Annotated in this window: 52 protein-coding genes (1 of these 52 running past the window's edge); 19 read left to right on the top strand and 33 right to left on the bottom strand. The window is 60.5% G+C overall.

Features of this window, described 5'->3' with window-relative positions; all coding sequences use genetic code 11:
• The 7 genes from pheT to IG629_RS14665 form a co-directional block, all read right to left on the bottom strand.
• Positions 1-559: the 5' end (the start) of a phenylalanine--tRNA ligase subunit beta gene (gene pheT, locus IG629_RS14695; RefSeq protein ID WP_193172696.1), read on the bottom strand. Its footprint begins 1,838 nt before the window's first position; only the first 559 of its 2,397 coding nucleotides appear in the window; its start codon is at positions 557-559; its stop codon lies beyond the left edge, outside the window.
• Positions 556-1,632 carry a phenylalanine--tRNA ligase subunit alpha gene (gene pheS / locus IG629_RS14690; protein WP_193172695.1) on the bottom strand — a complete coding sequence of 359 codons (1,077 nt, stop codon included), beginning with the start codon at positions 1,630-1,632 and terminating at the stop codon, positions 556-558. Before pheS ends, pheT begins: the two co-directional genes overlap by 4 nt.
• Before the next feature lie 134 nt (positions 1,633-1,766).
• A complete protein-coding gene (gene rplT / locus IG629_RS14685) occupies positions 1,767-2,132 on the bottom strand; it encodes a 50S ribosomal protein L20 (protein WP_193172694.1) in 366 nt (121 codons plus the stop codon).
• Between the two features lie 15 nt (positions 2,133-2,147).
• Positions 2,148-2,345 (bottom strand): 50S ribosomal protein L35, encoded by a 198-nt coding sequence (gene rpmI, locus IG629_RS14680; RefSeq protein ID WP_028467118.1) that lies wholly within the window; start codon positions 2,343-2,345, stop codon positions 2,148-2,150.
• 264 nt (positions 2,346-2,609) lie between these two features.
• A complete protein-coding gene (locus IG629_RS14675) occupies positions 2,610-3,770 on the bottom strand; it encodes a M20 aminoacylase family protein (protein ID WP_193172693.1) in 1,161 nt (386 codons plus the stop codon).
• A 157-nt stretch (positions 3,771-3,927) separates the two neighbouring features.
• Positions 3,928-5,106, bottom strand: coding sequence for a multidrug effflux MFS transporter (locus IG629_RS14670; protein ID WP_193172692.1), 1,179 nt, complete (start codon positions 5,104-5,106; stop codon positions 3,928-3,930).
• A gap of 115 nt (positions 5,107-5,221) precedes the next feature.
• Positions 5,222-5,743: a PAS domain-containing protein gene (locus IG629_RS14665; RefSeq protein WP_193172691.1), complete on the bottom strand. Its 522-nt coding sequence runs from the start codon at positions 5,741-5,743 to the stop codon at positions 5,222-5,224.
• 192 nt (positions 5,744-5,935) lie between these two features.
• On the opposite strand from IG629_RS14665, the gene IG629_RS14660 reads away from it, so the two are divergent.
• The 3 genes from IG629_RS14660 to IG629_RS14650 all read left to right on the top strand — a co-directional run bounded on the left by IG629_RS14660 (position 5,936) and on the right by IG629_RS14650 (position 8,836).
• Positions 5,936-7,540 (top strand): lysine--tRNA ligase, encoded by a 1,605-nt coding sequence (locus tag IG629_RS14660; RefSeq protein WP_193172690.1) that lies wholly within the window; start codon positions 5,936-5,938, stop codon positions 7,538-7,540.
• A gap of 265 nt (positions 7,541-7,805) precedes the next feature.
• Complete coding sequence (locus IG629_RS14655) at positions 7,806-8,261, top strand: excisionase family DNA-binding protein (protein WP_193172689.1); 456 nt, start codon at positions 7,806-7,808, stop codon at positions 8,259-8,261.
• A complete protein-coding gene (locus IG629_RS14650) occupies positions 8,258-8,836 on the top strand; it encodes a PIN domain-containing protein (protein WP_193172688.1) in 579 nt (192 codons plus the stop codon). Before IG629_RS14655 ends, IG629_RS14650 begins: the two co-directional genes overlap by 4 nt.
• A 193-nt stretch (positions 8,837-9,029) precedes the next feature.
• Here IG629_RS14650 and IG629_RS14645 read toward each other — a convergent pair whose 3' ends face one another.
• From IG629_RS14645 to IG629_RS14620, 6 genes are all read right to left on the bottom strand, one after another.
• Positions 9,030-9,173, bottom strand: coding sequence for a hypothetical protein (locus IG629_RS14645; RefSeq protein WP_193172687.1), 144 nt, complete (start codon positions 9,171-9,173; stop codon positions 9,030-9,032).
• Between the two features lie 168 nt (positions 9,174-9,341).
• A complete protein-coding gene (locus tag IG629_RS14640; RefSeq protein ID WP_193172686.1) occupies positions 9,342-10,004 on the bottom strand; it encodes an OmpW/AlkL family protein in 663 nt (220 codons plus the stop codon).
• Positions 10,005-10,181: 177 nt separating this feature from the next.
• Complete coding sequence (locus IG629_RS14635; RefSeq protein ID WP_193172685.1) at positions 10,182-11,933, bottom strand: flavin-containing monooxygenase; 1,752 nt, start codon at positions 11,931-11,933, stop codon at positions 10,182-10,184.
• A gap of 117 nt (positions 11,934-12,050) precedes the next feature.
• Entirely contained in the window at positions 12,051-12,986 is a 936-nt protein-coding gene (locus IG629_RS14630; protein ID WP_193172684.1) for a DMT family transporter, read from the bottom strand.
• Between the two features lie 120 nt (positions 12,987-13,106).
• Positions 13,107-14,216, bottom strand: coding sequence for an NAD(P)/FAD-dependent oxidoreductase (locus IG629_RS14625; RefSeq protein ID WP_193172683.1), 1,110 nt, complete (start codon positions 14,214-14,216; stop codon positions 13,107-13,109).
• A gap of 157 nt (positions 14,217-14,373) precedes the next feature.
• Positions 14,374-17,154: an ATP-dependent DNA helicase gene (locus IG629_RS14620; protein WP_193172682.1), complete on the bottom strand. Its 2,781-nt coding sequence runs from the start codon at positions 17,152-17,154 to the stop codon at positions 14,374-14,376.
• Between the two features lie 87 nt (positions 17,155-17,241).
• Here IG629_RS14620 and IG629_RS14615 point away from each other — a divergent pair, with 87 nt between their 5' ends.
• The gene (locus IG629_RS14615; RefSeq protein ID WP_193172681.1) at positions 17,242-18,495 is read left to right on the top strand and encodes an adenylate/guanylate cyclase domain-containing protein; all 1,254 of its coding nucleotides are present in this window, start codon (positions 17,242-17,244) and stop codon (positions 18,493-18,495) included.
• On the top strand, positions 18,492-18,953 hold the full coding sequence (locus IG629_RS14610) for an Lrp/AsnC family transcriptional regulator (protein WP_193172680.1): 462 nt from the start codon (positions 18,492-18,494) through the stop codon (positions 18,951-18,953). Before IG629_RS14615 ends, IG629_RS14610 begins: the two co-directional genes overlap by 4 nt.
• Positions 18,954-18,991: 38 nt before the next feature.
• On the opposite strand, the gene IG629_RS14605 is transcribed toward IG629_RS14610, so the two are convergent.
• Positions 18,992-19,606, bottom strand: coding sequence for a PAS domain-containing protein (locus IG629_RS14605; RefSeq protein WP_193172679.1), 615 nt, complete (start codon positions 19,604-19,606; stop codon positions 18,992-18,994).
• A 328-nt stretch (positions 19,607-19,934) separates the two neighbouring features.
• On the opposite strand from IG629_RS14605, the gene IG629_RS14600 reads away from it, so the two are divergent.
• Positions 19,935-20,543, top strand: coding sequence for a LysE family translocator (locus tag IG629_RS14600; protein ID WP_193172678.1), 609 nt, complete (start codon positions 19,935-19,937; stop codon positions 20,541-20,543).
• Between the two features lie 50 nt (positions 20,544-20,593).
• Positions 20,594-21,457, top strand: a complete 864-nt coding sequence (locus IG629_RS14595) for a DMT family transporter (RefSeq protein WP_193172677.1) — start codon at positions 20,594-20,596, stop codon at positions 21,455-21,457.
• A gap of 14 nt (positions 21,458-21,471) precedes the next feature.
• Here the strand turns inward: IG629_RS14595 and IG629_RS14590 are convergent, their stop codons facing one another.
• On the bottom strand, positions 21,472-22,317 hold the full coding sequence (locus IG629_RS14590; protein ID WP_193172676.1) for a metallophosphoesterase: 846 nt from the start codon (positions 22,315-22,317) through the stop codon (positions 21,472-21,474).
• A 94-nt stretch (positions 22,318-22,411) separates the two neighbouring features.
• Here IG629_RS14590 and IG629_RS14585 point away from each other — a divergent pair, with 94 nt between their 5' ends.
• The gene (locus tag IG629_RS14585) at positions 22,412-23,848 is read left to right on the top strand and encodes an SLC13 family permease (protein WP_193172675.1); all 1,437 of its coding nucleotides are present in this window, start codon (positions 22,412-22,414) and stop codon (positions 23,846-23,848) included.
• On the opposite strand, the gene leuA is transcribed toward IG629_RS14585, so the two are convergent.
• Positions 23,845-25,524 (bottom strand): 2-isopropylmalate synthase, encoded by a 1,680-nt coding sequence (leuA, locus tag IG629_RS14580; RefSeq protein ID WP_226886737.1) that lies wholly within the window; start codon positions 25,522-25,524, stop codon positions 23,845-23,847. The two genes, IG629_RS14585 and leuA, sit on opposite strands and share 4 nt — an antisense overlap.
• Positions 25,525-25,919: 395 nt before the next feature.
• Between leuA and hemA the strand changes: the two genes are divergently transcribed.
• A complete protein-coding gene (gene hemA / locus IG629_RS14575) occupies positions 25,920-27,131 on the top strand; it encodes a 5-aminolevulinate synthase (RefSeq protein ID WP_319025096.1) in 1,212 nt (403 codons plus the stop codon).
• A gap of 134 nt (positions 27,132-27,265) precedes the next feature.
• Here hemA and IG629_RS14570 read toward each other — a convergent pair whose 3' ends face one another.
• The 8 genes from IG629_RS14570 to IG629_RS22960 all read right to left on the bottom strand — a co-directional run bounded on the left by IG629_RS14570 (position 27,266) and on the right by IG629_RS22960 (position 39,425).
• Positions 27,266-27,967 carry an ABC transporter ATP-binding protein gene (locus IG629_RS14570; protein WP_193172673.1) on the bottom strand — a complete coding sequence of 234 codons (702 nt, stop codon included), beginning with the start codon at positions 27,965-27,967 and terminating at the stop codon, positions 27,266-27,268.
• Positions 27,967-28,719 carry an ABC transporter ATP-binding protein gene (locus IG629_RS14565; protein ID WP_193172672.1) on the bottom strand — a complete coding sequence of 251 codons (753 nt, stop codon included), beginning with the start codon at positions 28,717-28,719 and terminating at the stop codon, positions 27,967-27,969. The genes IG629_RS14570 and IG629_RS14565 overlap by 1 nt, the downstream gene beginning before the upstream one ends.
• The gene (locus IG629_RS14560) at positions 28,716-29,690 is read right to left on the bottom strand and encodes a branched-chain amino acid ABC transporter permease (protein ID WP_193172671.1); all 975 of its coding nucleotides are present in this window, start codon (positions 29,688-29,690) and stop codon (positions 28,716-28,718) included. Before IG629_RS14560 ends, IG629_RS14565 begins: the two co-directional genes overlap by 4 nt.
• A 3-nt stretch (positions 29,691-29,693) precedes the next feature.
• On the bottom strand, positions 29,694-30,617 hold the full coding sequence (locus tag IG629_RS14555; RefSeq protein WP_319025095.1) for a branched-chain amino acid ABC transporter permease: 924 nt from the start codon (positions 30,615-30,617) through the stop codon (positions 29,694-29,696).
• Between the two features lie 97 nt (positions 30,618-30,714).
• Positions 30,715-31,899, bottom strand: coding sequence for an ABC transporter substrate-binding protein (locus IG629_RS14550; RefSeq protein ID WP_193172670.1), 1,185 nt, complete (start codon positions 31,897-31,899; stop codon positions 30,715-30,717).
• 198 nt (positions 31,900-32,097) lie between these two features.
• Positions 32,098-35,238, bottom strand: a complete 3,141-nt coding sequence (locus IG629_RS14545) for a PAS domain-containing sensor histidine kinase (RefSeq protein ID WP_193172669.1) — start codon at positions 35,236-35,238, stop codon at positions 32,098-32,100.
• A gap of 52 nt (positions 35,239-35,290) precedes the next feature.
• On the bottom strand, positions 35,291-36,859 hold the full coding sequence (locus IG629_RS14540) for an HD domain-containing phosphohydrolase (protein WP_193172668.1): 1,569 nt from the start codon (positions 36,857-36,859) through the stop codon (positions 35,291-35,293).
• A 199-nt stretch (positions 36,860-37,058) separates the two neighbouring features.
• Positions 37,059-39,425 (bottom strand): tetratricopeptide repeat protein, encoded by a 2,367-nt coding sequence (locus tag IG629_RS22960; RefSeq protein WP_193172667.1) that lies wholly within the window; start codon positions 39,423-39,425, stop codon positions 37,059-37,061.
• Positions 39,426-39,607: 182 nt separating this feature from the next.
• Here IG629_RS22960 and IG629_RS14530 point away from each other — a divergent pair, with 182 nt between their 5' ends.
• Complete coding sequence (locus tag IG629_RS14530; protein WP_193172666.1) at positions 39,608-41,707, top strand: acetate--CoA ligase family protein; 2,100 nt, start codon at positions 39,608-39,610, stop codon at positions 41,705-41,707.
• Between the two features lie 90 nt (positions 41,708-41,797).
• Here the strand turns inward: IG629_RS14530 and IG629_RS14525 are convergent, their stop codons facing one another.
• Entirely contained in the window at positions 41,798-41,977 is a 180-nt protein-coding gene (locus IG629_RS14525) for a hypothetical protein (RefSeq protein WP_193172665.1), read from the bottom strand.
• 164 nt (positions 41,978-42,141) lie between these two features.
• Here IG629_RS14525 and IG629_RS14520 point away from each other — a divergent pair, with 164 nt between their 5' ends.
• The 5 genes from IG629_RS14520 (at position 42,142) to IG629_RS14500 (ending at position 47,566) form a co-directional block, all read left to right on the top strand.
• Positions 42,142-43,710 (top strand): ABC transporter substrate-binding protein, encoded by a 1,569-nt coding sequence (locus IG629_RS14520; RefSeq protein WP_193172664.1) that lies wholly within the window; start codon positions 42,142-42,144, stop codon positions 43,708-43,710.
• A 64-nt stretch (positions 43,711-43,774) separates the two neighbouring features.
• The gene (locus IG629_RS14515) at positions 43,775-44,749 is read left to right on the top strand and encodes an ABC transporter ATP-binding protein (RefSeq protein WP_193172663.1); all 975 of its coding nucleotides are present in this window, start codon (positions 43,775-43,777) and stop codon (positions 44,747-44,749) included.
• Positions 44,746-45,747: an ABC transporter ATP-binding protein gene (locus IG629_RS14510; protein ID WP_193172662.1), complete on the top strand. Its 1,002-nt coding sequence runs from the start codon at positions 44,746-44,748 to the stop codon at positions 45,745-45,747. The genes IG629_RS14515 and IG629_RS14510 overlap by 4 nt, the downstream gene beginning before the upstream one ends.
• Entirely contained in the window at positions 45,744-46,682 is a 939-nt protein-coding gene (locus tag IG629_RS14505; RefSeq protein ID WP_319025094.1) for an ABC transporter permease, read from the top strand. Before IG629_RS14510 ends, IG629_RS14505 begins: the two co-directional genes overlap by 4 nt.
• Positions 46,679-47,566, top strand: coding sequence for an ABC transporter permease (locus IG629_RS14500; protein ID WP_193172660.1), 888 nt, complete (start codon positions 46,679-46,681; stop codon positions 47,564-47,566). Before IG629_RS14505 ends, IG629_RS14500 begins: the two co-directional genes overlap by 4 nt.
• Before the next feature lie 26 nt (positions 47,567-47,592).
• Here the strand turns inward: IG629_RS14500 and IG629_RS14495 are convergent, their stop codons facing one another.
• The 6 genes from IG629_RS14495 to IG629_RS14470 all read right to left on the bottom strand — a co-directional run bounded on the left by IG629_RS14495 (position 47,593) and on the right by IG629_RS14470 (position 53,672).
• Positions 47,593-48,327: a glycerophosphodiester phosphodiesterase gene (locus IG629_RS14495; protein WP_193172659.1), complete on the bottom strand. Its 735-nt coding sequence runs from the start codon at positions 48,325-48,327 to the stop codon at positions 47,593-47,595.
• A complete protein-coding gene (locus IG629_RS14490) occupies positions 48,324-49,259 on the bottom strand; it encodes a sugar phosphate isomerase/epimerase family protein (protein ID WP_193172658.1) in 936 nt (311 codons plus the stop codon). Before IG629_RS14490 ends, IG629_RS14495 begins: the two co-directional genes overlap by 4 nt.
• Before the next feature lie 123 nt (positions 49,260-49,382).
• The gene (locus IG629_RS14485; RefSeq protein ID WP_193172657.1) at positions 49,383-51,074 is read right to left on the bottom strand and encodes a CHASE domain-containing protein; all 1,692 of its coding nucleotides are present in this window, start codon (positions 51,072-51,074) and stop codon (positions 49,383-49,385) included.
• Between the two features lie 456 nt (positions 51,075-51,530).
• Entirely contained in the window at positions 51,531-52,541 is a 1,011-nt protein-coding gene (locus IG629_RS14480) for a sensor histidine kinase (RefSeq protein WP_319025093.1), read from the bottom strand.
• A gap of 90 nt (positions 52,542-52,631) precedes the next feature.
• On the bottom strand, positions 52,632-52,796 hold the full coding sequence (locus IG629_RS14475) for a DUF1328 domain-containing protein (RefSeq protein ID WP_193172656.1): 165 nt from the start codon (positions 52,794-52,796) through the stop codon (positions 52,632-52,634).
• Between the two features lie 78 nt (positions 52,797-52,874).
• Positions 52,875-53,672, bottom strand: coding sequence for a response regulator (locus IG629_RS14470; RefSeq protein ID WP_193172655.1), 798 nt, complete (start codon positions 53,670-53,672; stop codon positions 52,875-52,877).
• A 139-nt stretch (positions 53,673-53,811) separates the two neighbouring features.
• Between IG629_RS14470 and IG629_RS14465 the strand changes: the two genes are divergently transcribed.
• Genes IG629_RS14465 through IG629_RS14455 form a run of 3 tightly spaced genes read left to right on the top strand, consistent with a single transcriptional unit; the run spans position 53,812 to position 55,523 of the window.
• The gene (locus IG629_RS14465) at positions 53,812-54,015 is read left to right on the top strand and encodes a NepR family anti-sigma factor (RefSeq protein ID WP_193172654.1); all 204 of its coding nucleotides are present in this window, start codon (positions 53,812-53,814) and stop codon (positions 54,013-54,015) included.
• Positions 54,012-54,590, top strand: a complete 579-nt coding sequence (locus IG629_RS14460) for an RNA polymerase sigma factor (RefSeq protein ID WP_193172653.1) — start codon at positions 54,012-54,014, stop codon at positions 54,588-54,590. The genes IG629_RS14465 and IG629_RS14460 overlap by 4 nt, the downstream gene beginning before the upstream one ends.
• Before the next feature lie 39 nt (positions 54,591-54,629).
• A complete protein-coding gene (locus IG629_RS14455) occupies positions 54,630-55,523 on the top strand; it encodes a diacylglycerol/lipid kinase family protein (protein ID WP_193172652.1) in 894 nt (297 codons plus the stop codon).
• Between the two features lie 219 nt (positions 55,524-55,742).
• On the opposite strand, the gene IG629_RS14450 is transcribed toward IG629_RS14455, so the two are convergent.
• Complete coding sequence (locus IG629_RS14450) at positions 55,743-56,696, bottom strand: OmpA family protein (RefSeq protein ID WP_193172651.1); 954 nt, start codon at positions 56,694-56,696, stop codon at positions 55,743-55,745.
• Positions 56,697-56,846: 150 nt separating this feature from the next.
• Positions 56,847-57,041, bottom strand: coding sequence for a hypothetical protein (locus IG629_RS14445; protein WP_193172650.1), 195 nt, complete (start codon positions 57,039-57,041; stop codon positions 56,847-56,849).
• 257 nt (positions 57,042-57,298) lie between these two features.
• Here IG629_RS14445 and IG629_RS14440 point away from each other — a divergent pair.
• Positions 57,299-57,671: hypothetical protein (locus IG629_RS14440; protein ID WP_193172649.1), on the top strand; the 373-nt coding region annotated here is incomplete at its 3' end.

Genomic DNA, 57,671 nt, shown 5'->3' with positions numbered 1-57,671 from the left:
GGGTGCCGAGACCGGCAGCGGCAAGATCGCGGGCGACGCCACGCACACCAAGGCAGTCCGCCCGGTCAGGCGTGATGGCGATATCGATCACCGGATCGTCCAGCCCGGCATATTCGGCGTAGGACATGCCCAACGGCGCGTCTTCCGGCAGATCGATGATGCCGTCATGCTCGTCGGAGAGACCGAGCTCACGCTCGGAGCAGAGCATACCGTTGCTCTCTTCGCCGCGGATCACGCCCTTCTTCAGATCAACGCCGGTACCCGGAACATGGCTCCCGGACGGGGCGAAGACGCCTTTCATGCCGGTGCGTGCATTCGGTGCGCCGCAGACCACCTGGATGGTCTCGGAGCCGGTATCGACCTTGCAGACGCGCAAACGGTCCGCGTTCGGATGCTGCACTGCCTCGATGACATGGGCGATGGTAAAGGGCGACAGCTTTTCCGCCGGATTGATCAGCTCCTCGACCTCAAGCCCGAGCATCGGCAGAGCGTCGCAGATCTCTTCCAGCGTGGCCTCAGTCTCGAGGTGTTCTTTCAGCCAGGACATCGAGAACTTCATCGGTTGAGCCCTCCGGCCAGATTGGGAACATCGAAGGGCATGAAGCCGTAATGTTTGAGCCAGCGCAGATCGCTGTCATAGAACGGGCGCAGGTCGGGAATGCCGTATTTCAGCATGGCGATCCGCTCGATCCCCATGCCGAAGGCGAAGCCCTGATACTCGTTCGGGTCGATGCCGCAATATTCCAGCACCTTCGGATGCACCATGCCGCAGCCAAGAATTTCCAGCCAGTCGTCACCGGCGCCGATCTTGAACTCGCCGCCCTTGCGGGTGCAGCCGATATCGACCTCGGCCGACGGCTCCGTGAACGGGAAGTAGGACGGCCGGAAGCGCACCGGCAGATCGTCGACGCCGAAGAAAGCCCGGCAGAAATCGATCAGACAGCCCTTCAGGTGGCCCATATGGGTGGCCTTGTCGATCACCAGCCCTTCGACCTGATGGAACATCGGGGAGTGCGTGGCGTCGTGGTCCGAGCGGAAGGTACGGCCCGGGCAGATAATCCGGATCGGCGGTGTCTTCTTCTCCATGGTGCGGATCTGCACCGGAGAGGTATGGGTGCGCAGAACCCGCGGCGTGCCGCTCTCGTCCGGCGGCAGGTAGAAGGTATCGTGCTCCTGCCGGGCCGGATGCTCGGGCGGGATATTGAGCGCGGTGAAGTTGTAGTAGTCGCTCTCGATATGCGGACCCTCGGCGACCGAGAACCCCATCTCGGCGAAGATCGCGATCAGCTCCTCGGTGGTCTGGGTGAGCGGATGCACCCGGCCGGATGTCTCCGGACGGGCCGGCAGGGAGACGTCGATCCGTTCGGCCAGCAGCCGGGCATCGAGCGCCGCATCCTCGAACGCGGTCTTCCGCGCCTCGATGGCTGCCTGGATCTCGTCCTTCAGCCGGTTCAGGGACTGGCCCGCTTCCTTGCGCTGCTCCGGGTCGAGACCGCCAAGCTGCTTCATCAAACCGGTGATGCGGCCCTTCTTGCCAAGAGCGCCGACACGGAGCTCCTCGAGTGCAGTAAGGTCTCCCGCACCATCAACGGCAGCGGCGAGTTCCGCTCTCAGTGTTTCAACGTCCTGCATGATCTTTTTCACCCCAAATCGGTGCCGGTTCCGGTCCAGCGCGGGTTCCTTAAAGCAAAAGGGGCCCGGCTAAGGCCAGACCCCTTTTCAACTCTTTTACCGATAGGCTGCCGGATGATCCGGCATGCCTCGTATTAGTCGGCAGTTCCGAGCGCGGCCTGGGCTTGATCGACCAGGCTTTTAAACGCCGCCGGCTCGTGGATCGCGAGATCCGAGAGCACCTTGCGGTCGAGCTCGATGCCGGCCTTCTTCAGACCATTCATGAACTTCGAATAGGTCAGACCGTAGCTGCGCGCACCGGCATTGATGCGCTGAATCCAGAGCGCGCGGAAATCGCGCTTGCGGACCCGGCGATCGCGATAGGCGTACTGAGCCGCCTTCTCCATCGCCTGTACGGCAACGCGGAAGACGTTCTTCCGGCGGCCGTAATAGCCTTTGGTCTTGTCCGTAACTTTCTTATGACGGGCGTGAGCCGTGACGCCCCGTTTTACACGTGCCATCTCTGGTGCCCTTTCTTAAGCGTACGGAAGGAATTGTTTGACGATTTTCGCATCGGCATCGGACAGGATCATCGTCCCCCGAGCCTTGCGCTTCATCTTCTGGGATTTGTTCGACAACTGGTGGCGCTTGTAGGCGACGTTACCACGCACCTTGCCGCTGCCGGTGAGCCGGAACCGCTTCTTGGCGCCGCTCTTGGTCTTCATCTTGGGCATTTCGATCTCCGTTTTGGCGGTTACTACCTGCCGGCATGGCATGCCCTACAAGCCATGACGCGGCGCTGCCCCAGGATCGCTCATGGGGAGGCGGGTTTATACAGAGCGGGAACGGGAGAATCAAGCGGTCTGTGAGCCCCGCATACCAGCCTGCCCGTCAACGGACAGGCTTTGGCAATCTGGACGTCTCCACGTGCCGCCGCTCCGGATCGTTATAGAACGGATCGAGTGGAGGTCCTCACCTTGATATCTCTCAGTGAAGCTCTACCCGGCGGATAATCTTTCGCGCGCAAGGCTCAGGTAGTACTGGAGCCCGTAGGGTAACGCTTCGTCATTGAAGTCATAAGCAGAATTGTGCAACGAGGCCGTGTCACCATTACCGATATTCATGAAGTTTCCCGGCACGCGGGTCAGCAGCCTCGCGAAATCCTCCGACCCGCCGATCCGTGCCGCATCGCCATCGACACAGGACGGATCGCCGGTCATCATCGACGCCGCTTCCACGGCCGCGGCCGTCAGCTCGGCATCGTTGAGCAATGGCACAAACTCACGGCTGTAGTCGATCATGACATCACATCCGTGCGCCTCGGCGGTCCCTCGTGCAACGCGCCGCATCCCCTGTTCAATACGCTCACTGATCCGGGGATCGAAACTGCGGGCGTCTCCAAGGATTTCGGCCGCTCCTGCAATGGCATTGCGCGTGCCGTTCGTCGTGATTTCCGTGACCGACAAGACAGAAAGCTCCGACGGGTCGATCTGCCTGGAGACCACGGTCTGCAGCGCCAATACGGTCGCGCAGGCGGCAACCAGCGCATCCTGGCTTTCATGCGGCCGGGACGCATGACCGCCACTGCCGGTCAATATGATCCGGAAATTATCCTCGGCCGCCATGAAGGCGCCTGTCCGGGTAGCGAAATGCCCGACCGGCAATCCCGGCATATTGTGGACACCATAGGCCTCCTCGAACGGGAAGCGTTCCAGCAATCCGTCATCCAGCATCGCCTGCATGCCTTTGCCCCACTCTTCGGCAGGCTGGAAAATGAACCTGATGGTACCGCTGAAATCTTCACTCTCGCTTAGAGCCTTGGCCGCACCCAGAAGCATGGCAGTGTGACCGTCATGACCGCACGCATGCATCACCCCGGGGACGGTCGATTTATACGCTGGCGACCCGGTTTCATCGATACGCAGTGCGTCCATATCCGCGCGGAAGGCAATCGACCGGTTCCCATCACCACGCCGCAGTGTGGCAACGACCCCGGTCCCTCCGACGCCCTGTTCGACCTCCTTGAAGCCGAACTCTTCCAGTTTCCCCGCAACGAACGCGGCCGTCTCCGTCTCCTCGAAACCGAATTCTGGATGACGGTGCAAGTGGCGCCGCCATGCTGTCATCTCCGCATGCAAACAGGCGAAATTCTTATCCATGAAGTCTGTCCAGCCTATCCCCAAAGGTATCGCATACTGACCCTGGGACAGCGGCTGCGCAATGCAGGTCGAGGAGGCATTTTTTTCCGAGGCCGACAAGCAGACAAACGGGCATTTTCGACCTGACTTCCTGCAGGGAGTTTCCCCGCACGGAGTTTCAAAATCGTGCGCGCACCAGAAAGGTGAGCGCAAAGGACGTCACCGCACAGAACGCTATCACAGCGACCATCGGGATCGCTGTTCCGTCAAAGAACGGCCCCGTGACGACGATCATCAGGCCTCCTGTCAGCATTTGCAGGGTGCCACCAAATGAGGAGGCAAGCCCGGCAATCGCGCCATGCTCGTCCAGCGCCATGACCATCGTCGTTGGCAAGGCCAGGCCGAAACCCGCATTCGCGCAGAGCAGAAAGGCGATCAGCACGAACAGATGCGTCTCCGTCGTCAGCAGGAGGGCCAGCAGGACAGTTGCGGATCCGGCGAAGAAAGCGGTCCCGATCCGGATCACGAAGGTCAGGCCAAACCGCTCCGCCAAAGGCGCGGCAAGCTGGCACGCTCCGAAAAAGCCGACAGCATTCACGGCGAAGGCAATCGCAAACTCGGTCGGGCCGAGGCCGTACTGATCGCGGTAGACGAAAGCCGCCGAAGCGATGAAGACAAAGAAGCTCGCCATGCCGAAGGCGCCGACGAAGGTCAGTGACAAGAATTGCCGGTCGAGGATGAGTGTCCGCATGCCCCTGAAAAGCGCACGTAGATTAAATGGCACCCGATCGGATTTCGCCAAGGTCTCCGGCAGCATCGTCCCCGTCACCAGCAGACTGAGAAGCGCGCCACCGCAGAGAATGAAGAAGATCGCCCGCCAGCCGAAAACCGGTACGACGAAACTGCCCGCCAGCGGCGCCAGCATCGGCGAGATCGAGATCACCAGCATGATCAGGGCCATGAGCTTCGTCGCCGCAGCGCCCGTATGCAGGTCCCGGATGATCGCGCGCGGCAGCACCATCAGCGAGGCACCGCCCAGCCCCTGAAGAAAACGCCATGCGGTCAGCTCCACCGCCGTCCCAGCCATCGCGGCGCCGACGGAGCCGGCAAGGAATACCAGCAGCCCAACATAAATCGGCAGCTTCCGCCCAGCCTGATCCGCCCAGGGTCCGTAGACCATCTGCGCCAGGCCAAATCCGACGAAATAAGCCGTGATTGTCGCTTGGATCGCCGTCTCGTCAACGGCGAGGTCGGCCACGATCTCCGGCATCGCCGGCAGATACATATCGATCGCAAACGGGCCTACCAAAGACAGTAATCCAAGCACCAGGGCGGACCGCCAAAGGCTCAGCGTCATCTGAATTATCCTGATTCAAGAAAGTTCGGCCGCAGCAATGAGGCCTAGATCACAGGCTTATACATAATCGAATGAGGTGTATCGAACGGTTTGTCCGGAGATAAAAATTCCGGATCTAGCGGCGCTTTGTTCCATTGGCAGCCAGCCGCAACTCCCGCAACTGACCGGTCAACTCCACCATATGATTGGAAACGACAACCTGCCGCTTCTCTCCATCTGCAACCGGGCACACCACACGCTCCCAGTCGCACGGCGCCCGCGAATGGACATAGGGGTTGCGGCATAGGATCAAATGCTCCTCCCTCATGGCACGCAAATACTGCTCCCGAAGAATATCGCCGACGTCGGGACCCAGATCGGCGACCCATTTGCCCGTCAACTCGAACCCTGTGCGGCTCGCGATCTCGCTTCCGTAGAGCCGATAGCGGAAATCCTCACGGGCCCGGTCGAACTCCAGGATCATGATATTGCCAAGCCAGGGCTTCAGAGTCTCGAGAGAGAAGTCGCTCCGCGAGGCCATACCGTCCCGAGGCTTCACCTTCAGGCAATAATCGAGAAACGAAACCGAACGCTCGTGCACCGGCGTGTTTTCATCCGTTTCAGGATACCAAATCGAAAATTCGCTCGGATCGATCAAGCGTAACTCCAGTCTCGCCCCCACGCCGATTAAACCATAAAATTCCACTTAAATGCTAAAAACAGAAAGAATTGCTACTTTCAGGATTCCGCGAGCGTCTACAAGCCCCAACCCCTCTTCGCGCGAACCGTTGACCTCAGCCGCGCCGCGCCCTAGCTTCCGGCGCACTATCGCAAGCTAAGGATCAAGTTCATGACCGCCCATATCCCGACCGAGATCGCCGAGAACGCCCGCGCCTGGCCGTTCGAGGAAGCGCGAAAGATCGTTGCGCGGATCGGGGGATCGAAACCGGAGAAAGGTCATGTCGTGCTGGAGACGGGCTACGGCCCCTCCGGCCTGCCGCATATCGGCACCTTCGGCGAGGTGTTCCGCACCACCATGGTGCGCCGCGCCTTCGAGCAGCTCATGCCTGACGTGCCGACCAAGCTGATCGCCTTCTCGGACGACATGGACGGCTTCCGCAAGGTGCCGACCAACCTGCCGAACCAGGAAATGCTGGCGGAGTATCTGAACAAGCCGCTGACCCAGGTGCCCGACCCTTTCGGCACGCATGAGAGCTTTGGCGCACACAACAACAGCAGGCTGATGGAATTCCTCGACAGCTTCGGCTTCGAGTATGAATTCATGTCCTCGACCGAGTGCTACAAGAGCGGCATGTTCGACAAGGCGCTGCTGGAGACCCTGCAGCGCTATGACGAGATCATGGCGATCATGCTGCCGACCCTCGGCAAGGAGCGGCAGGCAACATACTCGCCTTTCCTGCCGGTCTGCCCGTCAACCGGCAACGTCCTGCAGGTCCCCATCATCGAGCGCAACACCGATGCCGGTACCGTGGTCTACGAGGACCCGAACGGCGGCGGCAAGGTCGAGGTGCCGGTTACGGGCGGGCATTGCAAGCTGCAATGGAAATGCGACTGGGCCATGCGCTGGCACGCGCTCGGCGTCGATTACGAGATGTCCGGCAAGGATCTGATCGACAGCGTCAAGCAGAGCTCGAAGATCTGCCGCACCCTCGGCTCCAGGCCGCCGGAGAGCCTGAGCTATGAGCTGTTTCTCGACGAAGAAGGCGGCAAAATCTCCAAGTCCAAGGGCAATGGCCTCTCGGTCGAGGACTGGCTGCGCTATGGCTCGCCCGAAAGCCTGTCGCTGTTCATGTACCAGCAGCCGAAGCGGGCCAAGCGGCTCTATTTCGATGTCATCCCGAAGAACACAGACGAGTATTTCCAGTTCCTCGACAAGCTGGAAGAAGAGAGTGACGAAGCCAAGAAGGTGGAGAACCCGGTCTGGCACATCACGCAAGGGCGCGGCCGCGGCAACGAAGAGAAAATGCCGCTCAGCTTCGGCCTGCTGCTGAACCTCGCCTCGGTCTGTCATGCCGAGGACAAGTCCGTGCTCTGGGGCTATATCGCCCGCTACGCGCCGGGCGCGACAGCGGAAACCCACCCGGTGCTGGACCAGATGGCCGGCTACGCCGTGAACTACTATCAGGACTTCGCCCGGCCGCAGAAGCAGTACCGCGCCCCGACGGAGCAGGAACGGGCCGCCTTCCAGGATCTGGTCGGCGAGCTGAAAGCCCTCGCCGCGGACGCCGATGCGGAAACCATCCAGACCCAGGTCTACGAAGTCGGCAAACGCCACGATTTCGAGAACCTGCGCGACTGGTTCAAGGCGCTCTACCAGGTCCTGCTCGGCCAGGACCAGGGCCCGCGCTTCGGCAGCTTCATCGCGCTCTACGGACGGGATGAAACGGTCGAGCTGATCGAGAAGGCACTGGCGGGCAAGGATCTGGCGGCATAATTCTTGATGTCGCCAGAGAACTCCAGCAACGACAATGCAAACTCAACGCTGGACTTGCTTTGCAATCTGATTAGCAAGTCCATGCTCCATCTGTTCCGTTGCTGAATTGACACATCGGCCATCATAAAGCGTAAAATATGCGTCTCTGCGGATATTTCGTTTATTTCGAATATTGCGTTTAATGAGTTTTACGCATACATTCATCAGACTAAAACGTGCACAGCAGATGCACGGAGCCCCCTATATAAAATCACGGAGATAAACAATGGCTGTCGAAGCGTTGTCAGAGCGACTGCCAACCGAAGCAGAAGCCGAAATAGCGTCTGAAGCCGTCCGGGCTATGGCTAAATCCATGACGGAAGCCGATGGCGCACTGAAAATTAAGATCAGCGAGAACAGCGAAGAAGTAAGGGTTACCCTACCGCAAGCTCTTGGTGAGCTTGTTATTGACCTATTAAGTCATGTTGCATCCGGCGAAATGGTAACGTTCGTCCCTTATGGAGCAGAGCTCACTACGCAACAAGCTGCCGATTTGCTGAATGTGTCCAGACCACACCTCATTAAGCTTTTGGATGCGGAGGAGATTGAGCACTATAAAGTCGGATCACATCGTCGAGTTCGAAGTCAGGGTATTATGGCATACAAGATCAAGAGAGATGCCACCCGGTCTTCAGCACTCAGTCGCCTGCAGAGATTGGGGCAGGAGTTCGACGCCGGGTGAGGTCAATAGCAGATAGATTTGTCGTCGTCCTCGACGCCAATGTTCTTTACCCTTTTCGTGTGCGAGACATCCTGCTTCGGTTTTCTGAGGCAGGATTGTTTCGTGCACGATGGTCTCCTGAAATCCTGAATGAATGGACGAGGAATCTCTTAGAACAAAAGCCACACCTTGAAAAAAGCATCCATTCTCAGCTAGAGGCCATGAAATCGGCATTCCCAGAAGCCCTAGTGGAAGGCCACATGGAATTGGTCAATTCTCTTAATCTACCTGATCCGGATGATCGCCACGTTCTGGCTGCAGCGATACAATGCGATGCTCAACATATAATCACAGAAAATTTGAAAGATTTTCCCGGAAAGATGCTCAATGGCTTTGGCATAGAAGCTGTCTCTGCCGACCAGTTTCTCCACTCCACAATGGAACTCTACCCAGAAGCAAGTATTTCCGCCCTTCGACAGATGAGAGCGGATTACAAACAGCCCGCAATGAATCCTGCTGAATTCCTAATGAGCCTTCGCACGGCCGGATTGGTCAAAACTTCAGAACTCACTAAACGCAGCATTGACGTAATCTAATAAAAGCAAACAAAAATTCAAAACCCTAAGCACATTAGGGAATGTCTAATCCGCTGCCTGCACTAAAGATACAGCTCTATTGCTTAAACCTGTCCGCCCGCCCTTTGGACGCAACCATTTTCCTGCATCAAGCAGACTTCCCCCATCAACTCCTCCTTGATCGCCCAAGCGAGGAACTTCGAGTAGATCCGGCCTACACGAAGCTGCCGCCAACGTACCAGAGGCCTGGCTGCGGCGGCGGGGTCCACATGTTGTTCAGCTCCTGGGTCTCCGGGTCGATTTCCCAGACCTTGCCGACCCGGTCCACCACTGCATCGCCAAAGAGCACGCAGGTCATACGGTCCTAGCCCTTTAGTCGGTGGCTAGCACGATCAGGTCCGTCTCGCGCAGCGTGCCCTCCGTCATGCGCAGGGCACCAAACTCCAATAGCTCAACGCTTTCATGCACTATAAAAAAACGGCCCCACCAAGCAGGGCCGTTTTCATATGAAGCGGCTGCGCTCCGATCAGAAGCGGTAACCGACACCGATACCGAACACCCAAGGGTCGAGGTCCGCGTCAACATTGATCGGGCCACTGCCGACATTCGTTGTGATCGTGGTGTTGAGAAATATCTTTTTGACGTCGACGTTGAGCGACCACGGGCCAGAGATCGCGTAGTCGAAGCCGGCCTGAAGCGCATAGCCGAAGCCATCGTCGTAGGAGATCGACTGCGCAGCGCCGGGCTTCTCATCATAGAAGAAGGTGTAGTTGATACCTGCCCCCAGATACGGGCTGAAGCGCTCCTTGGGCATGAAGTGATATTGCAGCGTCAGTGTCGGCGGCAGCAGCATGACAGACCCGAGATCGACGTTCGGATTCTGCCAGTCCAAGTCATGCTCTGTCGTTGCCGCGATCAGCTCCAGGGCGATGTTGTCGGTGATGAAGTAGGAGAAATCGACTTCTGGAACATAGTCGTCATTCAGCTCACCGCCGCCGGTCGTAAGCTGATTGGAAGAGGTCGATTCATCTGGAACCATGGCGATGCCACGGGCGCGGATAACAAAATCACCAGCCTGCTTTGCTTTGAATTCGTCAGACCCGGCCAGCGCCGCACCGCTGACGGTCATGAGTGAACCCAGTACGGCAAATGTGGCTGCCGTCGCCATCACTTTCCCGAAGAATGTCATCAGTCCGTCCTCTTGTATCAAAATTGCTGGCGGCAAAGTGCACCTCACCTTCGCAGGCGGCTTTGACACAGATCAACGGCCGGAATGAAAACGGCGTTATTTTTGAGTGCGTTAACTGATCCAAATCAGTTAACTGGCAGAGTGAAAAGAGCGAGAGGCGGGCTGCTCAGCCGCCACTCACTCCACCAGCTCCCTCTTGATCGCCTGGGCAAGGAACTTCGAGTAAATCCGCGCCTGCGCGAAGCTGCCGCCGGTGTACCAGAGGCCGGGCTGCGGGGTCGGGGTCCACATGTTGTTGAGTTCCTCGATCTCCGGATCGATATCCCAGACCTTGCCAACCCGATCCGCCACCGCGTCGCCGAACAGTACGCGGGTCATGTGGTCCTGCCCCTTGTAGCCGGTAGCCAGCACAATCAGATCCGCCTCGCGCGGTGTGCCGTCCTTCATGCGCAGTCCGCCTGCCTCGAAATGCTCGATATCCGCATTCTGGATCAGGCCGATCCGGCCTGCCGCCATCAGGTCCGAGGCGCCGACATTGAAATAGTAACCGCCGCCACGGGTGCGGTATTTCAGCGGCCAGCCGGTGCCCCCCTCGCCGAAATCGAGCTGGAAGCCAACCTTCTCCAGACCGTCGAGTAGCGGCTTGTCGATCTCCTTCACCTTGTCGGTGATGATCTTGTGGGCAACGCGGACCAGATCGAAGGGCGTTGCCAGGTTGATCAGATCCCGGTCCTCCCAGCTCGGCCCCTCACCCCAGTAGATGCCGTCATAGAGCTGTGCGCTCGGCTCGATATTCACAATCAGGGTCGGGCTGCGCTGGACGATGGTGACATCGGCATCGTTGCCTTCGAGATCCTGCGCAATGTCGTGCGCGCTGGTACCGGTGCCGAAGATGGTGACACGCTTTCCTTTCCAGTCGGAGCCGGCGGTGAACTGGCTCGAATGCAGCACCGGCCCGTCGAACCGCTCAAGGGTCGGGATGGTGGGGATATTCGGGGTGCCGCTGACGCTGGTCGCCATGACGATATGGCGCGGCCGCATTTCCCGCACCGTTCCGTCCGCCAGTGTCACCTGGGCGGTCCAGCAACCGGCTTGTTCATCATATTCCGCGCCCTCGAAGGATGTCTCCGTCCAGAAATTGATGTCCATCGCGTCGACATAGGCTTCCAGCCAGTTGGCGATGCGGTCCTTCGGGATGTAAGTGGGCCAGCCTTCCGGGAAGGGCATGTAAGGCAGGTGATTGCTGTGGATGTAGTTGTGCAGCCGGAGTCCGTGATAGCGCAGCCGCCAATTGTCTCCGACCCGCTTCATCCGGTCGACCACAAGCGTATCGACATCAAGCCGGTTCAGCCGTGCCGCCGTCGTCAGTCCGGCATGGCCGCCGCCAACAATCAGCACTTCGGGATCACGGTCCGCGTATGCCCGCTCCTTCTCGCGCCTGTCGAGCCAGTTCGGGCCATGGAAGTTCGGATTGAAAGCAGGCTCGTCATTCTGCTCGAAGATCCGGGCTTCCTCGAAGCCCTTTATATCCTCGAGCGCTGTCATGAAGACCCAGGCGCGCGGCGTATCGGACGGGTACTTGATCCGCACCAGGCCAAGGCCGATGCCCTTGTCCGTTTCGAAGGACAGGAAACCCTCGATCACGGACGCTCCCGCCCGCTCGACGATGCGGGGAGCGACATGATCCTCTGCAATGGAAAAGCTGCCCAGACCCTCGTCTGCCGCTTCCGCCAGAAACCGCTCGGCGATAGCCGTGTTACCCGGGACTGTCCGCTGCTGCCCGGACAGGATCAGCACGTCACGCCAGTAGCCGCCCGGATCGAAACAATCGGCCAGTGCACCGGCGTCCGGCGCCGCCAGGGCCGTGTTCAGACCAGCGATCCAGCCCTCCAGTACCCCCGTGACGTCGGGTTCCGTCATCCGGTTCATCAAGCATCCTCCCTTTGGTCTTTTCCAGAAGACTAGAAGCCGCTCGGAAGGGTGTAAACGCGACTGGAAGGCGATTTCACGCCTCAGAATAGAACAACCGGAGCCAGGAGCAGGCGCTTAGCTGCCGCAACCTCGACGAGACAGAAGATTCGACGCGGCGAGCGCACCGATAACCACGAGCACCGCCCCGACGGCAACCCCGGAGGAAATCGGCGTCACGTCGAACAGGGCGAGCAGAAAAAGCGATGCCAACGGGGTCATATAGGCGATGCCGGAGATCAGGGCGGTTTCATTACGCCCCGTCCTGCTCGCCTGGTCCCAAAGAGCATTGGAAAGTGTCAGAGGAGCGATACCGATCCCCACAATCGCCAGCCACTGGGTCTGACTGAGCTCGATCGGTGCCTCGAACAGGGCATGCGCGCTGAGCGCCATGACGGCAAGCAGGCCCATGGACGGACCGATCACGTCCTGGGCTTCACGCCCCTGCGTCCGGATGGCCGCATAGATTGCGAAAGTCAGGCCGCTCAGGAAGGCGAGGAGAATACCTCCCGGATCGAGGCCGCGCTCAAAGGTCGGCCCGATCGCCAGCGCCGCCCCGGCAAATCCAATGATAATTCCCGCCGAACGCGTCAGACTCAGCCGTTCCCTGCGCAGGCGGGCGATGATCAGTACCAGCATGACCGGCCAGAGATAGGAAATCACATTCGCTTCGGCGGGGCCGATCCTCGGCATGGCAAAGAGATAGAGCGCATTGTTCGCAAGCAGGGCCAGCGCGACGAACGCGACCGTGCGCGGCGGCGTTTTCAGATATGGCTTTGCCCGCCCGCGCAGTGCCGCAAGCGAGAAGGAAACGGCAAACCCGATCACAGCGGCCAGTCCGAAAACGAGAAACGGTGGAGCCGGGCTCGCCAGAGTGGCCAAGGTCGGCCAGGTTGCCCAGAGCAGCACCGCCCCGAACGCGAAGGACGCGGCCCGTGCCCGGGGGCCCAAAGGCGGAACCATGTCGAGCGAAAGGCGCGAGCGGAGAACAAGTATGGCTGTCTGGTCTGTCATCCTCCTAAACTAGCCCAACTCCCTGCGCTGAAGGCAAGCACTCCCATAGCCAGTCCATGAGGCGACGACTGAAATTTCCCCTGACGCGCTATTCCGACGCGGTTCAGGCGTCACCACCGGTCAGGGCTCCAATCGCCCCATCACCTCTTCGGCAATTGCCAGCGAGGAGGTCAGGCCCGGCGATTCAATTCCGTAGAGATTGACCAGCCCCTCAACGCCATGATCCGCCGGCCCCTGGATCATGTAATCGACGGCAGGTTCCCCTTCCGCCTGGATTTTCGGGCGGATACCGGAATAGGCCGGGGTCAGGCTGTCGTCGGGCAGGCCCGGCCAGTATTTCCGGACCGCAGCGTAGAAGCTGTCGGAGCGGCGCGGGTCGACGTCGTAATTGATCTCGTCGATCCACTCGACGTCCGGGCCGAACCGGGCCTGGCCGCCGAGATCCAGCGTCAGATGGACGCCGAGACCGGCCGCTTCCGGGGCCGGGTAGATCAGGCTGCTGAACGGCGCCGAGCAGCCGGTGAGCTGATAATAGTTCCCCTTGCAGAAATGCTGCGGCGGGATGGCGTCCGACGGAAAACCCTCGATGGTGCGCATGATACTCTGGCTGTGCAGGCCGGCGGCGACCACGACGGTCTTCGCGATGATCGTCATACCGTGCAGACCGCCAACGCGCAGCTCGATACCGGCCTCCGTTACCTTCCCGCCCTCAACGGGCGAGAGGAAGGCGATCATGCCGCCATGCTCTTCCAGGTCGCCCTGCAGGGCCAGCATGTATGAATGGCTGTCGATCACACCGGTCGAGGGGGACCAGAGCGCGGTGACGCAGCGCAGGTCCGGCTCGCGCGCAGTGACTTCGTTGTGGGACAGGAATTCGAGGTCGTGGACGCCGTTCTGCTCCGCCCGCTCCTTGATCTGCTGCAGGGCCGGGATCTGGTCCTCGGAGGTAGCGACGATCAACTTGCCGAGTTTCTTGTAGGGCACGCCGTGGCTCTCGACATACTCATAGAGCATTTCCTTCCCGCGCACGCAGACATCGGCCTTCAGGCTGCCCGGCGGGTAATAGATGCCGGCATGGATGACTTCGGAATGGCGCGAGCTGGTCTCGGAGCCGATCAGGTCATGCTGCTCCAGCACGATCACCTCGCGCCCGGCCATGGCCAGCGCCCGCGCCGCCGCAAGGCCGACAACGCCCGCCCCGATCACCACTGCGTCGACTAAGTCCGACACGCTTTTCCTCCATTTTCTCGGTCGTCATCCCGGACTTGATCCGGGACCTTTTGGCGAAAGGTACCGTCCCTCGATACGTCAATGACGGGCAGGGCCTCATGATCAAAAAGGTCCCGGATCAAGTCCGGGATGACGGCCTTATTGATTGATTATGGGGTTAGAACGGCACCTCGTCCGCGTCAACTGACGGTGTTGGAACAGGTGCCGTCCCGAAAAAGGAACGGGTCTCCGCCACCGCCTCGGCGAGCCCGCAGCGCCGAACCTCGACACCCTCAGGAAAGGCGCCGAGCAGCCGGGTCGGCATCATCGGGTCGAGCAGCACGAAAACGCCCCTGTCGTCCGCCCGGCGCACAAGGCGCCCGAAGGCCTGCTTCAGCTTCAGCCGGGTCAGCATGTCCGTGTAGCTGCCGCCGCCGAAGGCCGAACGGCGGGCGCGATAGAGGATATCCGGGCGCGGCCAGGGCACCCGGTCGAAGACGATCAGGCGCAGCGCGTTGCCGGGCACATCGACCCCGTCCCGCACCGCGTCCGTGCCGAGCAGGCAGGCGTTTTCCTCCGCCCGAAAGATGTCGATCAGGGTGGAAAGGTCGAGTCCGTCCACATGCTGGGCATAGAGCGGCAGATCAGCCTCGTCGATGGCGCCGCCGATCCGGCGATGCACCTCGCGCAAACGCTGGATCGCGGTGAACAGACCGAGCGCGCCACCGCCGGAGGCAAGGAACAGCTCGCGATAAGCGGACGCGACCTGGGCCATGTCGTCCTTGCGCACATCGTTGACGATGAAAACGCGCGTCCGGGACGGGTAATCGAAGGGTGAGGCAACCGCGGCATGCACCGCCGGCGCATCCAGCCAGACAGCTCCGGTCCGTTCCTCCGCCGCCTGCCAATCGCGGAAATCGTTACCGGTGCCGTCCCGCAGGGTGGCCGAGGTCATGACCACACCCTGGGCCGGCTTCACCACGGCTTCCGCAAAGGGCCGGCCCGGATCGATCCAGTGCCGGTGCAGGCCGAGATCCATGTCCCGCCCGTCACTCCGGTCGATCTCCAGCCAGTCGACATATTCCGCCGGGGTTTCGTGCGCCAGCGCCTTCAGCATGTCGCGCCAGGCGCCAAGCGTCATCTCGCCGCGCCGTTGCAGGGAACGGGCGACGGCCTCAATGCGCAAGCGCATAGCGCTTTCCAGATCCTCCGCATCCTCGTCCAGCCGGTGTTCCAGCCGCTTCTTCAACTCCTTCAGAGGGGTCAGGATACGGGCCAGCGCTGCGTCGAGTGCTTCCGCCGCTTCCAGCAATCCCTCCACCGGCGGATGGGTATCCGTCTGCATGGAATAAGGGCTGTCCGGCTGCTCGGTGCGGGCATAAACCTGAGAGCGCACCAGTGCCAGGAAACGCTCCGTCTCGCCCTTTGTCTCACCCTCGGCGATGCGGGTCAGCCAGCCCTCGCCGGGCAACACGCGGGCCGCATGCATGACGGCTTCCAGCGCTTCCAGCGCCGTCTCGTCATCGGCGATCAGATCCTCAACGCGCTTCTTCAGGCCGCGCGCCCGGCCGGACCGGCGGCCTTCGGCGCCGATCAGCCAGCGCCGCAGCTCCACCGTCTCAACGGCTGTCAGATGCGCGGAAAACGCGCTGTCCGCCGCATCGAACACATGATGCCCCTCATCGAACACGTAGCGGGTCGGCAGCGCCCCGTCGTCAATCCCGCCAAGCGCCGCCTGGATCATCACCAGCGCATGATTGGCGACGACGATCTCGGCCCGGCGCGCCCGGCGCACGGATTTCTCGATGTAGCATTTGGAATAATGCGGGCAGGCGGAATAGATGCATTCGCCGCGCCTGTCGGCCAGACCGACAGTGCGGCCGCGCCCGAGCAGGTCGGCCAGCCAGGCCGGGAAATCACCGCCCTGCACATCCCCGTCCCGCGTCACCTCCGCCCAGCGCGCCATCAGGCCGAGAGCGGTGCCGAACTGCGGCATGGTCGGCAGGGTGTTCACCGCCTCTTCCAGATTGAGCAGGCAGAGATAATTCTCCCGCCCCTTGCGCACCACCGCCTTCAGCGCCTTGCGCACCGGGTCGGGATAGAGCCGGTCCAGCTCGCCGTCGATCTGGTGCTGCAGATTGCGGGTGTAGGTGGAGACCCAGACCGCGCCTTCGTTCTTCTCCGCCCAGACGCTGGCGGGCGCGATATAGCCGAGGGTCTTGCCGACGCCGGTGCCCGCTTCCGCCAGCACCACATTCGGGCGCCGCTCCTCCTCGCGCGGCATGAAGGCGGCGGAGACCGCGGAGGCGTAATCCGCCTGGCTCGGCCGCGCTTCCGCTCCGTCGCCAAGCAATGCCGCCAGCCGCTCCCGCGCTTCCGCATCGAGGACGGGTTTGTTCCCGGCAGGTGGCTCCGGCGCATGCTCGGACCATTCCTCCAGCCGGCGCCAGACCTGCAGCCCGCTCGGACGCACCGGTCCCGGTGGCGGTAATTCCCCGGCACCCAGCGCATGCAGCACCGCATCGCCCCAGCCCCAGCCGCAATTGCGCATGGTCTCGGCAATCGGCCGGGCGCTCGGGTCCCGGTCCCTGTCGGCAAGCTCCGCCAGCAGGGACGTGGCCGCGGCGGACAGAACCAGCGCTTCGTCCTCATGGTCCTGTGGCGGCGCCAGCATCAGCGCTTCGGCGAGGCCGCGCGGCGTCGGCAGACAGAACTGGGCGGGGCGGACAAAGGCGAAGAGTTCAAGCACGTCGACCGCGGCGATTCCGTCGAGCCGGAGCCGCCGGGCGATGGCGCGGGCATGGGCGACGATGCAGGGGCCTGAGCGCAGCCGGCCGGCCGCTTCCTCGTGGCTGATCTGTTCCAGATCACCGTCCGTCCCGAGCCAGACCGCGAAACGCGGGGCGAGGACAAGGCTCGGCAATGAGGGTATACGGATCTCGCGCTCGGAGGAGGTCATCCCCTCCCTTTATCAAGGCCGCGCCGGGTTTGCCAGAAGTGCTTGGAGCCTGCATTCTGTGCCCGCCCGAAGTGAGGAAAAAAGATCATGTTCGCGAGCCCTGCGATCCCGGATGAAAAAGCGACGGCGCTGATCCAGTGGCTGATCTATCAGGCATGGGAAAAAGCGCCGAACGAGGAGCTGGTCGCGGCGACGGCGGAACGGATCGTTGAGGCCGGGGTGCCGCTCGACCGCTGCCGGGTGGCGATGTATACGCTGCATCCGGAAATCGGCTCGCTGATGTTCGATTGGGACCGGGCGGAGAACACTGCCGTCACCGGCCACCGGCACGAGATTGCCTATAGCCGGGACGAATCCGAGGAATGGAAAGCCAGCCCGCTGCGGCACATGATGGCGACCGGCACGCTGCGCCTCCGGCGGCGGCTCATCGGGCCGGATGCCGAACTGGATTTCACGGCCTTCGAAGAATTCCGCGACGAGGGTTTCACCGACTACTACGCCTGCATGTTTGGCGGCGCGGAAGCGTTGCGTCTGATCCGCGAGGGGGAACGCAGTTGCGGCGCGCTCCTGCGCTGGCTGACGCGCCATCCGGACGGTTTCTCCGAGCATGACATCGCCTTCATCGACAGCATCGTGCCGGCCCTGACCTCGGCTATTCAGGCGCATCTCGACCAGGAGATATCTGCGAACCTGCTGGATGCCTATGTCGGCCCGCTGGTCGGCGGCCGCATCCTGAAGGGCGAGATCCGGCGCGGCATGGCGGAAAGCCTGGATGCCGTGCTGATGATCGCCGACCTGTCCGATTTCACCAGCGTCAGCGACATCGTCTCGAAAGAGGAGATGGTCTCGGCGCTCAACCGCTATTTCGATGCCATGCTGGCGCCGGTCCATGCCGCCGGCGGGCAGGTGCTGAAGTTCCTTGGCGACGGGTTCCTCGCCATCTTCCCGTGCGAGCCGGAGATGCGACAGGAAACCGCCCGCAAGGCATTACAGGCCGCGAGCGAGGCACTGACCGCCGTCGATGCTCTGGCGGAGACCGAGGCGGATCTGGAGCGCCCGGCCATGGGCCTCAACGTGGCCCTGCATCTGGGGGAGGTGATGTTCGGCAATGTCGGCTCCCGCGACCGGCTCGACTTCACGGTGATCGGCCCCGCCGTGAACGAGGCCAGCCGGATGGAGTCTCTCTGCCGCTCTCTCGGTACCGACATCATCCTGTCGGAAACAATCGCTACCCTGCTGCCGGAGCAAACCCGGCTGCTGACCCGGACCGAGTTGCGTGGTGTGAAGGGCGAGCGCGCGCTCTACGCTCCCCTCCCGGCAGCTTCGGGAGCCATGCGATGAACGAGCCGAAATTCGATGCCATCGACCGCGCCATCCTGACCTTCATCCAGAGCAACGGCCGCGCCGCCTATGCCGATATCGGTGCCCATGCAGGCCTCTCCGTCTCCGCCGTCAACGAGCGGCTGAAGAAGCTGCAAAATGCAGGCGCCATCCGGGGCTACGGCGCCATCCTGGAGCCTGCGGCCATTGGCCTAGAAGTCCTTGCATACGTCTCCGTGCTGATCGACTGGAGCGTCCATAACGAAGCCTTCCTTGAAGCCGTCATGGACATGCCCGAAGTGCTCGAATGCCACCACGTCACCGGCGACTGGTCCTACCTGCTGAAAATCCGCACCCGCTCCAACGACGCGCTGGAAGATGTCATCTCCAACCGCATCAAACTGCTGCCGGGCGTAACAAGAAGCCAGACGGTGATCGCACTAAAATCACCGAAGGAAAGCGCCGTGCTGCCAGTGTGAGGATTCTGGAACCCCCGCCGAAATCCGCCCGACTTGAATCAGTCAGGTTCAGGAAGCGGGATGTAGTGAATGTCGAGCTTGGTCGAATTCAGGCCATCGCCGTACTCGCCCCATTCGCATTCGGTGTAGCCTATCAGTCCGCTCGGCTTGCCGTCCTCCCGATCTGACAGCGGCAGAAGAATCCGCGCTCCAAGAGGAATCCGTTCGGCCACAGCATAGACCAAACCGGACATGTAGACGATGTCACCGTTCTGGACGAGTGGGCGCCATCGCTCGTGAACGATGGGCGCTGATCCGAGAGGCAACATCTCATCAAGATTGACGTCCCGCATCGAGAATTTTTCGGTGAACCGGGAAAAGATTTCTTCAACCTCATTTCCAGCGACCCGATAGCTGTATTCCTCGGTTTCGCGGTCGTAATCGACCAAAAACAATCGGGACAGAGCCCAAGGAATGTCGATCGGGTCGATATCGGTACGCCCCGGCATACGGCGCCCGTTACACCTCGATAACCAATAGTCGGCGATCCGGCGCAGGTTGGGTTCGGCTATCAGAGAGAGATCGAAGAACTCCGCCCTCGAATAAGTGGCTATATCATTGGGCGTGGCGCCACGGTAGGTGGCATTCCCCTTCGCCGCTACGCTTCGGTCCATTTATTCAAAGCCTCATTTTTTCAGCCGCTTACTCTCTGAGCATGCAGTGACCCGCCCGGATCGACGAAAGCCTAATAACATCGAAGATGTGAATATCCAATTAATCGCGCTTTTCTGACTGCAGACACCATGCTCCGGTTTTGCAATTCGGGACTCTGAAGCCAGGGCTATACGGCACGGCTCTGCTCCAAATCACTCTCAACGCAGCCCCCTACTAGCGGCCATTCACTCCACCATTCATTCCCGGCACACCATTTATCGACGCGCAATCAGTCTCCAGAATACACTCAAAAGAAGATCGGCTTGGGACCCGGGGAGGGCCTTCAGAATGACACCGACGCTGGACAGTATCCTCGCCCTGCTCGCCATGGCGCTGCCGCTGATGGGCAGCCCCGGTCCGGCCATCGTCGCGGTGACGGCGAACGGGGCGGCGTTCGGGGTGCGGGCTAGCCTGCCATTTCTGTTCGGTATCTATGCCGGGGTCTTCACAGTGCTGTGCCTGACCGCGTCCGGCGTTACCGGACTGCTGCTGGCCATGCCCGGCGTCGGGCCGGTGCTGGTGGGCGGGGCGGTGCTTTACATGCTCTATCTTGCCTACAAGATTGCCACGGCGCCGCCGCCCGGCATGACCGGCGAGGCGGAGGCCGCCGCGCCGGGGTTCATTCCGGGCTACGGCCTGTCGCTGACAAACGTGAAGGCCTACACGGTGTTCACGGCGCTCTATGCCGGGAACGTGCTGATCGAGGCGAACCCTATCACGGACACATTCTTCAAGCTTGGCGTGCTGACCTGCGTCATGCTGTTCGTGAACGGCACTTGGCTGGTGTTCGGCGGTGTGTTCGCCAGCTTTATCCGGTCGCCGAAAATCGGCCGGGCCTTCAATATCGTCATGGCGGTGCTGTTGCTGGTCTCCGTCGCGCTTGCAGTGAAGCCCTGAGTGCGGGCTAACTGAAAACCAGTTCTTCTTTCCGCGCGTCTGGATCTTGCGTGTCCCTTTTCCTGTTCATCAGCACGGCCCTGATCTGGGCCACCGGTGCGTTTGTCACGACCCTGCAGGCCGGGATCGTTCCGATCCCGGTTTCGGTTGCCTACAGGATGCTGCTGATGACCGCCGCCATGCTCGCGGTGGTGCTCGTGACAAGGACTTCGCTCCGGGTCCAACGGGCGGACGTGCCCTGGCTGGTGATCCACGCGACAACGTTCTTCGCGCTCAATTTCATCTGCTTCTATAACGCCACGACCTACATCCCGAGCGGCGTGGCGACGCTGGCCCTGTCCACCTCGCCGATCTTTGCCACCATCATCGGCTTTCTGGTCCTGAAGGAGACCGTGCGTCCCCGGGCGATCCTCGGGATGATTGTCGGTATCGGAGGGCTCGGCCTGATCGTCGCACCGGACCTGACCAGCCTCTCTGGCGGCTCGGCGCTGCTTCTCGGCATGCTATGGGCACTCGGGGCATCGTTCGGCACCGCGATCGGCACCGTGATCGGCGCCCGCAACCACCGCGTGGGCGTGTCGGCCTACACGACGAATTTCTGGGGCGCCTTCGGCGGTGCGTTGATCGGTTTCGGGCTGGCGCTCGCCGGCGGATTGCCGATCATCTTCGACGTCTCGGTGCGCTATATCGGCTCCCTGCTCTATCTCGGGATCGCGGCCTCCAGCTTCGCCTTTCTGATGTTCTTCAATCTGGTCAGCCGGATCGGCCCCGGCCGGGCGGCCTATATCTTCACCGTGGTGCCGGTGATCGCACTACTGATCTCGACCGTCCTTGAGGGCGTGGAGCTAACCGCGGTAATCGTCGGCGGCACGGCCATGATCCTGACCGGGAATGTGCTCGTCCTGAAGCGCTAATCCAGCCTGAAGCGCTAACCGGCGCGGCGCCGCTCCTCTTCCAGGGCATTCTCATCCCAGGCCTGAATGAAGCGCATCTGGCTCGAATTGATCTCCAGCGCCGTCAGCACGCCGGTATTCACCGCCCCGGTATCGATGCCGATGCGATGATCGTGCACCTCCGGCTCCCCATGGTTCCATTCGACGGTATGGCCATGCACGACGGTCAGCTCGAAGGGCCAGACCTCGGGATGAAGAAACGGATCGCGGATCCAACAGAGCGTCTTCAGGGTCTGCGCGTTGAGCGGCTGACGAGGATCAATCCCCGCATGGACGAAAAGGTAGTCGTCCACCCTGTATGTGACCGACATGGACTTGATGAAATCCAGCACCGGTTCCGGCAGCCGTCGCCGGGTCTGCATGATCATGTCGCGGGCACCGACTAGGCGGCTGATGCCGAGACTGCGCCAGGTCGCCTCCCCCCCATTGGAACCCCAGAAATGGAGATCGTCATCCTGCAAGGTGCCGTCCACTGCCTGCCGCAGCCAGTAATCGTGATTGCCGACAAGGCAGATATCCTCGACCGGCTTTTTGGTGAACGCGCTCAGACCGCCCAGCGCAAGGCCAAGCACTTCCAGGCTGTCCGGCCCCCGGTCGATCAGATCGCCCAGCAGGATCGCCGTCACCCGCTCCGGTTTCAGCCGGGCGACATCCTCCGCAATCGCTTCATAGAGCGCGGTCAGCAGATCCGCCCGGCCATGCACGTCGCCGATAGCCACCACCATATGCCCGTTGCTGACCTGCCGCGGTACTTCGCGCCATTCATAGCGGCGTATTTCAAGTTGCGAGTCCAGTTGGCTCTCCGGCATCGATTTCGACAAAGGGCATCTTAGGGCGACAGATCACCATCCTGTCCAGACCGCAAATCGACGCGTCCGGGTGCCGCACCGAAGAGAGGGACGGCGCCGCCCCATAATGACTATGATGCGCCGGGCCCACGGACAGAGCTTTGATCGCATGGAAAATTACGGGACACCGGTTGTGCGAAAAGTGCCGCTTCTGGCAGGCCTCGTTCTGTTCTGCATCATGCTGCTGGCAGACCCGCCGGCGGCTTTCAGTCCCGCCGGGTGGCACGCCATGGCGGTCGCTGCCCTGATGGCAGTCTGGTGGATCGGCGAGGCATTGCCGCTGCCCGCGACAGCCCTTCTGCCCGTTTTGCTCTTCCCCTTGCTCGGGGTCACGGGCGCGAAAGAGGCGGCCGCGCCGTACGCGCATCCGCTGCTGTTCCTGTTTCTCGGGGGCTTTCTGCTCGGCGCGGCAATCTCCGGCTCGGGGCTGCACAAGCGGCTCTCCTTCACCATCCTGCGGCTGACCGGCACCGGAAGCAGCCGGCTGATCGCCGGATTTCTGCTGGCTGGAGCCCTGCCCTCGATGTGGATCAGCAATACAGCCAGCGCGATCATGCTGCTGCCCGTCGCCCAGGCCGTTCTCACCGGGGCGCCACCACGATGCCAGAAGGCGCTGCTCCTGGCCGTGACCTACGGCTGCTCCATCGGCGGTGTCGCCACGCTCATCGGCACCCCGCCGAACGCGATGCTTGCCGCCTATCTCGATCAGGCACATGGCCAGGCGCTCGGATTCGGGGAATGGATGCTGGTCGGCCTGCCAGTCAGTTTCCTGCTGCTTGCGCTGGCCTGGCTGGTCCTGAGTCGACTTGCCTTCGGCACGGTCGAGCAGCTTGATGCGGAGGCTATGCCTGCACCGCCGGGACCAATGACAGTCCGGGAGAAGCGCATGCTCGTCATCCTGACCCTGACAGCCCTGGCATGGGTTTTCCGACCCGCCCTCGCTGTCTATTTTCCAGCGCTCAGCGATACCGCGATCGCGCTCTCCGCCGGTCTTGTCCTGTTTGCAATTCCCTCGGGAGAAGAACGCCGTCCGCTGCTGACCTGGGAGGAAGCACGCGGCATCCGGTGGGGCGTTCTGCTGCTGTTCGGCGGCGGTCTCTCGCTCGCCTCGGCCCTGACCGAAACCGGCCTGGCCGCGACACTTGCCGCTTCTCTGTCGGATATGACCGGGGACCTGCCCGCTGCCGCGGCAACCGGGCTTTCAGTCCTTACGGTTCTGCTGACAACGGAACTTGCAAGCAATACCGCATCAGCGGCTGCTTTCCTGCCGATCATGGCCGGGCTGGCCCAAGCGCTCGGGCTGCCACTGTTCGCCCTGCTGGCTCCGGTGACCATGGCCGCGAGCTGCGCCTTCATGATGCCGGTGGCAACGCCGCCGAACGCCATCGTTTTCGGCGCCGGTGGGCTGCGTGTCGCGGACATGGTCCGCGCCGGGATCTGGATGAATGCCGGCGCGGTCGTTGTTCTGACCGCGCTCGGCTGGGTGTTGCTGCAGCTCTTCTAGATGCGGTTGACCGCGCTCATCACGGCCCTGATCGGGGCCATGGTGATCGAGGTATCGATACCAACCCCGAACACGCTGCGACCGTTCGCATCCGGCACATTGAGCTCGATATAGGCCGCCGCCTCGGCCCGCGAGCCGACCGAGCGGGTATGCTCGGTATAGTCCTTGAGCCGGAAGTTCAGGCCGAACTCGTTGCGCAATCCGTTCACGAAGGCGGAGATCGGCCCGTTACCCTCGGCCTCGACCACACAATCCTTGCCGTCGTGCTTCACCACCGCCGTGATGTGCTCGCGCTCGTTCGAGCCCTCGATCGATTTGGAGGAGAAGGAGACCAGCTGGAACGGAGCATCTTTCTGATGGATGAACTCATCGTCGAAAGTCGACCAGATGGTCTCGCTGTTGATCTCCTTGCCGGTGGCGTCGGTGATCTTCTGGATGGCCTGGCTGAACTGGGCCTGTGCCGCCTTCGGCAGCTTGATCGCGTGATCGGTTTCTAGCAGGTAGGCGACCCCGCCTTTGCCGGACTGGCTGTTCACCCGGATGATGGCCTCGTAATCGCGGCCGATATCCTGCGGGTCGATCGGCAGATACGGCACTTCCCAGTGCGGATCGTTCACCTTTCGGATCGCCTGCATACCCTTGTTGATCGCATCCTGGTGCGAGCCGGAAAAGGCCGTGTGCACCAATTCGCCCGCGTAGGGATGGCGGGGATGGATCGGCAACTGGTTGCAATATTCCGCCGTCTCCATCAGGCCGTTGATATCGGAGAAATCCAGCTCCGGATCGACGCCCTGGGTGAACAGGTTCAGCCCGAGGGTGACCAGATCCACATTGCCGGTCCGCTCGCCATTGCCGAACAGGGTGCCTTCGACCCGGTCGGCACCGGCCATGATCGCCAGTTCCGTCGCCGCGATACCGGTGCCCCGGTCATTATGCGGATGGACGGACAGAATGATGGAATCCCGCCGGGTGAAATGCCGGTGCATCCATTCGATCTGGTCCGCGTAGATATTGGGGGTCGACATCTCGACCGTCGAGGGCAGGTTGATGATGACCGGATTTTCCGGCGTCGGCTGCCAGATATCCATCACCGCTTCACAGACTTCCAGCGCATAGTCGAGCTCAGTGCCAGTGAAGCTTTCCGGTGAGTATTGCAGCCGCACATTGGTGCCGGCCTCTTCCAGCCGGGCAAGCCGGTCCTTGACCATGATCGCGCCTTCGACCGCGATCTGCTTGACGCCTGCCTGGTCCTCATTGAACACCACCCGGCGCTGCAGCTCCGAGGTCGAATTGTACAAATGGACGATGGCGCTCTTGGCCCCCATCAGGCTCTCGATCGTGCGCTCGATCAGGTGCTCGCGGGCCTGGGTCAGCACTTGGATGGTGACATCGTCGGGGATCAAGCCGCCTTCGATGATCTCGCGGACGAAATTGAAATCGGTATCGGACGCGCTCGGGAAACCGACTTCGATTTCCTTGAAGCCCATCTCGACCAGCGTCTTGAACATCCGGTGCTTGCGCGCGCTGTCCATCGGATCGACCAGCGCCTGATTACCGTCCCGCAGATCGACGCTGCACCAGATCGGTGCCTTGTCGATGATCTTCGAGGGCCAGGTCCGGTCCGGCAGATCGATCCGGGAATAGGCGCGGTATTTTTCGATCGGCATATGGTTCATCACTTCAACTCCCAAGGGCGGCGCATTTTCCTGTGGGCGCCTGCCCGTTTTCTACATTCAAATTCTGTTCCTGAATGCGCGCGTCCTTCGAACCGTGCCCTCAAAAAGGCCGACGGAGAAGAGTCTCTGTTCGATTGTGTGAAGCTAGATGGTGATCCATCGGCAACGCATCAACACGGCTCAAGCATAGACGAGCGACGTGACCCGGACTCTCTAAAGAGCCGGGATCCTAAGTCGAAGCGCGAGGCCGAGGTGTGTGTGCGTCAACATAACGCGCGAAAAATAGCCAGAATCCGGTATACCAGTCAAGCTGAGAGCGTGCGGATTGACCTGGATCATTAATCCCGGTCGACAAACGCGAGAAAATGAAGCCGCACAAAACCGGGAGAGAGGCCGTGAACCTCTTCGATATCTGCCGCGACGAACTGAACCGGATCAAGGCCGAGGAGCGTTATCGCGTCTTCGCCGATCTGGAAAAGCAGGCGGACAAATTTCCTTACTACAAACACTATCGTGACGGCGGGGTCGAGCAGGTCCTGGTCTGGTGTTCGAACGATTATCTGGCGATGGGGCAGAGCGACGTGCTGCGCGGCGCGGTGCACGAAGCAGTCGAGCAGACCGGTGTCGGCGCCGGCGGCACCCGAAACATTTCCGGCACCAGCCACTATCATGTCGCGCTCGAGGACGAGCTGGCCGACTGGCACCAGAAGGAAGCGGCCCTGCTCTTCACCTCCGGCTATATCGCCAACGAGGCCAGCCTTTCGACCTTGCTGAGCGCGTCGCCGAACATGGATGTGTTCTCCGACCAGAAGAACCATGCCTCTATGATTCAGGGCATCCGCAAGGGCAAGGCCCGCAAACATATCTTCCGGCATAACGACCTCGCGCATCTGCGCGAGTTGCTGGAAGCGGCCGATCCCGAAAGCCACAAGATGGTCGCCTTCGAGAGCGTCTATTCAATGGACGGCGATATCGGCCTGATCGAGGATATTTGCGACCTCGCGCACGAATTCAACGCGATCACCTATCTCGACGAGGTGCATGCGGTTGGCATGTACGGGCCGCGCGGCGCCGGCATCGCCGAACGGGACGACGTGCTGGACAAGGTCGACCTGATCGAAGGCACGCTCGGCAAGGCCATTGGCGTGCATGGCGGCTACCTGGCCGGCCCGGCCCACGTGCTGGATTATGTGCGTAGCGTCGCGCCCGGCTTCATCTTCACCACCTCCCTCCCGCCGATGGTCGCCGCCGCGGCCACCGCAAGCATCCGTCATCTGAAGGAAAGCGGTCAGGAGCGGGCGATGCAGCAACGCCAGGCCGCCCGCCTGAAGGAAGCGTTCCGGGAGGCTGGCCTGCCGGTGATGCCGTCGGAAAGCCACATCGTGCCACTGCTAGTTGGCGACGCGGCCAAGGCCCGGGAGTTTTCCAACCGGCTGCTCTACGATCACAATATTTACGTGACCGCGATCAATTATCCGACCGTGGACAAGGGAACCGAACGCCTGCGTTTCACCCCGACACCGCGCCACACAGACGCGATGATCGCGGAGCTGGTGGATATTCTGGTGCCGATGTTTCAGGAAGCGGGTATCCGGAAGAGCGCCTAACGAACGTCAAAATCTAACCGTCATCCCTGCCGGAGAGCAGGGACCCGGATGATCATTGAGCTCAGCTCTGTGAAATCTGGGTCCCGTCTTTCGACGGGATGACGATTTTGGGTGAGTGGAGCGCCGGGCTCCGCTTAAACCCCGAGCTTTTCCTGGATCAACGCCGCGTTCTCATCGAGTTCCGCTGTCGTTCCGGTCCAGACGACCTGGCCTTTTTCGACCACGTAATGCCGGTCTGCAATCCGCTTCAGATCGTCGATGTTCTTGTCGATGACGAGGATCGCCTGTCCCGCCTGTTTCAAGCGCTCCAGACAGTTCCAGATCTCGTGACGGATCAACGGGGCCAAGCCCTCGGTCGCCTCGTCGAGGATCAACAGCTTCGGGTTGGTCATCAGTGCCCGGCCGATGGCGAGCATCTGCTGCTCACCGCCTGACAGCAGGTTGGCCATTGACGTCATCCGGACTTCCAGCTCCGGGAACATCGCCAGCACGCGCTCGACCGTCCATGGGTCCCGGGAATTAAACCGGTTCGCAGCGGTCGCTATGAGGTTCTCGCGAACACTGAGGTTCGGGAAGACCTGGCGGCCTTCCGGCACCAGCCCGATGCCGTAGCGGGCGATCCGGTATGCCGGCGCCCTGGTGATGTCGTCCGCCTCGAAGACGATGCGGCCTGAAGAAGGCCGAACGATCCCCATGATCGAATTTACGGTCGTGGTCTTGCCCATGCCGTTACGCCCCATCAGCGTCACGACCTCGTTCGAGCCAATCTTCAGGCTCATTCCGAACAGAGCCTGACTGGCGCCGTAGAATGTCTCGATCTCTTCAATTCTCAACATCACGCCACCTCATCGCCGAGATAAGCCCGGCGCACGGCCTCGTCGCCGCGAATTTCCTCGGGGGTCCCGGTTGCGATCACGCGGCCATAGACCAGCACCGAAATCCGGTCCGCCAGAGCGAAAACCGCGTCCATATCGTGCTCGATCAGGAGCATGGTCTTTTCGCCTTTCAGACTGCGCAGGATCTCGACCATACGCTGGGATTCCTCCACCCCCATCCCCGCCATCGGCTCGTCGAGCAACAGCAGGACAGGGTTGGTCGCCAGGGCCATCGCGATCTCAAGCTGGCGGTGCTCGCCGTGAGACATGGCCTGAGCGATATCGTTCGCACGATCCTGAAGCCCTACAGCCTCAAGCGCGGCCATCGCCGGCTCCGTCAGAGCCGGATCTTTCCGGGCAGCCTGCCAGAACCGGAAGGAATGACCGGCATGGGCCTGGACCGCGAGCGCAACGTTCTCAAGCACGGTCATATCCAGCATCAGGCTGGTGATCTGGAAAGACCGGGCAAGACCGAGCAGCGAGCGCTTGTAGGCCGGCGTGCGTGTCATGTCCCGGCCGTCAAAGCGGATCGTGCCGCCGTCAGGATCGATCTCGCCGGACAACTGGGAGATCAGCGTGGTCTTGCCGGCACCGTTCGGGCCGATAATCGCATGCAGCTCCGACTGCCGGACATCGAGATCGACATGATCCGTCGCGGCAATCCCGCCATAGCTCTTGTAGAGGTTCCGGACCTCGAGAAACGCGCCGCTCATGACCGTCCTCCGATGCCGGATTTCATACCGAGCCAGCGGAACATTCCGTTGATGCCCCCGCGGGTGAAGATCACCACCAGAATCAGCATCGCTCCGAAGGGAAAGTGCCAGTACTGGGTCAGGCGGGAGAGATATTCCTCCAGCAGGATGAAGACCGCCGTGCCGAGCACCGGCCCGAACAGGCTGCCCGCGCCGCCGAGCACGACCATGAAGATCAGCTCGCCCGAATGCACCCAGTCGCCCATCTCGGGCGTGATGAAGTTGGTGAAATTACCGAGCAACGCCCCGGCATAACCGCAGATCGCGCCAGAGATCACGTAGCAGACAAGGCGGTAGCGATAGGTCGGGAAGCCGATGGCCTGCATCCGTCGCTCGTTCCCCTTGGCGCCGGAAATCACCATGCCGAAGCGGGAATGAACGATCCGGTAGACCAGCCCGAGTACCGCGATCAATGACACCAGCACGAAGTAGTAGAGGGTGAAATTGTCCTCGATATCGAGCAGTCCCGCGAACTCGCTGCGCATGTTGATGGTCAGGCCATCGTCAGCCCCATATTCCTCGATCGAGACGAAGGTGAAATACACCATCTGCGCGAAGGCCATGGTGATCATGATGAAGTAGACGCCCTTGGTGCGCAGGGCGATGGCACCGGTCACCAGCGCCACAGCCGCCGAGGCGACAATCGCGATCGCAAACTGCAGGAAGCCGTCATAGATGTCGTAATAGGCCGGGATACCGACGGCATAGGCACCGATCACCAGATAGGCCGCATGGCCGAAACTGACCATTCCGCCATAGCCGAGGATCAGGTTGAGTCCGACAGCAGCAATGCTGAGGATCATCAGGCGCATGAAAAGATCGATCAGGAAGATGTTGTCGACCCATTCGGCGAGAACCGGCAGCAGGGCAAGAAAGCCGAGCCCGGCGACCATGACAAAGGCCGGAAGGCCCGTTCTGAATAGAGATGTCATGGGTCAGCGCACCTTCGGCGGGAACAGGCCCTGAGGCCGGAAGGCCAGCACCATGGCCATCAGGATATAGATCGCCATTGCGGACAAGGCAGGCGCGGAAGTCTCAGCGCTCTCGGACGACATGAAAACTTTCAGCAGCTGGTCGAGAAAGGAGCGCCCCATTGTGTCGATTAGGCCGACCAGCATGGCAGCGACAAAGGCGCCTTTGATCGAGCCGATACCGCCAATGATGATGACGACGAAGGCGACAATGATGATCTCGTTACCCATGCCGATACTCGCCTCCGTGATCGGCGCGATCAGCATGCCGGCAAGACCGGCGAGCGCGGCGCCAACGGCGAAGACCAGCGCGAACAGTTTGCCGATATCAACACCAAGCGCCATCACCATGGTCCGGTTCGAGGCACCCGCGCGGATCAGCATGCCGATCCGGGTATGAGACACCATGACATAGAGGAAACCGGCGACGGCAAGTCCGGTGCTGATGATCAGGATCCGGAACACAGGGAATGTGTGGCCACCGAAGAGATCGATATGGCTGTCGAGGACTTCCGGCAGCGGGATGGCCATGCCGGTCGGGCCCCAGATGAAATCCACGGCCGTGTCGAAGCAGAGGATCATCCCGAAGGTCGCCAGCACATGATCCAGATGATCATGCGTATAGAGCGCCCTGACGACGATCAGCTCGACAATCCAGCCCAGCAAGGCGGTCAGCGGTAGCGCCAGAATGACACCGAGAACGAAGGAGTCCGTGAGCTGCACCAGCGTGGCGCAAAAATAGGCCCCCATCATATAGAGCGAGCCATGCGCCAAATTCACGAAGTCCATGATGCCGAAGACCAGCGTCAGGCCCGCGGCGAGCAGAAACAGGAGCACGCCAAGCTGCACCCCGTTCAGCATCTGAATTGTAAAGAGTCCCCAGTCCACCCAGCAGTCCTACTCAAACTTTATTTTTGCGCCAGAGGCGAAAACCGAAACCGGCGGGGCTCACGCTCCGCCGGTTTCCGTCATCCGAGGTGGATGATCACATTTTGCATTCGGCCGCGTATGGGTCCTGGTGGTTTTCCATAACCGTGCTGACGATCTTGGTGGTCCAGACACCGTCGGCATCCGCAACGACTTCACGCAGATAGAAGTTCTGGATCGGGAAATGGTTGTTCCCATAGCTGAACTTGCCGCGGGTGGACGGAAAGTCAGCTTTCTTCATGGCAGCGCGCATGCCGTCCTTGTTCGACAGATCGCCGTTCACCGCTTCGACCGCGCTCTTGATCAGGAAGATCGTGTCGTATGACTGGGCTGCATAGAAGGACGGATAGTGGCCATACTTCTTCTTGAAGCCCGAGACGAACTTCTTGTTCTGCGGATTGTCCAGATCCGGACCCCAATGCTGGGTATTGCGGGATCCCATGACACCGGCAAGATTACCGGCCTGCAGCTTCGGAAGGGCGATCGAGTCGACCGTGAAGACAGTGTAGAGCGGCATGGTGTCACGCAGTCCGGCCTGCTCGTACTGCTTGATCAGTGCGCCGCCGGCCTTGCCCGGATAGAACACCCAGAGAGCCTCGGCACCGGAAGCTTTCGCTTTCGCCAGTTCGGCGGAGAAATCGAGCTGCGCGTCCTTGCCCCATTTCGTCAGATCACGCCCGGCAATTTTGCCTTTGAAGGTCCGCTCGACACCGGCGATCATGTTCTTGCCGGCCGCATAGTTCGGAGCCATGACATAGACCGACTTGACGCCGTTCTGGTTCAGAACCTCGCCCATAGCCATCGGCGTCTGGTCGTTCTGCCAGGAGGTCGAGAAGAAATTCTTGTCGCACTGCTTGCCGGCAATCTGAGACGGGCCGGCGTTCGAGCTGATCAGGAAGGTGCCGGAATCGAGCGCTGATTTTTTCGACGCCAGCAGCACGTGGGACCAGATAAAGCCGCCGATGAAGTCGACTTGATCCTTCTTCACCAGCTTGTCGACCTTCTGCTTGCCGATCGGAGGCTTGAAGCCGTCATCCTCGATGATGAGCTCCACATCAAGGCCGGCCATCTTGCCGCCGATATCTTCCATCGCAAGATTGACCGCATCGACCATGTCCTGACCGATGACACCCGCGGGCGTGGTGATAGTGGTAACGAAACCGATTTTCACTTTGTCGGCCGCCATTGCCGGAGCAGCCAGAAAAGCTCCCATGGCCGCGAGGGCCGTTATTTTTTTGATCATTGCACAAGCCTCCCAGAATGATGCGGCAACTATGCCACAACAAGTACATGCAACATAGTGCACACCTTCTTACGAAAGTGCATTATACTTTCGCCCTTGGCAATCCTGATACGTAAGGCAGTATGCGCTGTTCGTGGCATGGATGCCGTGCTGCGCGCTGCTTTTCGCGCCACACACATTACAAGCCACTTGTTTCAATCAAGATTCCCCCACTGCTTCCCGATCCACATTTTCCGGCGCGATAATCGGGAGCATGATGGTTATCGCAGTGCCCTTTCCCGGCTTTGATGACACGGAGACAGTGCCACCAAGCGCGCCATGCACGATGGAATAGACAAGGTGCATGCCGAGGCCACTGCCACCACTGCCGAACTTCGTCGTGAAGAACGGCTCGAACACCCGGCGGACAACCTGCGGCGACATTCCCTTGCCGTTGTCGGTTACCGAAAGCGTTACGGCTCCACTCCTCCCGAAGTCACCAGCCACGACAATTCGGTCAGCTTCGTCTTTCTCGACGCTGTCTTCGTCAAACCCATGGAATATGGCGTTCTGTATGAGGTTGATCAAAACTTGCCCAAGCGGACCGGGATAGGAATCGAGGCGAATTCCTTCCGGCACCTGTGTTTCGATTTTCACAGCACGGCGCCCGATCGTCGCCGCCATGGTCGTGACGATATCGCTTACAGTTTCCGAGAGTTCAAACTTGCGTCGTTTGAGGCTGGTCTGATCGACAGCGACCTGTTTGAAGTGGGTGATCAGCTCGGCCGTACGTTCCAGCCCTCGATGAATGATGCCGAGCCCCTCGTCCATTTCCGCGAGAAATCGTGAAAACTGAGACTGAGAGATTTTGCCCTTCAGAAATCCGTCCTGTAGATCGGCCAAAGTGGCAATCAATTTGGTCACAACCGTGAAACTCGCGCCTACAGGCGTATTAATCTCGTGAGAAATCCCCGCGACCAACCCGCCAAGGGACGCCAGCCGGTCAGTCTCAATGAGCTGCGCCTGGGTTTGTTTAAGTTCGCTGATATCCGCGGTCGAGCCATGAAACCCGATGAATTCCCCATCACTCCAGACCGGCATTGCATTGATCCGAACGGTCCGAATACCGGTTGGATGATGCCGTTCAATCTCAATTCCACGGACCTGTTCCCTGGCTTCCAGTTTCCCCAGAAACGTGGACCAGACATCCCGCTGATCGACGAGACGTTCCTCATCCGTCACCAGCGCAATCATAGACTTGCCGATATAGTTCTCGCGCTTTCGGCCGGTGGCTTCGAAAAAATTCTCCGAACACCAGATGAAATTCAGATCGGCATCCAGCTCCCATAACCAATCGGCTGATGCGGAGGCGATATTCCGGAACCGCTCTTCACTGTGCCGGAGTTCCAGCGTGCGCGCCCGAACCGTGCTCTCCAGGCCTTCGTTCAATTTCTTGAGCGCATCCTGCGCATTCACGAAATCGGTGATGTCATACCGCATGCTGGCTACTGCCCGGACAGCTCCGTCTGCAGTCGCTATCGGAAAATTCACCACGCGAAACTCGGTTGCCTGCGCATTGTCGCCGGTCCGGTGGGAATAGTCGTAGGTCACCGCCCCAAGCGTCGCGACCACATTATCGGCGGCACGGGACATAAGCTCCGCATCCTCCATGCGATCACATCTGGCGATCACTTCGTCCACAGTGTGACCGAGCATGTCATTAACGCGCAGTCCAAGCTGGATTGCGGCCCTCGTATTGACGCGGATAAAGCGATCCGAGAGATCGCGAACGACAATGCCGCAATCGGCGTTCTCGAAGACATCGCTCATCAAAGCTTCAGCATCTCGGCGGGCGACTTCAGCGACAACCTGCGTGCTAACATCGGCTATCGTGCCAAACGTGCGCTTCAACCGACCATCTTCATAAAAGTCAAATTCGCCTGCAATCAGCAGATGGGCGATGCCACCGTCCTTGCGGATAATCCGGACCCGAAGCTCAAGCCCCGTATCGCCCGAGTGTAATTTGCGCTGGACCGTACGAAGCACTTCGCGATCACCGGGATGGACCCTCTGCAAGGCTTCGGAGAACGTAAAACTCTCCGCGCCGTCCGTACCGAAAATCTCCTGAGCCTGTTCGGAGAAATGGATGCGCCTTTCCGCACGCTCGAAGGTCCAGTGACCAATACCGCCAAGGCGCTGCGCACGCTTGAACCATCTGTCACGCTGCAAAACCTGTCCCTCAAGCTCCTTGAGAGGCGTGATATCCTGAATGGTTCCCATCGTGCCGATCAGACTGCCATCACGATCAAAGAGCGGATGGCCGCTGATCTGAACCCACAACATCCTGCCGTCCACACGGCGCGCCCGCACGACTATCCCGTAATCCCGTTTTTCCTTTATCCCAGCCTCACGCTCGGCGTGGCAGCGCGGCACATCTTCCGGATGCATCAATTCATCCCAAAAATAAAGCCGATCCCGCACCTTCGCGAACCCTTCCGGGATCGCGAAAATCTCCAGCAGAGCCTCGGACCAATACGTCGACTGGGTGGCATCCCAACTATACCAATGACCAACTCTGGCGATCTTCTCGACCTGTTTAAGCGTCGCTTCGGCGCCCCGGTGCTCCGTCACATCCCGATAGACAGCGAACAATCCGGCCGGTGAAACTTCGCTCACGGCAGTTGGCTGCAGTTCAAACAAAACATGATGGCTGTCATAAAGATCGCGGCCGAACCGAAGTTCGACTTCTTCCGTTACGTCTGCTGCACGGTTCCTGTCCCAAACAGCGTCGAAGCGCTCGGTATCTGAAGCAAGCAAGCAAGCCCGGATGTCCTCCGCCGATACTGTGTCGCGGTCCGGGGATATGATTCGTTGGAGAGAGCCGGCGAGGCGATAAAGGCCGGTTTCCGCGTCGCGCAAGATATAGCCGGCCTTCCCGACTTCCTTGATCCGCTCGAAAAGCCTGTCTGCAACAGGTCCCTTTGGAGGGGAGACAGAAGCGTCACCCGCCCCCATGCAAGAGCCAAACCCCGAAAAACCCTCCGGCCGCGTCGCTCCGGCAGGAAAGCTCTTCCCGCTCAAAAGAACCCTGCACTGCCTGGTTCCATCTGAAATAGTCAGGGAAAAATTGTGGAAAGCTTCGCCACGAAGAGCATGCTCGCCCCAAACAGCCAGAGCCTGATCCGTGTTCTCGGAACACCCAAGCAAGAGCCGCAGGGACACGGCTGCCTGATTGAGGCCGGTGAGTGCTTCGAAGTTATCCGAAAGGACAGTCGCCGCGCCGTCCCGGGCGCATCGCCACTCAAAGAAGTAATCTTCCGCTTTTGCCGAATGTGGCTCGGCGGCCTCCGGGCTATCCATTCCGGTATTACTCCGGGGGTCTATCACGCTTTACTCGGATCAGAGCCGCATACTAGTCAGCATTGGCCGTTCTGATGTCGATCATGGTGGTCAGGTTTTTCAGGAAAACATCGACCACCGCCGGATCGAAATGACGCCCGCTTTCCTCCTGGATGAGATGCACGGCTTTTTCAACAGACCACGCTTTCTTGTAGACCCGCTCGGAGGTCAGCGCGTCGAATACATCGACAAGCCCGATAATCCGCCCCTCGATAGAAATATCCTCGGCCTTGATGTTGTGCGGATAACCGCCACCGGCCCATTTCTCGTGATGTTCAAGTGCAATGCGCGCCGCCAGTTTCAGGATCGGCATGTCTGACGACCGCAGCATTTCGTAGCCGATCGTCGTATGCTCCTGCATTGCCTGCCACTCGTCAGGATCAAGCTTGCCCGGCTTGCACAGAATAGCGTCAGGGATGCCGATCTTGCCGATGTCATGCAAGGGAGCAGCCCGGAAAAGCAATTCGGAATCAGACGGGCTGAATCCCAGCCTGTCGGCGATCTCCCGGGCATAGAGCGCAACCCGCGAAACATGTCGCCCGGTTTCGCCGGACCGGGTTTCTACGGCCTCGCCCAGACGCAGCACGATTTCGCGTTGTGCGCGCTCGGTTTGGTCATGCAGGCGGAGATTATCGAAGGCGGTCAGAACCTGGGAAATGAAAATATCGACAATCTGGGCGTCCGACCCGCTCAACCCCTGTAATTCAGGCAGGTAAAGAAGGCTGGTCTGGCCGTTACGACCAACAATCCCGGTCATCAGTGTATTTGCGGTCCGGCTGGTGTGAATACCAGGTCCTCGACCGGCCAATTCCCCGACCAGTTTTTTCGTTTCCTCGTCAAGCGGCAGGTCCGTCAGCTTCCGCGCATCTCCATTCCCGCGGGGCCCGGCCACAATCTCAAAATCCTGCGCCAAACTGCAATTCGCATCCGCGACAGCAAGAACTCCGGATGATCCGATTTTGTCCTTCGGGTCGCGGTTCATATTCGCAATGTCTCCGAGATTCTCGAGAATCCCGCCGGCAAAGGCATCTAGTCCCGGTTTTTCGAACAGTGCGGTAGAGGCCTGCAGCACTTTCATAAGGCCTCGGCGATTTTGCTCCATGGCGAGATACTGCTGGTAGGAGCGCAAGCCCGCATAAGCGAGCGAGAAGAGCTTCTGCGCGCTGAGCTCGGTCTTTTCCTTATAGTCGCTGATATCGTAATCGATGATGACGCTTTGTTCCGGCGCGTGCCCTGGTTGGCCAGTCCGCACCACCAGCCGGATCAACTTGTTGCCCATCTCCTGACGAATGTAGTGAATCAGATCGAGACCGGCATTCGGCGTTTCCATGACCACATCGATCAGGGCAAGGCCGATATCGGGATGTTCAGCGAGGACCTCTTTGGCTTCCGCCGCCGAATATGCCGACAGAAGATTAAGCGGCCTTCCCTCGACCTCGACGTCGCGCAGTACAAGAGTCGTCGTCGCGGCCACATCGCGGTCATCATCCACGATGAGAACTTTCCACGGCTCGGCACAAGACGCCGACACGCCGTGATCTTCGACGAGAAATTCGAGAATATTCAGATCGTCGTCGGACATTCCGCTACCCGCGCGTCGCACACACTCATGCGCGACACGGCTCCTCTCAACTCTTTAGGGTTCGCTAAAAGACCCCAATTTTTCAACATGACTAGAGATATCCGGGAATCCTGAACTAACGATTAACGCCGGCCATCGAAAAAAGACTCTCGTCCCTGTCGAGCCTCCCGGACAGATGTCCCCGAACACGATCTCCAGATCACGCCTCCCGGCAATAATCCGCCCAGACCGCGGTGAGTTTCTCTTCGACACCGCGCGCGTACCGTTCCTGATCACACAGCGGCGATACTGAAACCTTCTGGCGTAGCGTCTGACGAATCTGAGCCAGGCGCTCAATATCCGAAGCCAGATCCACTCCCGTTGAAACGAACTCTTCGGCGCTCTCGGCAGCCCAGTTCGAAAACCCGGCATTGCTCAGATGGCTGAGTGAATGGCGGCCGGCGAAATGGCTCTGGGCCGCAAGCGATATGACGGGAACTCCCATCCAGAGCGCCTCGCAGGTCGTTAACCCGCCGGAATAGGGCATTGTATCCAGGGCGATATCCATCAGCCCATACCCGCCGAGGAATTCCTCGTGATAGGTGAAGGTCTTGAATTCGACTCGATCCGGTGCGATGCCGGATGCCGACAGGCAGGACCGGACATCGTCCTGAATGCCCGGATCGTCAAAACCGCGATAGGCGAGCAGCAAGCGCGACTGCGGGACGGCCCCCAGAACACCGGCCCACAGATCCAGAGTTTCATCGGTCAGTTTAGCCGGATTATTGAAGCTGCCGAAGGTGACGTAGCCATTGGCCAGTGCCGGGCTCGGTACGACCGGCGGCGACGTCGGGGCGGCCAGGAAACAGATATAATCGTCTGGCAGGACCAGCCAGCGTTCTGAATAGAATTTTTCGGTTCCCGGCAAGGTCTGGAACCGGTCGGTGACGAGATAATCCATACTGTCGAGACCTGTGGTGCCGACATAGCCCATCCAGCTCATCTGCAAAGGGGCGGCGCGCCGGGCGAACATCCCCATGCGGTTGGCGGCCGAATGACCGGCAAGATCGAACAGGATGTCCACCCTGTCTTGCTGTATCCGCCCCCGCAAATCGTCGTCGTCCTTACCGGTCGCATCGAACCAGTGGTCCGCGTGGCGGCGGAGCTCCTGTGTGAACAAGTCGCCCTTCCCAGCATCTGAATAGACCGATATCCGAAACCGGTTCCGTGCAAGACGCTTCAGCACCGGCAACAGGAAGAAGCCCACCGGATGCCGCTTCAGGTCCGGAGAGACAAAACCGAGATGGATCCGGCGGTCGACCCTCCGATCCACGTCGTAGTCAAGTGGCTCCTCACGCGGCGCCCAGTCCGCCGCCCATGCCTTGTGATCCTGATAAAGCGAACGCGCGGAAACACCGCTTTCATAATTGTGCCCCATGAGGAGGCCGGACTGGATCGTCCGATCTTCCGGGAAAGCGGAACGAGCCCACCGCAGATAGCGCTCCGCCATCTGATGCTTTCGCGATTGCCGGCAGGCATTCGCCAGCCCGACAAGCATATCCCGGTCCGGACCGCCGGCGACGAGCGCGCTCTTGATCGCAACTGTGGCGTCGCTATACGCACCACGGTCGAGCAAATATTTGCTGAAATTAGCCCAGGTTCGGGTGCTTTGCGGGTCAACCCGGAGGGCGCGGCGATACCCGGCTCGAACGCGATCAGCGGACACATCCGCCTTGGTCAGTTGCACGAGGTGATTTTGGAGCGCGGTCATCCCTCCTGGCTCCAGCACCAGAGACCGCTGGAATCCCTTTTCAGCCGCCTCTGATTGATCACCCGCATGCAGCGCGTTCGCCAAGGCAAGCCAACTGTCCGCCCGCGTCTGATCCAGAATCACGCATAAGCGCAGCAGCGACACCGCTTCCCGGTGCGCGCCTTGCTCAGACATTGAGCCGCCCAGCCTGGCGGAAACGACTCTATCGCTCGGGTCGAGAAGAAGGGAGCGCTTCAGCGCCGTGTCGGCGGCGACAACTTCCTTCTCCGCCTGCGCCACCAGGCCGATCGCCTTCCAGGCATCCGCGTACAGCGGATTGCCGCAAATCACCCGGCGCATCATCCGCGCTCCGGCCAGCCGCTCGCCTGAAACCGTCATCTCTGCCAGCAATTTCAGATGCCCGGGAAGTTCGGGGTTAATCAGAATGGCTTTACGAGCCAGCGCCTGCGCCGTTTCAGGGTGCCGGCTGCGCACCAGATTGGCCCAGTCACTCATCGCCGAAACATTCAAGGGGTCGAGATTTACAGCGGAAGCATAATGCTCCCCGGCCCGCTCAAGGTTCCCCTGCGAGGCTTCGGCAAAGGCCAGAAGCTGATGGAACGAACTTTTACGCGGCTCAAGCACGAGAGCCCTGCGGAGCAAGGACGCGCCACTTGCCGGACTGCCGTTTGATGTCGCAGCATCACCGGCGAGGGACAGTACAAGCGCGATTGGCGGATGCACGACGAGGACCTGCCGGTAGAGAAGCGCGGCCTCATCCAGTTGCCCGGACTGGTGCCGTGCAAAAGCCTCGTTCACCAACGCCTGTAAATCCACCCTGCTCGTCTCCCTTAGCGACGCACTCGTTACTGTCTGTCTAATCTTTTATCGTGATGAGGAAAAGTTGGCAGAAGGATTCTGTCAGACGGGAGAGCAGCTTGTCATTGCTCCCAATGGCGCGGCATGATTGCGCCCACTCCTGAGCTATCCTCACCTCTGCCCCCGATCGGAATAAACTCATGCGCGACACTTTGCTTGGCGCTCTCGTCTCTCCGGCCTCCATTGCCCTGGTCGGCGCCTCGAACTCGGAGGGCAAGCTTACCGCGCGCCCGATGCGTTTCCTGCGCCGCCATGGTTATGCAGGACGGATCTTCCCGGTGAACCCGGCCCGCGAAACGGTATTGGGCGAAAAAGCCTGGCCTTCGGTCAGCGCCATCCCGGAGAAAGTGGATTTCGCCTATATCCTGGTCGATGCCGATCCTGCCATCGCGGCGCTCAAGGATTGCGCGGCGGCGGGCGTCAAGGTTGCCGCTATTCTCGCCGACGGTTTCGCCGAGGCCGGGGAAGAAGGCGAACGCCGCCAGGCAGAAGTCCAGCGCATCGCCAGCGATGCCGGCATGCTGCTGATCGGTCCGAACTCGATGGGCGTCGTGCATACGCCGGCCGGTTTTGCCGCCACCACGAATGCCGCCTTCGGAGCCAAGGAAATCGGCCGCGGCCGGCTCGCCGTGATCTCCCAGAGCGGCAGCGTCATCGGCACCCTGCTCAGCCGCGGGGCCGCACGCGGCATCGACTTCTCGACCTTCGTCTCGGTCGGCAACGAAGCGTCATCAGGCATCGGTGAGATCGGCGAGATCCTGGTCGATCATCCGGAGATAGATGGCTTCCTCTTGTTCATGGAAACAATCCGGGACCGGGAAGCGCTCGGCCGTTTCGCGGCAAAGGCAAAAGCGGCGGAAAAGCCTGTCGTCGCCTACATGATCGGCAAATCGGAAGAAGGCCAGGCGCTTTCCGTCTCCCATACAGGAGCCCTCACCGGGTCCGCCGAGGCCGCGGACGCATTGCTGCGGAGCTTCGGCATCCGCAAGGCCGAGCAGTTGGAAACATTGCTTGAAGCCCCCGGTGCGCTCTTCAAGGCCCGGCTCAAATCCGGTCGCCCGAGAAGCGCAACCGTGATCGCAACGACCGGCGGCGGCGGCGCGATGGTGGTGGACCAGCTCAGCGCGCGCGGTGTCACCATCGCCGGCGCCAGTGCGGCAACCCGCGCCCATTTCGCCGAACACAAGATCCCGTGCGGCCACGGCAAGCTGGTCGATGTGACGCTTGCCGGTGCCCGCTACGAGGTGATGAAAGAAGCCGTCTCGACGCTGATCAAGGACCCGGAAACCGGCGTGCTGATCGTCGCAATCGGGTCTTCCGCGCAGTTCGACCCGGAACTCGCCGTCAAACCGATCGTCGACGCCGTCGCCGAAGCCCCGGCCGATGCAGCGCCTGTGCTTGCTTTCCCCTTGCCGCACGCGCCGGATAGCATGCGACTGCTGGAAGAAGGCGGTGTGCCGACCTTCCGCACGGTCGAAAGCTGCGCCGAGACGATTGCCATGCTGATGGCGGGCGCAGCCCCGTCCTCTTCGCCTGCAGATGGTCTGCCTGAGGCCGCACGTAAGCAAATCGAGGCGCTGACAGGCGGCATAGCGGATGAGGTTACGGCCGGCGCCATTTTCCAAAACCTCGGACTTACCGGGCCCGGCCAAACCGTGCTCGATCCCGGAACGGACGTCCCCGAAACATTGCCTTTCGCCTTTCCCGTCGTCGCAAAACTCGTCTCCCCGGACCTGCCGCACAAGACCGAGGCAGGCGCCATCCGCGTCGGGCTCAAGAGTCGCGACGAACTGGTGACGGCAGTTGCTGAAATGCAGGCTTCCGCGGAACAGTATCGACCCGGCTTCAGGTTGTCCGGTGTCCTTGTGCAGGAGCTCTGCACCGGTCTCGGAGAAGCCTTGATCGGTCTCTCCCGCGACCCTGTCGCCGGGCCGGTTGTCACTGTCGCCATGGGTGGCGTGATGACGGAAATCTATAAGGACAGTGCAGTCCGCCCGGCACCGCTCAGCATCGAAGCGGCGCGGGAAATGATCGAAGAGGTCAAAGGCTTCGCCTTGCTGCGCGGCTTCCGGGGACGCCCGAAAGGAGATCTCGAAGCCCTCGCCAAAGCGGTCGCCGCTTTCTCTCTGCTCGCGCTGGACGAGCGGATCGAGGAGGCCGAAGCAAATCCGGTACTGGTCATGGAGGACGGCGGCGGTGTCGTCATGCTGGATGCGCTGATCCGGTGCCATGTTACTTAAAATGGTTCGGTCACAGCGAGAAGACTCAAATAAACTTCGATAGGTTCATGTCATCGCATTTAGCGATGGGCAAGGCTGGTGGCGGAGATATCAGGCACCGCGCCTCAGTATTTGAGCCTTGATATGCGTGTGGACACCGGCGGCGATCACCCCTTGGAATGTGTCAGTTAGAGAGCGCAGGACCGGAGCGATCATATCCGTGATCGATACGCCACGAGGCTCGCCGGTCATCATGCCGGACTGGTATCCAGGTTCAAGATCGAGGCGCATCACTCTGCACCAATACTTCCAGCGACAGGAAATCCCGCCATTAATCCGCAATGATTCCGTAGCGTGTCTGACGTAACACCACAGCAAATACACCTTTATACGATCACAAATACTAAACCCTTACCAAGGATCCTACGCTCTCTCGTCATACAGGAGCGTGACCCATGAAAATTTTGACCCGCCTTGCTGCGGCTGGACTGATGGCCATTGGGCTGTCGGCTGGTGCAGCAAGTGCAGACGACCGGCCCGATCTCGTCGTTGCCGTCAACGATATCCCCGATACGCTCGAGCCTGCAGACGGGATGGGAAATATCCATGTCCGTCTTATCTACTCGATGTTCGACTCGCTGATCCGCCGTGATTTCCTTTCCGACGGTCAGGGCGGCGGCTCCAAGCTGGTGCCGGGCCTGGCCGAGAGCTGGACGGTGATCGACGACAAAACCATTGAATTCAAGCTGCGCAAGGGTACCAAATTCCACAACGGCGACGAATTGACCGCCGATGACGTGGTGTTCACTTTCACGATGGGGCGAATGATCGGCGAAGAGCCGGTGGTCGCAACCGGCAAGCGGTTCATGGACACCATCAGCCGTGCCGAGAAGGTCGACCGCTACACCGTTCGCGTGGTCAGCAAGGTGCCGGATGTCATGCTTGAGCAGCGGATGGCCGGTTACGCAAGCTGGATCGTCAATGCGCGCGAATACGTGCTGAAGGGCAACGAGTCCTTCAAGCGTGCGCCGGTCGGAACCGGCCCGTACAAGCTGGCCGAGTTCGTCGATGGCGAGTACATCAAGCTGGACGCCAATGACGATTATTTCGGCGGCAAGCCGACAGCCAAATCGATTACCTACCGTGTCGTGCCGGAGACCTCGGCGCGGATCGCCGGTCTGGTCAGCGGTGAGTTCGATATCATCGTCAACGTGCCGCCGGACCAGGTTCCGGTTCTGGCGGGCTACGATGATATCCAGGTTGAGCAGATCGTCCTCGATAACACCCATATGCTGGTTTTCTACCAGGACGCTCCGTTCATGAAGGACAAGAACGTCCGTCAAGCCCTGTCCATGGCGATTGACCGGGATCTGCTGCGCAAGGCGCTTTGGGACGACAAGAACTACACACCCAACAGCCACCAGCTGCCGTCCTACGTGATGTATATGCCGGACTATCCGGGATTTGAATTCAACCCCGAGAAAGCCCGCGCGCTGGTCGAGGCATCGTCCTACAAGGGCGAGGAGATCGTGTATCGCCTGCCGCTGAACTACTATCTGAACAGCCTCGAAGCCGCCCAGGCGATGCAGCAGATGTGGAAGGATGTCGGCCTCAACGTGAAGGTCGAGCCTGTGGAAACCTTCGCGCAGGTGACCGGCCAGGAAGGCACCCATATCCGTCCCTGGTCGAACACCCACCGCATGCCAGACCCGCTGGGATCCTTCGTCCCGCAGTGGGGTAATCTCAGCCCGGTGCAGAACAACAAGAAGTTCCCGGACCGGGCCTGGAAGGCGCCGGATCGCTTCAACGAGCTGCATCGTCAAATCGAGTCCGAAACCGACATGACCGCGCGGAAAGCGGCATATCGCGAGGCGCTTGATATCTGGATGGATGAGGCTCCGGGGACCATGCTGTACAATCCGCTGGAAACCTATGCCATGAAGTCGTCTGTCCAGTGGAAGCCTTACGCGCTCTACTACATGGACTTCCGTCCCTACAATCTGACCTTCGGTTCGGGGGACTGACTTAGGCTTGCACGCTGCGGCGGGGTTCGTTTCCCGCCGCAGCTCCGCCGACGTCCTTAGTGAAATGAGTACCCTTATCGACATCCGCGACCTTACGGTCCGCATCGATCTTCCTGAAGGGCCGGTCTTCCCGGTCCGCAACGTCTCTCTGAGCCTTGAGGAAGGCGAAACCGTCGGCCTTGTGGGCGAGAGCGGATGCGGCAAAACGCTGACATGCTTGTCGGTGATTGGTTTGCTCGGCCGTCGCGCCTCGATCGAGAGCGGCAGCGTGGTCTTTCAGGGTGTCGAAATCGATCCTGACGACCCGGATGACAAGCGCAGACGATCACGCGGCATGGGCATAATCTTCCAAAATCCGATGACCTGTCTGAACCCGGTCCGCACCCTCGGGTGGCAGGTTGCCGAGGCCTATCAGATCCGCACCGGCGAGAGCCGTCGCGTTGCACAGAGGCGAGCAACAGAGTTGCTTGATCTGGTTGGCATTCCTGAGCCGAAGCGCCGAGCCGCTGATTATCCCCATCAAGTCTCCGGCGGACAACAGCAGCGCGCGATGATCGCCATGGCGATCGCCGGAGGCCCCGCCCTTCTCATCGCCGATGAGCCGACGACGGCACTAGACGTCACGATTCAGGCGCAAATTCTCGATCTCTTGGCTCGCCTGCAGCGGGAGATTGGCATGGGCATCCTGTTCGTGACCCACGATTTGGGCCTCGTGGCAGAGGTCGCCGACCGGATGGCGGTCATGTATGCGGGACGTGTTGTTGAACTGGCGCCTGCCGATGCCCTTTTTGCCCAGCCGCGGCATCCTTACACGCGCGGGCTCCTGACTTCCCTGCCTTTCCTCGACGATGATATCGATCGCTTGACACCGATAGAGGGAACGGTACCGCCGCTGCATGCGATGCCGCCGGGCTGCGCCTTCGCCCCACGCTGTTCGCAGGCATCGCCGATCTGCAGCACCCCGCCCGACTTACGGGCATCAGGTGACGGTTTGATTGCCTGTCATCACGGCTTGAAAACGGACACCGTAGCTGCATGAACGGAACGTCGCATGAACCGGCACCGATCCTTAGGGTTCAGGGATTGGCCAAGCGGTTCCCGATGCCGCGTGAGCGGCTATTCGGACCGAGACCGATGCTGACGGCAGTGGCCGATGTGTCATTCGATCTTACCGCCGGAGAAACACTGGCGGTGGTCGGCGAGAGCGGGTGCGGCAAGTCGACGGTCGGCAATCTGGTCCTCAATCTCCTGGCGCCCAGTGCCGGTGCCATCGCGTTCGAGGGTGAAGATCTGTCACACGCCAATGCAGCCCGCTGGCGCGCCCGGCGCCGGGATTTGCAACTCATCTTCCAGGACAGCCGAGGCGCACTCGACCCCCGCCTGACCATCGACCGGCAAGTGGCCGAGGGTCTGGATATCCACCGCATCGGTGCCCCATCGGACAGATTGGAGAAGGCCCGTCAGATGTTGGACTCTGTCGGGCTTGGTGGTCATCTGATGGGGCGGTACCCGCACGAGCTGTCTGGCGGTCAGCAGCAACGGGCAGTGATCGCGCGTGCGTTGGTGCTGGAGCCTAAGTTGGTGGTCTGCGACGAGCCGGTGGCCGCACTCGACGTGTCGGTCCAGGCTCAGGTCGTCAACCTGTTGCAAGACCTTCAGCGCACCTACGGCTTGACCTATTTATTCATCTCCCACGATCTCAGCGTGGTGCGCCACGTCGCCGACCGGGTCGCGGTCATGTATCTCGGCCGGTTCGTCGAGGTTGCAAGCCGTGACGCACTGTTTTCCCAGCCTGCCCATCCATACAGCCGCGCGCTGATCGGAGCGGTACCCGCGGCCCGGTCGCGGCATGGCCGCCGGGTGCAGCCGGTCGCCCTGCACGGTGAGCCACCGAGCCCGCTGTTTCCCCCACAGGGGTGTGCGCTGAACCCGCGCTGTCCGTTCGCCACCGATCAATGCCGGCAGGAGCGCCCGGACCTGCGCCCACTTCCCGGCGGCGGCTTCGTGGCCTGCCACCACGTGGAGAATCTCCTGTGAACCTTCGTTATGTCTCGATCAAGCTTCTGCGGGCGATCTTCACCCTCTGGCTGGTGGTAAGCTTCGTCTTCATCGTGTTGCGGATCACAGGCGACCCTACCGAGCAGCTTTTGCCCGACGATGTCGGCGAGGAAATACGGGAGTATTACCGCATCCTCTGGGGCCTCGACCGGCCTGTCTGGGAGCAATATCTGCTCTATTTCAAGGCCGCATTCCAGGGAGACTTTGGCGTCTCCTTCCGTAATAGTCAGCCGGCTCTCGACCTCATCTGGCAGCGAGTTCCGAAGACCGTTGAGTTGGGTACGGCGACGTTCGTCACGGCACTCGTATTTGGTATTCCGCTTGGCGTAATGGCGGCGATCTGGAGGGATAGCTGGATCGACCGGCTGACCATGTCCTTCGCCGTGTTCGGGTTCTCGATGCCTAACTTCTTTCTGGGCATCCTGCTGATCCTGTTGTTTGCGATGAACCTTCGGATGCTGCCCAGTTCCGGCTATGGCACATGGGAGCATATGGTCATGCCGGTGTTCACATTGGCGACCGCCTTTGCGGGTGCGATTGCCCGCTTTACCCGCTCCGCCATGCTCGACGTGCTATCGAAGGATTACATCCGAACCGCCGAGGCCGAGGGTGCGTCGATGTCCCGGCGGGTCTGGCTGCACGCCTTTCCCAATGCAGCCGTGCCAGTTGTGACCATTGTCGGTTTCAGCCTGGGCGGGATGATCGGTGGTGCCGTGGTGACCGAAAACGTGTTCGCCTGGCCGGGGGTCGGACGCCTGCTGACAAGTTCTGTTGCCGACCGCGACCTCGCGATCGTGCAGGGCATCGTGGTTCTGGTTGCGATCACCATGGTGACTGCCAATTTCCTGGTTGATCTCGCCTATGGCTGGCTCGACCCCCGGATCCGGCTGGGTAGTGGAGGGCAATCACGATGAGCGCCGAAACCGTTGCTTCGGCGAAGCCTGAGGCACCCGCCCCGCGCGGCGAGCGATTCTGGCGCATGCCAATACTGGTTTGGCTCGCAGCCGGTTTCCTCGTTCTGGTCGCTGTTATCGCAACATTCGCCCAGGTGCTGATGCCTTACGGCTATGAGGACACAAACCTGCTGTTTCGGCTGAAACCGCCATTCTGGTCGTCCCTCTCGATTGAGGGACACGTGCTCGGCACCGACAAGCTCGGCCGTGACTTGCTGTCGCGCCTGCTGGTGGCGACCCAGGTTTCCATCGCACTTGCCCTGCTGGGAACCTTGATTGGTGCAGTTCTTGGCACTGTTCTCGGCGTCCTTGCCGCACATTATGGCCGACTGGTCGACGAGATCGTCATGATGCTGGTCGATTGGCAGGCGGCGATGCCATTTCTGATCATCGCACTCGCTGTGTTGGCATTCTTTGGCAACAATTTTTATCTGTTCCTGGCGCTCATGGGGCTCGCTGGTTGGGAGACCTATGCCCGGCTTACCAGAGGTCTTGTCTTGTCGGCGAAGGAGCAGGGATATGCCGTTGCGGTCCGGGCATTGGGCGCACGGCCCTGGCGACTGTATGTCCGCCATATCCTGCCGAACGTGATCGGTCCGTTGATCGTGCAGCTGACGCTGAACTTTCCCCAAACCATCCTGCTGGAGACCTCCCTCAGCTTTCTGGGGCTCGGCATCCAGCCGCCACTGACCTCTCTCGGCCAGATGCTGGGCGAAGGACGGGATTACCTGCTGACTTCATGGTGGCTGGCGGTGATCCCGGGGGCTGTGATCTTCATCACCACCTTGTCGATGAGCCTGTTCGGTGACTGGTTGCGGACACGCCTCGACCCGACCCAGCGTTAAACGCGTCAGGGCCAGCGTTTAACGCTTCAGGAATGGTCGTCGACCGCATGCCGGCCGAGGTTGGGATCATTGACCAGGATGCCGTCGATATCGGCTGCGATCAGATTGGCCAGTGATTCAGGCGCTGCGTCTCCGACAGCACGGCCGGTGTCCGGTCCGCCGGTCGTCACCCAGAGTGTGCAGCCTTGCGACCGCAGACCGGAGACCGTTGCCGGATCGGCCTGCGCCTCCCACAGCCGGACAAGGGTAACGCCGGCATTACGGAACGAGAGCAGCGGTGCGCTCTCTCCATGCAGGGCCAGAATACCGGCATCCGGCAGTTGGGTTCTGCACGGCCGGACCAACGCCGCGTCCCGCAGGCCGAGAATGATCGCCGACGCCGGGAAGTCGGCCTCGTTTGCAGCAGAAACGATATGCGTGAGCACGATCGGGTCCCGCGCCTTGACGTCGAGCATCAGCGGAATACGCCCTCGCGCTGCCCGCATCAAAGTGGCCAGTCGCGGGATTTCAGCTCCGGCGCGCCGGGCACGGGTATCAAGTTCCTCGGCCGAGAGGTCGGCAACGGCACCGTCATCACCCGCGAGCCGCGAAAGGTGTGCATCATGCGATATCACTGCGATGCCATCGGATGAGATACGAACGTCTGCTTCCACCGCATCGGCGTGGGCGGCGACTGCCCGCTCCAGCGCAGAGACACTGTTCTCCGCTGCTGCGGCGGAATGGCCGCGATGGGCGATCACCCAGGGGCGAGCGGAGCTCATGCCGCGATTGGATGGGCATTGACCCTATCGGCGAAGGCACGCAGATGGCGGAGGCTGTCGGCCAGCATCGCGCGGGCATGGCCCTGAAGCTCCAACACGGCGAGCGTGCCCGGGAGAACCGGTGACGCGTCTGCGAGCGCCGTCAGGTCCATGCATCCAATCCCCAAGGGCGCGTGCATATCGCCCACACCAAAATACATCCAGTCCGGCTGAGAGGTGATCGAGGGAATTGTCGGCATACCGGACGCCTCGCTGATATGAATATGACCGGTGAAGGGCGCCATCGCCGCCGCGCCTGCGACAGGGTCCAGACCAAGAAGACCGGCACCCTGCTTGGCGTGGCTGTAATCGAGACAACCGGTCACGGCCGGGTGATCCAATGCGCCGAGCTGCCGGGCCAGTGCCGCCGGATCAAGCGAGTAGCTGGTGGCTTTGCCACCAATAACAGCCAGGTTCGGGCTTATGTTCTCAAGGGCGATCCGAACGCCGCAATGTGCCGCGTGATCACCGAGGGCGGACAACTCCTCGCGCTCAAATGCAAGCAGGCCGTCAGGGTCCGAGGCCCAATCGGCGGGATCTGCCCGTCCAGCATGGATGACGACGATAGGCGCGCCGATCTCGGCGGCCAGATCTACCGAAACTCGTGCGGCGGAGCGGTGCATAGCGATGTTGTCACGGTCCATGAAGTCGATCGGGATTGGTGCGTGCAAGGTCGGCACCAACGGCCGCTCCTCGCAAAGCGCCCGAAGCTCAATCGTGCGTGCCGGCAGCAATCTAGCGTTGGCGACCACACCAAGTGAAGAAGCATAAAGCTCCATCACATCGGCACCGAGCGCCGCCAACTCGTCGGCTTGGTCCCGGACCCGGTCCAGATCGCCATTGACGACCCCGAGACTGGCACCGATCCCGGCAACGCGTTTCATGCTGTCCATATGCGCACTCCTATCGGATGACGAGACAGTTGGTCTCGACACCCAATAAGTCTTTACATCTTTGTATGACTTCCGAATGACATCGCACTCTTAAATCCATAAGCGCTGACTGCCCGTTCGGGGCTAAGTCTGGTCCGCCTCGTCGTCCATATCGTTCAACGGGATGCTGATTGATATCCGGGTTTCGCTGGAGCCGAAGCTTCGCTTGATGGTGCCATTGAGTTCGAAGCGGATGCTGGCATCGATTAGCCGGGTGCCAAAACCCGAGGAAGGGGTATTCCCTTCTTCTTTGGCGTTCGCTTCAGCTCCGCTTGCCGGATCGGCGGAATCTGACCCGGACGGTCGGCGTTCAACCCACTCAATGGTGACCCGGTCGCCATTTTCCTCGTGCCGCCAGGCGATCGACAAGGTGCCGTCTTCCTCCGCCACGCCGCCGTACTTCATCGCGTTTGTGGCCAGTTCATGAAACGTCAGGCCAAGAGCCTGGGCCGCAGTCTCGCCAAACTCAACATTCGGCCCGTCCAGTGCTTCTTCCGGAATGCGGTCCCCGAAGACCTGATTAAGTTCCGCCTGCAAGAGGTCGCGCAGGGCAGCACGGCGCCAACTGGATTCCGTCAGCATGTCCTGCGCATTGGCCATGGCCTGCATGCGCGATTCAAAGGACTCACTGAATTCCTCAAGATTGTCTGAATTGATGGCGGTCTGACGGGCCATCGCAAGAATTCGGGCGATGGAATTCTTGATGCGATGCTTGGTTTCCTGCAGCAGGAGATTCTTGTCCTCGACGGTTTTCTCCGTCATCGCCTGCATCTCGTGCGCTGTCCGGATTGCCTTCAGTTGCAGGCGAACCAACACTGCCGCCGCGATTGCCAGCAGGATCGTCGAGAGCGCCAATAAACCGGTGCGCCAATAACGTGACGGGTCCAGAAATTCTACGGTTGCATAGGCTCTGATTGACCAGATACGTCCGGCCACATTCAGATCCCGGTTCACCGTGAACATGCTTGTGGCGGCAATTTCGGCGAAGTCATCCGACTGAAACAGCACCGTTTCGCCGCCATCAGTGACATCGCGAGTCTCGATAACCAGCGGTAGATTGACGGCGCCAACAAGAGCTTCGCGATGGAGATCGGCGGCAACGAATGGCGCGTAGATAAATCCTTCGACGGTCGGAGGCTCTGATCTGGATACGCGGTGAGACATCGTCAACTGGTCGGGAAACGGCAGGTAATAGAGAAAGCCGCCCTGCTTTTCTCCGGTGATCTCCTGCACAAGGTCCACAGGACCGCTCGCGGCGCCTTCGCCCGTATCGAGGGCCCGTTGCATCGCGGCCCGCCGCACCGGCTCGCTGAACATGTCGTAACCAAGCGCGGCTTCGTTGGCACGATCAAGCGGCTCAAGAAGAACGATTGGGGTTCTTCGCGCGACCGTGGCAGCCGGCCAGACCGGTCGCGGGCCGCCATAGCGCTCGCTCAGTTCTTCTTCAATAGGGGCTTCGTCGCCGGCATCGATCAACTTCGCCAGCCCTAGCCCCAGAATGCCGCCGAACCGGTTTTTCAGATCGAGTGCAGTGACAAATTCCCTCATCTCGCTTTTCGAGACAGCGCCGTCGCGGGCGGTGAAAAAGGCATTCGTGGCCTGCAGAAGCGTGAGATACCGGCTGATCCGGTCATCGATGCGCTCGACTGTTTTATCCGCAATGCGCGCAAAGTGCAGGCGCGTGCTTGCATCCTCGGCGCGAAATACCACAACCGTCATGGCAGCGCCGACGGCTGCAACTGCAAGGAAGGCGAATGCAGGCAAATATCTATTCAAGGATTTTCCGATCTCCCGAACGATTTAATAGGGGCAAACGAACCGTCCGGCAATATTTCCAATACAAGATAAATGGCTTCTCCCGCAGCGGTGCTGTGTCCCTTTCGGCCATCAGTGACGCACCAAGGCCTCTACGCGCAGTGCACTCCAGGCTAGGCACCAGGCCAGGGCCGCGGGGGTCTCAGGGAGCAGATATCTGAAAAATGCGTATGAAATGTGGGGATGCGGCCCGGTTTCCGCGCCTTTTGCCCGACAATTGCCGCAACAGCGCCATCTCCCGATATCCCGCAATCGGATGGAACTTTTCCAGCGCGAAGGCGTTCTACATGTATCTGCAGCCCGCGCCCGATGGCTCCCCCCTGATGGCGCACCCCCAAGGACTGCGGAAACCAATCGGATTTTATCCGAGAGTCATTTGTCGGCGTCGCCTTTCCCCGGGCGGCGCCGACTTTTTTTTCAGGTCGGATTTTCCTGTGTGAAGGTGAGGTCGTAAGCGACGTGATCGGCTGCAATCCGATAGTGCGCTACGCCGTTGACGGCATTCGGCACAACGCGCTCCAGGACGATGCTGCCGAACCGGCCGTCTTGCTGTTCGGCCTCTGCGTTCGAGGCCTCGCTCTCCGGTCGTGTTTCGTGCCAGCGGATTGAGACCTGCTGCCGGGCTCCCTCCAGAGTGCTGTCGCAGATCAGCGTGACCGGCGCGGTCGCTTTTGACGCCCCGCCATGGCTTGCCGCATTCACGATCAGTTCATGCAAGGCAAGGCCGACATGCAGGGCTTCGTTCGGAGACAGCCAGGGATCGTCTCCTTCGACAGTGATGCCGGAATGATCTTCTGAGACGTATTTCTCGATCTGCTGCGATGCGAGATCGCGAAAGCGCGCACCGGTCCAGCTTGAATCCGTGATCAGGTCCTGCGACTGGGACAGGGAGTAAAGCCTTCCGCGGAATTTCGTCAGGAAGCTGTCCAGTGTGCCGGAGTGCCGGGCCGTCTGGGTTGCGATGCTTTGAATGATGGCGAGGAGATTTTTGCTGCGGTGACTGAGTTCGCGCAGCAATGCTTTCAGGGTCCGCTCCCGGCGCCGTTCCTCCGTAAGGTCGACGATCGTGGTCATGATGAGGGCCGGGTTATGAGTGGGAACCAGCAACTCGACGTTGAACTCGAAAAACTGGTTCTGACCGACGGTCATTTCCTGCTTCTGGTTTTCCTGCTGCGTGATGGCATCGGTCTTCAGGCTTGTCAGTGCGGCGCCGATTTCGGGGCCGAACATGTCCTCGTCGCGCGGTGAATGCGCGGGCAGGACCGACCAGCAGTCGGGCAGGTTGGCGATGAAAAGATAATCGAGGGATGCATCCTGAAGGGTTACGCAAACCCCCGACCGGATAAGGGCGCGCACGAGGTGATCGCGAAGGTCTGCCTCGTTCTGTCCACCCTTTTGCCAGGTCAGATGTTCGACCGGCAATGTCACGATAGTACCCTCCGTAAATGCTGAATTTCTCCGGCAGCCCGATGGCGACTCTCGCCGTGCGGGCTGCCTGAAGGATGGAATATGGCCCGCCTAAACCCTGCGGAACAGGCGGAAGACCATCGATATTGCGAACAGCACCAGGAATATGACGAACAGGATTTTCGCGATTCCGGCGCTGGCACCGGCGATCCCCGTGAAACCGAGGACGCCGGCGATAAGCGCGACGATGAAGAATAAAAGTGCATAGCCAAGCATGATTGTCTCCCGTGTGGTTCGGGAAGAACAACGTGCCGGTGCGTCATAGGTTCCATCGAATGCACTAGATGAATCCGGTCACGCTGGCTCCGTAACCTTTTCCATGAAGAACAGAGCCTGACTGATCAAGGCTTTTACCATGTCCGGATTGAACGGCTTCGTGACCAGGAAGGCCGGCTCCGGCCGCTCGCCGGTCAGGAAGCGTTCCGGGAAGGCGGTGATGAAGATCACCGGGATGTTGCTGTTGGACTTCAGGATCTCGTTGACCGCGTCGATCCCGGAGCTGCCGTCGGCGAGCTGGATGTCGGCCAAGATCATCTTCGGCTTTGTGTCGGCGAACAGCTTGACCGCTTCCTTGTGGGTGCGGGCGATGCCTGTGACCCGGTGGCCGAGGGTCTCGACCATCTGTTCGATATCCATCGCGATCAACGGCTCGTCCTCGATGATCATGATGTCGGTCGCGACCTGACGCGAAATCTCGATCGAGGCCTCTTCGAGCAAACCGCCGACCTCAGTTTTGTCGACCGACAGGATTTCAGCGATATCGGCTTCACTGAAACCCTCGACCACGAGCAGCAGGAAGGCCTGCCGGGCAGTCGGCGGGACGGCTGAGAGGTTTGCGGCCGCCCGCTGTTCCCATGCATAGGGTGATGGACCCGGTTCGACCGGAATGGTGGTGGAACCAAACAGGGTGGCGAAGAGTTTGAATAGGGAGACGCGATCACTGGACGTCTCTGGAAAACAGGATACATCCGCTATCAGCGCTTCGAGGGTTGCGGCCACGTAAGCGTCACCGGATGTTTGGGAGCCCGTCACGGCCCGGCCATAACGGCGCAGGGACGGAAGATGGGGCGCGACACGGTTTGACAGAGACATAGCTTGAAACTCCAAGGTTGCCTGAAACAGGCGTAAGATGAAGGCTAAACGCGCGTCTGAAAAAAAAGTTCCCCGACGATGGAACTTTTTTTGCCGCTGATCGTTATTGAAGCAAAACTCTAACCCGAGAGTGTGCCACATGCCGTTGAATCCACCTCAGAAAACTACCGGATCCGCGCGACCGTCCGCCCAGAAAACGGACGACGTCAACGCGCAGATATCAAGCAAACTGCACCAGCTTTATGAAACGGTGCGCGAAGAGGAAATTCCGGACCGGTTCCTGGATCTGCTCGAGAAGCTCGATGAAGCGGAAAAAGCCTCCGGCCGGGAGACGTCCAAATGAATGCCGCGCCGGGACCGGACGGCCCCGCCGAAGGGCTGTCTTTCAAACGCGAGATGCTCTCGAACTTGCCGAACCTGCGTGCTTTCGCGGTTTCCCTGATCGGCAGCCCGGACCGGGCGGACGACCTGGTTCAGGACGCCATCATGAAAGCCTGGGGAAAGCAGGAAAGCTTTACGCCCGGCACCAACATGAAAGCGTGGCTCTTCACCATTCTGCGCAACGAGTTCTACAGCCAGATGCGCAAGAAAGGCCGTGAGGTCCAGGATAGCGACGGCTACTTTGCCGAGCGTCTCTCCGTGCATCCGGCCCAGTATGGTTCGCTCGACATGCGCGATTTTCGCCGGGCGCTTGAGCAGTTGCCGGATGATCAGCGTGAAGCCCTGATCCTGATCGGCGCTTCCGGATTTGCCTATGAGGAAGCGGCGGAGATCTGCGGTTGCAAGACCGGAACGGTCAAGAGCCGGGTGAACCGGGCGCGCCAGCGATTGCAGGAAATTCTCTCGGTCTCCGGTGCCGCGGACTATGGCCCGGACCCTGAAGTGGGGCAGGTCTCGGATACTGCTTTCGTTGTCTGAGGCCACGTTCTTTTCCTGAAACGTTCGGGGTATCCGTCCATGCGTGCTGTTGCTGTCCTGAACCGTGATGGTGGCACTCTCAAAACCACGGATCTCAATGCTTATGCGGAAACGCTGACGGCGGCGTTCGAAGAGGCCGGCCGGTCGCTCGAATGCCGTCAGGTCGCCGGTCGGGATCTCATTGAAGCTCTCGAAGATGCCGCCGGTGATCGCGCGGTCGAACTCATTGTCGCTGGCGGCGGGGACGGCACTATCTCTGCCGCGGCCCGTATCGCCTGGCAGGCGGACAAGGCTCTCGGGGTCTTGCCCGCCGGAACCATGAATCTTTTCGCCCGTGCGCTGGGTATCCCGCTCGACCTTGAGACAGCGGCCATAGCACTGGCTAAAGCCCCCATCAGCACAAGTGACCTCGCCACCGCAAATGGCGAGGTTTTTGTTCATCAGTTCTCCGTCGGCATGCAGCCACGTGTCGTCCGCGACCGCGAGGCTGCGGACTATTATTCACGCATGGGCAAGATGCTCGCCAGTCTCAGGGCGATTGCGGCGATGTTTCAGCGCCCGCCGTCTTTTCCTGCCCGCATTGTCATCGACGACACTGAAGAAGAAGGCCGTTACAGCCTCGTCGTGGTCGCGAACAATCTTTATGGCGAAAGCCACATGCCGTACCCGGACACGCTGGAAGGCGGCGTACTCGGCATTGGCCGCGCGCCGGTTCTCCCGCCTTCGGCCAATCTGAGAATGATCGCCGATCTGGCGGCCGGGGAGTGGCGCCGGAACGATGATTTCGACATGCATCCGGCTCGCTCCGTGTCATTGCATTTCCCCCGACTAACGCATGATGCGCACGCCACTGTAGACGGCGAGCTGGTCCCGCTGAAGGAGACGGTGGAGCTGAAAATTCACCCGGGCGCGCTCAAGGTCCTGAAACCGTAAATCGTTGTGCCGCCGTCCAAAGAGGGCGGCACATTTCCCGATCATAAAAGCCGGCAGCGATGCCGGCTTTATGCGTTTCTGGTCCAGGGCGGCGATTAAGGGCAGCGTGAGCCAGGACGTGATGCAAGGACAGGGAGACAATAGGGCATAAAGAAAACCGCCCCCGGTTCAGAAACCGGAGGCGGCAAGTCGCGTATTCGGGAGGATTTCAAGCGACGTTTACTGGGTCGTGACGGTAACCTTCTTGGTCTTGGTCACCTGGCCACGGGCCACGACAACAACGCGGCGGTTCAGGCGTTCGCGGACGCCGTCACCGGTTGCCACGGCCGGGGCGGTTTCGCCTTCAGGCTCGACCTGAAGCTGCCCGTAGTCACCGATGGTCATGCCCTGGCGCATCAGCTCTGTACGAACCGAGTCCGCACGGCTGGCAGAAAGCGCGAGGTTGTAGTCAGCCGGACCGGACGTATCGGCATGGCCTTCGATAAAGAGGGTAACAACCGGCTGGATGTTCTTCATTTCCGCGACGAACTTATCCAGTTTCGCCTGTTCCGTCGTATCGATGGTGGCCTTGTCGAAGGGGAAGTAGACGGTTTCCCGGGCGACTTCCTCGACAACGGTCACAATCTCCATCTCGGCTTTCTTCGGCTCTGATTGCGCCTTTTTCGGCGGTTCCATTGCCGTACGGAGTCCTGCCAGCGCGGCTTCGAACTCATCCTTGCAGGCAGCGATATGAGTAGGCTGGTGGCCTTCTTCCTGCTGCTCTACCCAGCAATCATACTTGGCCTGGGCAAGGGCCGCTTCGAGCGGCGCCGTGGTCCGGGCTCCCTTGTTGAACAGAGTCATCATGCTGGAACGGGCAAGTTCCAGTTCCTGCAGCTTGGCCGGATCCTCGATCGCCCATTCAGCGGGGTCGGAGGGCATCGGGGTTTCGCCGTTCGCGGCCATGACGCCCTTGGTGGCGTGGTTCTCGGCGTCGATCCAGTCATACATCTCGTCGGCTTCGAAAATGCTGAGCTGCTTGTACTCACGCACCAGGCCGGAATTGAAATCGGTGCCGGTCGGCGCCATCGTCCGGATCTGTTCGACATTATCGAAGAAAACCGCGGCATCGACTTTCGCCGGCATAACAGCCAGGAGTGCGACAGGGATGGTGCTCAGAAGATATTTTTTCATGATGACCTCTATTTACTGTGCCGCCCTTAATAAAAAGAGCTATGAGGGAACTTATTGTCTCTGTTGTTCAGTGACGGAAAGGTGATTTCTTCCTTTCGATCTTGCCTTAACAACGTACGACGCTGAGATTGGTTCCAATTTATTTTTCGATTATTTGTCGGTCGCGTTTTCAATCGCGTCGCCGGTCTCCTCGACAGCATTGTCGATGTTTTCGCCAAGCTGCTCGGCCGGCCCTTCTGAATCGCAGGCGGCGAGACCCGTGGCGCCAAGCATGACGAGAGCCAGCAGGGCAGCGATCCGCGGGCCGGCGGTACGAGTGGTGGTCGTGCGATTAAGGTCAGACATCGAATTCTCCTTTGCAGTCGGTAGTCGGGCAGTGCCGGGGCATCTGCATGCCGTGTCCGTTTCGGATCGGCGTTGTTGCGATGTGCCTTTGATGAACGGGGCTGGATCGAATTCGTTCCATGCAGATTTCTCCGCCGGTGTCTGGGGCAGGCATTGGGAGAAGGTGAAAGGAACCAATTCGAGAGTTGGTCGTTTTCCATTCAGACGGGCGGATCCGCTACCGGATGTAACGGGTCGCCAACCGAATGGAGGACATGATGAAACGCACGACATTCCGCAAACTTCTGACCACGACCAGCCTCGTCGCCGCTCTGGCGCTTGCCGCACCGGCGGCGCTCGCCGGAACTGGTACCCAGACAGGTTCCAGTGCGCAGTCCGAGCCGACCATGACCCTTGAAGAGCTTGATGCACAGCGTGCCGAGATGGCGCAAACCATCGAAAAATGGGGCCATCAGATTTCTGACTGGACCGAACGCAAGGCAGAGAAGGCCAGCGATGCAGCGGATAGCACCGCCGAGGTTGCCTCTGAGAACCTGCAGATCGCCTGGGCCAATGTGAAAGCGGCATGGTCGGACGTGGAGCGCGCTTCGGCTGATGGCTATGACAAGGCCAAGCAACGCTTCAATTCCG

The sequence above is a fragment of the Nisaea nitritireducens genome (assembly GCF_014904795.1).
GTDB classification, from domain to species: domain Bacteria; phylum Pseudomonadota; class Alphaproteobacteria; order Thalassobaculales; family Thalassobaculaceae; genus Nisaea; species Nisaea nitritireducens.
This window is presented reverse-complemented; position numbering and strand designations above follow the sequence as displayed.

Bases quoted from the DNA above. Each gene is read 5' to 3' on its own strand.
- IG629_RS14635 (WP_193172685.1), bottom strand. From the start codon at position 11,933: ATGAACCGGATGACGGAACCCGACGTCACGGGGGTACTGGAGGGCTGG.
- IG629_RS14605 (WP_193172679.1), bottom strand. From the start codon at position 19,606: ATGGACCGAAGCGTAGCGGCGAAGGGGAATGCCACCTACCGTGGCGCC.
- IG629_RS14675 (WP_193172693.1), bottom strand. From the start codon at position 3,770: ATGGATAAGAATTTCGCCTGTTTGCATGCGGAGATGACAGCATGGCGG.
- IG629_RS14495 (WP_193172659.1), bottom strand. From the start codon at position 48,327: ATGAGCTCCGCTCGCCCCTGGGTGATCGCCCATCGCGGCCATTCCGCC.
- IG629_RS14540 (WP_193172668.1), bottom strand. From the start codon at position 36,859: ATGTCCGACGACGATCTGAATATTCTCGAATTTCTCGTCGAAGATCAC.
- IG629_RS14475 (WP_193172656.1), bottom strand. From the start codon at position 52,796: ATGCTTGGCTATGCACTTTTATTCTTCATCGTCGCGCTTATCGCCGGC.
- IG629_RS14620 (WP_193172682.1), bottom strand. From the start codon at position 17,154: ATGACCTCCTCCGAGCGCGAGATCCGTATACCCTCATTGCCGAGCCTT.
- IG629_RS14630 (WP_193172684.1), bottom strand. From the start codon at position 12,986: ATGACAGACCAGACAGCCATACTTGTTCTCCGCTCGCGCCTTTCGCTC.
- IG629_RS14565 (WP_193172672.1), bottom strand. From the start codon at position 28,719: ATGAGCGGCGCGTTTCTCGAGGTCCGGAACCTCTACAAGAGCTATGGC.
- IG629_RS14465 (WP_193172654.1), top strand. From the start codon at position 53,812: ATGCCGTTGAATCCACCTCAGAAAACTACCGGATCCGCGCGACCGTCC.
- IG629_RS14460 (WP_193172653.1), top strand. From the start codon at position 54,012: ATGAATGCCGCGCCGGGACCGGACGGCCCCGCCGAAGGGCTGTCTTTC.
- IG629_RS14470 (WP_193172655.1), bottom strand. From the start codon at position 53,672: ATGTCTCTGTCAAACCGTGTCGCGCCCCATCTTCCGTCCCTGCGCCGT.
- IG629_RS14640 (WP_193172686.1), bottom strand. From the start codon at position 10,004: ATGACATTCTTCGGGAAAGTGATGGCGACGGCAGCCACATTTGCCGTA.
- IG629_RS14645 (WP_193172687.1), bottom strand. From the start codon at position 9,173: ATGACCTGCGTGCTCTTTGGCGATGCAGTGGTGGACCGGGTCGGCAAG.
- rplT (WP_193172694.1), bottom strand. From the start codon at position 2,132: ATGGCACGTGTAAAACGGGGCGTCACGGCTCACGCCCGTCATAAGAAA.
- IG629_RS14520 (WP_193172664.1), top strand. From the start codon at position 42,142: ATGAAAATTTTGACCCGCCTTGCTGCGGCTGGACTGATGGCCATTGGG.
- leuA (WP_226886737.1), bottom strand. From the start codon at position 25,524: ATGAACCATATGCCGATCGAAAAATACCGCGCCTATTCCCGGATCGAT.
- rpmI (WP_028467118.1), bottom strand. From the start codon at position 2,345: ATGCCCAAGATGAAGACCAAGAGCGGCGCCAAGAAGCGGTTCCGGCTC.
- IG629_RS14450 (WP_193172651.1), bottom strand. From the start codon at position 56,696: ATGAAAAAATATCTTCTGAGCACCATCCCTGTCGCACTCCTGGCTGTT.
- IG629_RS14660 (WP_193172690.1), top strand. From the start codon at position 5,936: ATGACCGCCCATATCCCGACCGAGATCGCCGAGAACGCCCGCGCCTGG.
- IG629_RS14545 (WP_193172669.1), bottom strand. From the start codon at position 35,238: ATGGATAGCCCGGAGGCCGCCGAGCCACATTCGGCAAAAGCGGAAGAT.
- IG629_RS14445 (WP_193172650.1), bottom strand. From the start codon at position 57,041: ATGTCTGACCTTAATCGCACGACCACCACTCGTACCGCCGGCCCGCGG.
- IG629_RS14570 (WP_193172673.1), bottom strand. From the start codon at position 27,967: ATGTTGAGAATTGAAGAGATCGAGACATTCTACGGCGCCAGTCAGGCT.
- IG629_RS14600 (WP_193172678.1), top strand. From the start codon at position 19,935: ATGACACCGACGCTGGACAGTATCCTCGCCCTGCTCGCCATGGCGCTG.
- IG629_RS14515 (WP_193172663.1), top strand. From the start codon at position 43,775: ATGAGTACCCTTATCGACATCCGCGACCTTACGGTCCGCATCGATCTT.
- IG629_RS14510 (WP_193172662.1), top strand. From the start codon at position 44,746: ATGAACGGAACGTCGCATGAACCGGCACCGATCCTTAGGGTTCAGGGA.
- pheS (WP_193172695.1), bottom strand. From the start codon at position 1,632: ATGCAGGACGTTGAAACACTGAGAGCGGAACTCGCCGCTGCCGTTGAT.
- IG629_RS14560 (WP_193172671.1), bottom strand. From the start codon at position 29,690: ATGACATCTCTATTCAGAACGGGCCTTCCGGCCTTTGTCATGGTCGCC.
- IG629_RS14530 (WP_193172666.1), top strand. From the start codon at position 39,608: ATGCGCGACACTTTGCTTGGCGCTCTCGTCTCTCCGGCCTCCATTGCC.
- IG629_RS14655 (WP_193172689.1), top strand. From the start codon at position 7,806: ATGGCTGTCGAAGCGTTGTCAGAGCGACTGCCAACCGAAGCAGAAGCC.
- IG629_RS14585 (WP_193172675.1), top strand. From the start codon at position 22,412: ATGACTATGATGCGCCGGGCCCACGGACAGAGCTTTGATCGCATGGAA.
- IG629_RS14550 (WP_193172670.1), bottom strand. From the start codon at position 31,899: ATGATCAAAAAAATAACGGCCCTCGCGGCCATGGGAGCTTTTCTGGCT.
- IG629_RS14610 (WP_193172680.1), top strand. From the start codon at position 18,492: ATGAACGAGCCGAAATTCGATGCCATCGACCGCGCCATCCTGACCTTC.
- IG629_RS14525 (WP_193172665.1), bottom strand. From the start codon at position 41,977: ATGCGCCTCGATCTTGAACCTGGATACCAGTCCGGCATGATGACCGGC.
- IG629_RS14490 (WP_193172658.1), bottom strand. From the start codon at position 49,259: ATGGACAGCATGAAACGCGTTGCCGGGATCGGTGCCAGTCTCGGGGTC.
- IG629_RS14670 (WP_193172692.1), bottom strand. From the start codon at position 5,106: ATGACGCTGAGCCTTTGGCGGTCCGCCCTGGTGCTTGGATTACTGTCT.
- IG629_RS14455 (WP_193172652.1), top strand. From the start codon at position 54,630: ATGCGTGCTGTTGCTGTCCTGAACCGTGATGGTGGCACTCTCAAAACC.
- IG629_RS14615 (WP_193172681.1), top strand. From the start codon at position 17,242: ATGTTCGCGAGCCCTGCGATCCCGGATGAAAAAGCGACGGCGCTGATC.
- IG629_RS14500 (WP_193172660.1), top strand. From the start codon at position 46,679: ATGAGCGCCGAAACCGTTGCTTCGGCGAAGCCTGAGGCACCCGCCCCG.